We start from the raw sequence: 44,897 nt of genomic DNA on the forward strand, positions 1-44,897 counted from the left end.
TCCGCCGCAGGCGCGGGGGTCTCCGCCGCAGGCGCGGCAGCATCCGCCGCAGGCGCGGGCGCATCCGCCGCAGGCGCGGCAGCATCCGCCTCGGGCGCGGGGGTCTCCGCCGCAGGCGCGGCAGCATCCGCCTCGGGGGCCGGAGCCGCTGCGTCTCCCGCGGGCTTTTCATCCTCCTCTTTCTCCGGGGCGTATTTTCCCCGGCCCAAAATCCGGTCCATGGCGTCCTGATCCTGGGTAAAACTCACCTGGGCCAGCATGCGCTCGCGGAGGTCCTTCCGGAAGTCGGGCTCGTACTCCGCCAGCAGAGCGCGGATCTCCTGCTCCTTCTTCTGCTTGCGCTCCTCGGGCCACTTGGCCTTGTCCTCCTCCGTCGGGGGGGTCTTCTCAACCAGCTCGACGAACCAGGTGTCCTGCAGCATGCCCGTGATGGGGCCGGCGACCTTGCCCGGTTCGGCGTTCCCGAGTTTCTCGTAGATGTCGGGCGCGGAGATGTAAATCTGGTACTGCCAGAGCATGTCCTTGCGGGTGAAGGGCTTCTCGGTGACCTTCACCTCGGCTTTGAGGTCGGGGAACTTCGCCGGAATCTGGTCGAGGGAGGTGATCTCCGCGGCGATGCGCTTGCACAGCTCCTGGAGCTGGGCCTGGGAATCCTCGCGCTTGCGGAGGGCGGCGATGGTGTCGTTGGTCACGCGCTCGCGGATTTCATCGAGCGGGGGCACCACGCCCTCGACAGTCTCCGTCACCTTCGCCACGTAGAGGTAGCTGCGGCCCTGGACCGGGGTGTACAGCGTGTCGTCCTTCTGGCCGGGCACCTGGGAACGGAACGCGGGCACGTCGAAGCGGGGAATGCCGGCGATTTCGGTGCTGGCGGTGGTGAAAACCCCCGTCTGCGCCACGGTGAGGCTGTTTTCCGCGGCGGCGGTCGCCAGATCGGACGCCTTGGCCCGCGCGGCCACGGCGGCCGCCAGGTCTTTGCGCTGCTGCATCTCCTCCTCGGAGAGCTTCGCCTCCATCACGATCTGCCGGAAGTGGACTTCGCGCGCGCCGTCGTCGGCCGTGCGCTCCTCCTCCACCTTGTAGATGAAATAGCCCGTCGGCCCGAAGACCGGGTCGCTCACGCCGCCCACAGGCAGGGCGTACAGGGGGGCCATGTGCTCGGTGGGGTTCTCCTCCACTTTCCGCCAGCCCATGTCGCCGCCCTCGGGGACGGTGAGGGTGGAGTACTCCTTAAACAGGGCGGCGAAGTCCTCGCCGGCGCGGGCGCGGGTGACCGCCTCGACGGCCTTCTCCGGCACGGGGGGGGCGAGGGACAAGGCGACATAGTCGGCGCGGTTGTCTGCGGGCTTCCGGTACTTCTCCTGATTGTCGGCGAACTGCTTCTGAATCTCCTCCTCCGTCGGCGTCACGGGCATCTCGATCTTGGCGTACTTGATTTTGAGCTTTGTGTAGTCGGCGGCAAGCTCCTCCTCAATCTTGGCGTCCAGCACGCGCCGGGCGGGGGCCAGCATGACGGACAGATAGGCCTGCCGGGAGACGCCCTCGCGCATCTCCTGGTAGATGGCATCCCAGTCCTGGGGCATGCTCACCCACTCGTTGTAGGCCTCGGCATTGAACCGGCCCTCCTCATCCTTGAACATGGGAAGGTCGCGGAGCTGCTTCTCCAGGAAATCCCTGCCCACTTTAAACCCGCGCTTCTGGTCCTCCACAGTGATCAGCGTGGAGTCAAGCAGCTGCTCCTGGATAGCCTTCACCTGTCCGGCGGCGTCCAGTTCCTCGTAGGTGGGGCGCTGGCCGCCCCGGCGGGCCATCTGCTGCGCCGTGGCGTCCAGGGCGCGGCGGAACTGGCTTTCGGTGATGGGAACGCCCGCGACCTCCATGACCGGATCGTCGGAAACCTCGGTGCTCCTCTGCTGGCTGGGCATGCCGAAGAAGAAGACAAAGGGAATGCCGATGAAGATCAGAATGAGCACCAAAATCAGTTTCCGGTGCTTCCGCATGAAATCCTGCATGAAGAAAATCCTCCTGAACCGGTGTGGCCGCTCAGGTCCGAAAGGTTGGGCTGCGAAGGCCGGCGGCCCCGTGCCGCGCGCATTCCTCGACTGCCGCCCGCGGCGCGCCGCAGGCCGCAAAACTCTATCACACCGCCCCGGGAACGCGCAAACAGCGGGGAATCCAAGAACTCGGGGAACGGGCGGGGCGGGAGGCTAATCGCCCTTGACGCGGTCGAGGAGGACGGCGGCCAGGATGACCAGGCCGAGGGTCACCTGCTGGCCGAAGGTCTCGATGCCGATCCAGTTGAGGCCGCTGTTGAGGACGGAAACCACCAGCAGGCCGACGAAGGTGCCCGCGATGGACCCGCGGCCGCCGCTGAGGCTGGTGCCGCCGACCACGACCGCCGCGATGACGGACAATTCGTCGCCGAGGCCGATTTTCGGGTCGCCGGACCCCAAACGGGAGGTCAGCATGAGCCCGGCCAGCACGGCGAGGGCGCCGCACAGGGTGTAGACCAGCCATTTGACCCGCATGACGGGCACGCCGCTCAGGCGGGCGGACTCCTCGTTGCCGCCGATGGCGCGGGTGTAGCGCCCGAAGCGGGTGTGGTTGAGCAGGACGAAGCCCGCCGCCAGAACGAGCATGAACAGCACCACGCTCACGGGCAGTTTCCCGAAGAGCTGGCCCCGGCCAAGCCAGGTGTACTCCGGGGGCAGGGGGCTGATGGGCTTGCCGTCGGTGAGCAGGTTGCCCAGGCCGCGCAGGGAGCTCATGAGCGCGAGAGTAGCAATGAACGGCGGGATGCGCAGCCGGGTGACCAGCAGGCCGGTGGCGCTGCCCGCGCACATGCCCACGGCAAGGGCGGCGCACCACCCCGCAAGAATCCAAACCCAGGCGGGGCTCTGGCCATGCCGGACGACGGTGGCGGAGAGGACGCCTCCGAAGGCCATGAGCGACCCGACGGACAGGTCAATGCCGCCGGTGATGATGACGAAGGTCATGCCGACAGCCATCACTCCGAAGATGGCCGACTGGTTCAGCACCATCATCATGGTGTTGAACGAGGTGAACCCGGGGTTGTCCTGCGAGCGGCCGATCATCTCGAAAACGGCCAGCTCCAGGAAGAGCGCGGCCACCAGGGGGCCGAAGGTCCAGAGATTTCTGCGCAGCGAGTCCATCCGCGCCGCGCCCGCGCCCTCAGCCATGCCGCGCCCCTCCGCCCGTGGCCAGCTGCATGATCCGCTCCTGGGTGGCCTCGGCGCGGGAGAGCCCGCCCGCGAGGCGGCCCTCGTGCATCACGAGGATGCGGTCGCACATGCCGAGCACCTCGGGCAGCTCGCTGGAGACCATGAGCACCGCGGCCCCGCGCTCCAGCAGGGCGTTCATGAGCCGGAATATTTCGGTTTTCGCCCCCACGTCCACGCCGCGGGTGGGCTCGTCAAACATGAGGATGCCGGCCTGGGTGAAGAGCCAGCGCGCCAGCACCACCTTCTGCTGGGTGCCGCCGCTGAGAAGCTGGACGGCCTGCTCCACCGAGGGGGTCTTGATCTGCAGCTCGCGCACGAAGTCCTCGGCGACCCGGCGCTCCTCGCCGCCGCTGACGAAGCCCCTGCGGACCAGCGCGCCGAGGTTGGCCAGGGTGATGTTCTCGCGCACGGACATGCCGAGCACGAGCCCCTGGTTCTTGCGGTCCTCGGTCAGGAGGCCGACGCCGTGCGCGATGGCGTCGCGGGGCGAGGAGACGGCCACCTCTTTCCCGTCCACGAAGACGCGTCCGGCGCTGAGCCGGTCGGCGCCGAAGATGGCGCGGACCACCTCGGTGCGCCGGGAGCCGACGAGGCCGGTCAGGCCGACGATCTCGCCCGCGTGCAGGGAGAACCCCACGTCGTGGAAGAGCCCCTCGCGGGCGAGCCCCTCCACGCGCAGGCGCTCGGCGCCGCGGGGCAGGGACACCTTGGGGAACTCCTCGGTGAGTTCCCGGCCCACCATCATGCGGATGATGTCCTCGCGGGTGAGGTCGGCGACGTCGCGGGTGGCGACGTGCCGCCCGTCGCGCATGACGGTGGCGCGGTCGCCGATCTGAAAGACCTCCTCCAGCCGGTGGGAGATGTAGAGGATGCCCATGCCGCGTCCGCGCAGCTCGCCGATGAGCGTGAAGAGCGAGGCCAGCTCGTGGTCCGTGAGGGTGGCGGAGGGCTCGTCCATGACCAGGATGCGGGCGTTGACGGAGACGGCCTTGGCGATCTCCACCATCTGCATCTGGGCCACGCTGAGGCGGTTCACGGGCAGGCGCACGTCCAGCGTGACGCCCATGTGCCGCAGCACCTCCTCCGCGTCGCGGCGCAGGCGCGCGCCGTCTATGAACGGGGTCTTTCCGACGCGCGGCTCGCGGCCGAGGAAGATGTTCTCCGCCACGGAGAGGAAGGGGCTCAGGTTGAACTCCTGGTAGATCATGCTGACGCCCAGCTCCCGCGCGCGGGCGGGGCTGGTGACGGGGGCGGGGCGCCCCCCGATGAGGATGTCCCCGGCGTCGGCGGGCTGGGCGCCCGCGAGGATTTTCATGAGGGTGGACTTGCCCGCGCCGTTCTCGCCGAGCAGGCAGTGCACCTCGCCCTCCCGGAGGTCGAGGGAGACGTCGTCCAGGGCGAGCACGCCGGGGAACTGCTTGGTGATCCCCCGCATTTCGAGGAGCAGGTCAGCCACCGGCGGCCGCCCCTTCCAGGCTTTCCTTGGTGATCATCCCGACGTCCACCGGGCGCTCCTTGGGGAGCTCCACGCCGTTGAGGTGGTCGGCGATGGTCTGAATGACCGCCTTGCCGATCTCCTTGGGGAACTGCACGGCGTCCGCCTTGAGGGCCTTGCCCGCGCGGATGGCGTCCGCCGCCTCGGGGGTGCCGTCAAAGCCGACGATGATGATCTTGTCCTGGAGCCCGGCGGCCTCCACGGCGGCGAGGGCGCCGAGGGCGGAGTCGTCGTTGATGCCGAAGATGGCGGCAAGGTCGGGGTTCGCCTGGAGCAGGTCCTGGGTCACGCGGAGCGCCTTGTCGCGCTGGCCCTCGCCGGGGACCCGCGCCACGATCTGGATGCCGGGGCTCTTGGCGATCTCTTCCGTGAACCCCGCCGTGCGGTCCTGCACCGAGGTGACGCTGGGATGGTCCACAATGGCGATTTTGCCCTGGCCGTTGAGCTGCTTCACGAGGTATTCGGCGAGAATCTTGCCGCCCTTGTAGTTGTCCGAGGCGATGTGGCAGACCACGTCGGCGCCCTTCGCCGCGATGTCGGCGGTGAACACCGGGATGCCCTTGGCCCGCGCGTCGGCCACCACGGGCGTGATGCCGCTGGAGTCCGTGGGCGCGAGGATGATGGCGTCCACGCCCTGGGCGATGAACATCTCCATCTGGTCGTTCTGGCGGCGGCTGTCAAACTCGGCGAACTGCGTCTTGAGCTTGAACCCGTGGCGCGCCGCCTCCTCCCGCATCTCCGCGATCATGTCCTGGTAGAAGATGTGCGTCTGCGTCAGCAGCGCGGCGCCGATCACCTTCTCCTTGGCGGCGTCCGGCGCCTGGCCGTCCGCGGGCTGCGCCGCGTCCCCGCCGGACCCGCACCCCGAGACCACCGCCGCAAGCGCCGCGCACACAATGAGCATTCCCAGTTTTCGCATGGATCGGTTCTCCTTGGGGGCTCCACTCTACCGCGCGGGCATGGCACGGCGCAAGACGGGCTGGCACCCGGCGCCGTGCGGCGGGCGGCTTCTGTCACCGCGCCCCGTCGGCCTGAGGCGCCGCACATGCTGACTGCGCATTTGTTTTCACCCTATAAGAAAAAAATACTTGATTGCCTTCCGTTAACCCTGCTAAACTCGCCCCGGTTCCGAATAGGCAGGGAAGCAGGCTCCGTTTCATGGACACGATCCGAAAACGCGCGATCCGTCGGGCATTTCTGGGCTGCACCGCAGTCCTGCTGCTGATGTTTGGGATTGCGGCGGTGCATGAGAGCATCCCCGGCCTGTGCGAGGAGCGGGACGATTCCAGCCAAAGCGGCAGGGAATACTGCCCCTTCTGCAAACTGATCCACAGTCCCCTGGTCACGAGCGCTCCGGCGCTCCTTCCCGCACCGGCGGCGCTGCCGCTCCCGCTCTGCGATGAACGGGCCGTTTCGCCCACCGCGCGCGTGTGGCAGGCCTGGCAGGTGCGCGGCCCTCCCCTGCCCGCGTAGCCCCCATCCCCCCCAAACCCCCTCTGACAAAAAAAAGCGGACAGCGGCTGTCACCGCCATCCGCGCCGCCCCCATCCCATTTTCGGGTGGAGGCATGCACTCTCATTCTCATTCAAAGAAACATTCCCGCGGCCCGGCGGCATTCCCGCCGGCCGCAGAAAGGCTTGCCCCATGAAGAACAGACACGGTTTCACGCTGATTGAACTGCTGGTGGTGATCGCCATCATCGGCATCCTGGCCGCCATCCTGCTGCCCGCGCTGGCGCGGGCGCGCGAGGCGGCCCGGCGGGCCTCCTGCCAGAACAACCTGAAGCAGATGGGCCTGGTGACGAAGATGTACGCCAACGAGGCGAAGGGGGCGTTCCCGCCCATGAAGACCCGCGGCTGCGACGGGTCCGTCCGCGCGATGGAGCAGATGGCGAGCATGGAGGCCCTGTATCCCGAGTACTTGACCGATTTCGCCGTGCTGCTCTGCCCCAGCTCCATCGGCGGCGCGACGCCCGGGGAGCGCTGGGACGAGGGGGAGACGGTCAGCCCGTGGTTCCGCGAGTGGACGGGGTCGAACAACGGCATCGTGGAGCCCTGCGAGGTGGGCGACTTCCCGTACACCTATGTCGGCTTCGCCATCACGACGGACATGTCGGACACGGCCGTCAAGTGCCAGGCCCTCTGGGACAGCGTGTTTGACCCGGCCGACGGTCTGGCGGCGCGCATCACGGCGAACACGGCCGCAGCCGATGAGGACTGGGCCACGTTGGTTCCCGGCACGGGAACGGGCGGCAGCGACACCATCTACCGCCTGCGCGAGGGCATCGAGCGCTTCCTCATCACGGACATCAACAACCCCGGCGGCTCCGCCCAGGCGCAGTCCATCCTTCCTGTGATGTGGGATGTGATCTGCGACGAGGCGTCCCACTTCAACCATGTGCCGGGAGGGTCGAACGTCCTGTTCATGGACGGGCATGTGGAGTTTCTGCGGTGGCCCGGCGCCCAGGGGCCCGCGGGTGCCTGGACCAACCCCGAGACCGGCGGACCGCTCCCCGTGGGCACCGCGTTCCCCATGAGCGCGGGGGGCATGATCTTCCACGAGGCGTCCCACGTCTACGGCGCCCTGCTTCCGTAACCTCCCTTTTCGGGCCCCGGCATCCCTCGCTCTTGGGATGCCGGGGCCTTCCCGTTCTTGCCCCGCCCCCTGCGGTGATTTGACTTGACCCTCCCGGATGGGCGACAACACGGGGGACGGGTTCTCCCGCGCCGGTCAGACAGCGCGCGGGCAAGCCGGGAGGGATGCGCCATGTCAGACACGCGAAACCAGCCGGAACCCCTCGGGATGGAGATTCCCCCGCGGGGGGTGGACCGGCAGGTGTTGCTGGACCGGCTGAAGGCGCTTCAGGCCGGGGATGTGCACTGGCGGGAGCACAAGGTGTTCGGGCTGGTCTACAAGCACAGCGACGCCCACACGGAGTTTCTGAAGGAGGCCCACGGCCTCTACTTCTCCGAGAACGGCCTCAATCCCATGGCGTTCAAGAGCCTCCAGCAGCTGGAGCGGGAGGTGGTGCGCATGTGCGCCGCCCTGTTCCACGGCGGGGACGGCATGGCGGGCTGCATGACCTCCGGCGGCACGGAGAGCCTGCTGCTGACCGTGCTGGCCCACCGGAACCACGCCCGGCGGACGCGCCCCTGGATCCGCCGCCCGGAGATCGTGGTCCCCGAATCGGCCCACACGGCCTTCACCAAGGCGGGCGAGTGTTTCGGCGTGCGCATTGTCAAGGCACCCTGCGGCCCGGACTACGCTGCGGACCTTCGGGAGATGGAGCGGCGCATCACGGGGCGCACAATCCTGCTGGTGGGCTCCGCACCCTGCTATCCCTACGGCGTGCTCGACCCCATCGCGGAGCTGGGGGAACTGGCGGCGCGGCGCGGGCTGCCGCTGCATGTGGACGCGTGCCTCGGCGGGTTCTTCCTTCCGTGGCTCGGAGACCTGGGCGTGGACATCCCGCCCTTCGACTTCCGCGTGCCGGGGGTGACCTCGCTCTCCGCGGACATCCACAAGTACGGCTACGCCGCGAAGGGCGCCTCGCTGCTGCTGTACCGCAGCCCGGCGGTCTTTGCGGACCAGGTCTTCGCGGATGTGGACTGGTGCGGCGGGGCCTACGGCGGGGCAACCCTCGCGGGCACGCGCCCCGGCGGCCCGATCGCGGCGGCCTGGGCGGCGCTGCACGCCCTGGGCCGCGAGGGCTATGCGGCCAACGCGCGGACCATCCTGGACGCCGCCGGACGCCTCATCGAGGGGGTGCGCGCCGTGCCCGGACTGTGCGTGCTGGGGAACCCGGTCATCGGGGTGGTCGCCGTGGGCGCGACAGACCCCGCCGTGCGAATGTACGCTGTGGCCGACCTGCTGGAGGCCAAAGGCTGGCACATCAACCGCCTGCAGAAGCCGGAAAGCCTCCAGGTGATCCTGAACGCGGGGCACGCCGCGGTGATTGACCCGCTGCTGGCGGACCTGAGGGAGGCCGTCGCGCATGTCCGCGCGAACCCGGACACGGCCTTCGAGGGCAGCGCGCCCATGTACGGCCTCATCGCAAACATGCCGCTCCGGCGGGTGGTCCGAAAGAACCTGGTCTCCATCTTCACCAACATGCACACGGTCGGCGAACCCGGCCCGGAGGACGCCGGGGAGGAGGAGAAGGATCCCGTGGCGGTGCCCCCGGCGGTGCTGTGGCTGATGCGCGCCCGCGCGCGGCTTGGGCGGCTTTTCGCGCCGCGGCGGGGGGACTGAGGGCGCATGATGACCTTTCTGGCGGTCGCGGCGGCCTTCGCCCTCGGGGCGTTTGTGCAGACCATCGCGGGCTTCGGCTCCGCGCTGGTGGCCATGCCCATCCTCACCCAGTTCCTCGGCGTGCAGGCGGCGGCGGGCGTCATGTCCATTGTCGGCGCGACCGTCATTGTGGTCGTGCTTTTCCAAAACCGGCGCGGCCTGCGCTGGCGCGAGGCGGGCCGCCTGCTCTGCGGCACCGTCGTCGGCATCCCCGTCGGCGCGTGGGCGCTCACGTCCCTGCCGGCCGCGCCGGTGGTCGGCCTGCTCGGGGTGCTGCTCATCGCCTACGCCCTGCACGGTGTCCGCGCGGTCCTGCGCGGCGTCCCGGAGGCCGAACCGGCGGACAACCCCTCCCAGGACGCAGAGAATCCGTGGCGGGACCGGATCACCGGAGCGGTGGTGGGGTTCTGCGCGGGACTGCTGGGCGGGGCCTACGCCACGGACGGCCCGCCCCTCGTGATGTACGGGGCCCACAGGCGCTGGCCCAAGGAAACCTTCCGCGCCGTGCTGCAGGCGTGCTTCCTGGTGGACGGGCTGCTGATCCTGGCGATGTACAGCGGGAACGGGGTGGTCAACGCGGGCGTGGTGGTCTACTGCCTCTACGGCGTGCCGGGCATGCTGCTGGGGCTGGCGGCGGGCACCCTGCTCGACCCCCGGATCAACCGCGGGCGCTTTCACCGGCTGCTGCTGGGACTGCTCTTTTTGCTGGGCGCGGGCCTGCTCGCCCGGGCGCTGTTCATGGAATGACGGCCCCGCCAATTTTACCGGACGGATCACCGAAAAGGAGACAGGAAGATGGGTTCATTGGTCCTTATGTGCGCGGCGCTCGCCGCCGCCGCGGCGGACGTGCCGGCGTCGCTGGAAATCCGGGTGCCGGGGGGGCCGCACCCGCGGGTGTATGTGACGGCGGACGAGCTGCCGGCCCTGCGGGCGCGCGCGGAGACGCAGCCGTGGGCCACTGAGGCTAAACGGGCAATCCTGGAGGAGGCCGCCGCCCTCGCGGTGGAGCCGATGGACATCCCGCACGAGGGCGGGCAGTGGACGCACTGGTACTCCTGCAAGAAGGACGGCGGGCCGCTGAACGCGGAGTCGCCGACGCGCCACGTCTGCCAGACCTGCGGGGAGGCGTACTCCGGCCCGCCGTATGACCAGGTGTATGCGACGCACCGGCACGGGCACTGGCTGGGCGGCGTGGAGACGCTGGGCCTCGCACACATGCTGGACCCCCGGCCCGAATTCGCAGAGCGCCTGCGGGCGATCCTGATGGAATACGCGTCGTTCTATGAGACGCTTCCCCTGCACGATGTGAACAACGCCCCGGACAGGGGCGGACGCGTGCTTTCGCAAACCCTGGACGAGTCGGTGCTGCTGTGCCAGATGGTGCTGGGCTACGACCTGGCATACAACGCGCCGTGCTTCTCCCCCGAGGACCACGCCGCCATCCGCGACGGCCTGATCCTCCCCATGGTGAAAACCATCCAGGCGAACCTGCGCGCCATCTCCAACTGGCAGTCGTGGCACAATGCGGCGGTGGGCTGCGCGGGGCTGCTGCTGGGCGACGCGGAACTGGTGGACTGGGCCGTGAACGGGCGCAACGGCTTCCTGTACCAGATGGGAAAATCCCTCTTCCCCGGCGGCATGTGGTACGAGGAATGCCCGTCCTACCATTTCTACGCCCTGTCCGCCCATGTCTACCTGCTGGAGGCGGCCGCGCGCGCGGGCATGGACCTCTACGCCGTCCCCGTCGTCAAGGGCATGTTCGACGCGCCGCTCCGGCAGGCGCTGCCCGACCTGACCTTTGTCCCCTTCCACGACAGCGACCGCCTCTCCATTTTGTCCCAGCGGCAATATTACGAGATCGCCTTCGCGCGCTACGGCGACCCCGCCTATCTGCCCCTGTTGGGCGGGCGCGGGGGCGTCTGGACCCTGCTGTGGGGCCGGGACACGCTGCCGCCCGCCCCGGAGGCGAAGGAGCCCGCCGTGTCCACGGCCGGCGAGGGCGAGGGGCTGGTGGTGATTCGGGACGCTGAGAACGAGACGGCGCTGTACCTGGACTACGGCCCGGGCCGCTCGGGCCACGTCCAGCCCGCCAAACTCAACATGGTGCTCTACGCCCACGGGGACATCCGGTTCGCCGACCCCGGCCGGCTCCCCTACGGCAACCCGATGCACAGGCAGTGGTTCTGCCAGACCATCGCGCACAACACCGTGGTTGTCAACGGCGCAACCCAAAAGAGGACCCACGCCACGTTGAAGGCCTTCGCAACCGGCGAGGGATACGCCCTCTGCCGCGCCGCGTGCGACACGGCTTACAAGGGCGTGACGCTGGACCGGACCCTGCTCCTGCGGGGGAACACGGTGGTGGACGTGTTCCGCTGCGCCTCCGCCGAGGAGGCCACGTTCGACCTCCCGCTGCATTTCGTGGGAACGCTGAAGAACGAACCCGCCGCGGAGCCCGCACCCCTGGGTGAAAAGGACGGCTACCAGCATCTCCAGCACCCGCGCCGCTGCACGGACGGCACACGGGAGTTCATGATCGCCACGGAGGGAGACCGGGGCATCCATGTCCGCCTGTTCGGCGACCCGGAGGTGTTCCTGGCGGAGGGCCACGGCGAGGACATGAAAACGCTCTGGCCGATGCTTCTCCAGCGGGTCAAAGGCAAGAGTGCCTGTTTCGCGGCCGTCTACCAGATCCTCGATGCCGGCGCCGCGCCCGCGCCCGCGTCCGCCAAGGCCAAGACCGGAAAGAAGGACACCACCATCGAAACCGGCGACCTGCGGCTGACCGTGGGCGAAGAGACCATCCTTAAGATTGGGGACGAGGTCATCCCCCTCCCCTGCCCCGAACCGACGCCGGAAAAAGAATGACCGGTGACCAGCATGAAACGGGGTATTGACGGGAACGTAGACGCGCCATCTTGGCGCGTTCTTCGGGTCAACGAAAAACTCCAAGAACGCGCCAAGATGGCGCGTCTACCTTGCGGGCGCTCTCGCCGACTCACTTCATTGGCGAGCGAAGCGACGCCATCTCGTTCCCGCCGACGCCCTGCCCACAAGAGGTTGCTTCAGGCGCTGCGCGCCTTCGCGATGACGGGTGTGGCGGTTTCCATGCTCGCTGCCTTCTCGGTGCGCTCTGTGACTCCGTGGTGAACCTCTCCGGGGTTTTCACCACACGGCCACCCGCCCGATGAGGCAGGCCCCCTCGGGGCCGGGCTCGGTGTGGTCCGTTGTGCCGCCGCTGTAGGACACCTTGCCCGCGCTGACACTCTCCGCAGGACCGGAGAGCGTGCCGCCGTGCTCGAACTTCCAGACGATCTGCCACTCCCCTCCCTCTCCCCGCGCCTCGACGACGCCGGAACGGGACAGCCACCGGGCCCGCACTTCGGTCCAGGCGGCGGCGTCATGCTTCCCGAAAAGGCGCTGGTCGCCGTTAAGGTCCGCCTGAAGCAGGCCGTCGCTCCGCAGCCCCACGCGCAGCACGGCGCCGCCTTTCCACCGGACGCAGACGGCGGGCCCCCAGGACTGGCCGGCGTCGGTGCCCTGGCGCAGGCGCGCCTCGAATCCGCGCACGGCCCCGCCCAGCGGGGCGGTGACAAAGGCGTGGGTGTTCGCGTGGGCGGTGACACGCAGCGCGCCGTCCTCCACGGCGAAGGGGGCGGCGTTCTGCGCGGAGATGGACGGCGTCCACGCGGCCATCGCCTCCCCCGCCGCCTCCAGCATCGGGGCGCCCCATTCGGGCGGCGCCTTCAGGGCGCGCTGCTCCTCCAGGCGGAGGCGGGTTTTCTCCGCGATGCGCGCCTGGCGTTCCTCGCAGCCGCGCTCGACCGACCCCCGCAGCGCGGGCGTCAGCCCGGCCTTATAGTCTTCGTGGACCACCTTCATGGTGGCGGGGTCGGACAGCCAGGAGGCGATGGTGTGCATGCGGGCGTTGACCGCCAGCACGCGGTCCACAAGGTCCGCTGTGGGCTTGGGGCCGTTGTTGCAGAGCACGCCGATGCTGTTGCTGGTGTTGTGGCAGGAGACGAAATAGCGGAGGTAGTCCGGGTTGCCGTAGGCGCTGTCGCGCCCCTCGCCCCGGAGGATGAAGTCCACATAGGCGTCCGCCTGGGGCACGAAGCACATGCCCGGGCCGAAGGCCCCCGTGGAGTGCCACTCCAGGATGCCGTCCTCCCCCACAATCTCCCGCGACTTGCGGGCGAGCGCGTACAGCGCCGGGGCGCTCTCGGCATACTGCCCGTCGAAGTAAAGGCCGTCGGGCCGGTGCTCCCGCATGACCTTCCCGATCTCCGGCAGGAACAGGTCCATGTTGTCGCCGTGGGGCCAGCCGGGGGGGAAGCCGGTGACGCTGAAGTTCTCGAAACTGTTCATGGCCAGGTGTTCGAGGGGCGTGCGCTTCAGGAAGTAGTACGGGCTGGTGTAGACGATGAACCGCATCCCGTTCCGGTGGATCGTCTCGCGGACCCGCGCGAACTCCTCCGGGCCGTGCCGCGGCTCGAAGGCGAGGTTCCAGTCCTTCCACAGCATGACCTCGGCCTGGAGCAGGACAATGTTCCCCTCGGCGGCCCAGGCCGTGAGGTCGGCGTCCGCGGGGTAGCCGGTCTCCATGGACCAGTGCCAGACCACATGGTCCTTCAGGGACCGGTCCCAGTCGAAGGGCTTCGGCGGGCACACGCCCACCCACAGCACGGCGTCCGCGGGCAGCGTGTGCCGCGCCACCACGGGCTCGTAGGGCTCCAGCGCGCCGGTGAGGGTGTCGTCGGAGCTGAACAGGCCGAAGCCGCCGTACTCGTCCAGCACCAGCAGGCTTCCCTTGTGGGACGCCGTGAACCCCACCTCGATGGACCGCGTGATCTCCACCGTCACCGGCTCATGGGCGTGGAACATGAAGAGGGAGTCGCCGTTCACCCGCAGGTCGAGTTTCGGCGAGGCATAGGAGCAGAACGCGAACCCCGGCCCGGTGTGCGTGAGCGCGGGGGGGCCGGACAGCCCCGTGACGCGGATCCGCGCCACCTCGCGCGGCGTGCCGACGCGCTGGCGGAACACCCCCTCCCCGGAGGCGTCCATCCGGAACTCCGCCCCCGTGGTCACCACCTCCAGCGCGCCGCCGGAGACCTCCGCCCGCTCGACGGCCATGCCGCCCTGCGGCGCCGGAAACACCGCCGGGTCCATGAGCCCCTGAAAGGTCGGCGCCTCCGCCCGGGCCTCCAGGAAAGCCGTTGAAACAAAGGCCAGCAAAACAAACAGCATCTGTGGTGCGCGCATGGCAGGTCTCCTGTGCAACCATCATACACCGGAGACGCGCCGACAGCGCACGCCTGCCCACCCGTCTCCCCCGCGCATCGTAGGGGCGAAATATCTTTCGCCCTCTTAACGCATGCGCGTACCGCCCCCGCCACGCCCTCCGCAACCCAAAGAGGGCGAATGATGATCCACACCGGCCCACTCCAGGACCCCGCCCTGTTTTCCCCCTTCTCCCCCTCCGTGTCCTCCGTGTGTTCCGTGGTTCGCTCCCGCGGGGAACGTCCCCATTGCCTCTGCGTGCCTGCCGGCGGTTTCGCGGGGTGTCATCGGCGGGGACGAAAGGGGTACACTACCCGCGCCGGAACGGCTCCGCTCCCCCGCGCCCGCAGCGCGGCGGGGCGGACGACGCCGCCGAAAGGAAACCCCATGAAACGCCTTCTGAAGATTGTCGCCCTCGCCCTCGCCGGGATCGTGTGCCTTGTGCTGCTGGTCGCCGCCATTGCCCTGGGGCGGTGGTACCTGAAGGCCGGCGGGCCGTATCCGGACTACAGCCTCGATTTTGCAAAGGCCGGCACGCTCCAGGGCACGCCGCCGGAGACGCCGCTGCTGGTGGGCGTGGCGAAGCGCGACATCACGCCGGTCCTCGACGCCTACGACAAGTTCGTGGACAAGGACGGGGACAACAAGTACAACCCCAAGAAGGGGGACTACTTCGAGGACACGAACAAGAACGGGAAACTGGACGCGGTGTGGATCGCCGGGTTCGGGAACAACCGGCCCGCGCAGGGGGTCCACGACCCGCTGTGGGCGCGCGCCATCGCGTTCGAGAACAACGGGGTGCGCGTGGTGCTGGTGACGGTGGACAGCATCGGCCTCTTCGCCGAGAAGATCATAGACATGCGGAACCGGCTGGACCCGTCGCTGAAGATTGACCACCTCGTGGTGTCGTCCACCCACGACCACGAGGCGCCCGACACGATGGGCATCTGGAGCGTGGGGCTGGAGCGGCCCTTCTGGCGCTTCGACTACGGGTACATGGAGCTGGTGAAGCGGTCGGTGGTGGAGGCGGCGGAGGAGGCGGTACGAAACCTGCGCCCGGCGAAGGGGCACATGGCCGAGGTGACCGCGGGGCCGGAGGGCTACGTGGACGACAGCCGCATCCCCCATGTCTACGACAACGTGGTCCGCATCGCCCGCTTCGAGGACCCCGCCACGGCGGAGACCATCGCCACCATGCTCTGCTGGGGGAACCATCCGGAGACCGTGGGCAGCAGTAACCCGCTGCTCACCAGCGACTTCCCCCACTTCCTGCGCGAGGGCGTCGAGAAGGGCGTGCCGGACCCCAACGGAATACCCGGCGTCGGCGGCATGTGCCTGTACTTCCAGGGCCAGGTGGGCGGGCTGATGACCCAGCTCCACACGACGGTGCCGCAGCGCAACACGGGGGCGATGCTGCGGGAGGACACTTTTGAGAAGGCGCAGGCCCTCGGCGAGAATGTCGCCCTGCTGGCACTGGGCGCCCTGCGCGACGGTGCGCGCCCCATGACGGACAGTTCCGTGGCCGTGGCGGCGAAGACCTTCCACGCCCCCGTGGGAAACCCCGTGTTCAACTTCGCGGTGTTCGTGGGGCTGGTGCATCCGGGATGGTTCGGCGGAAAGGCGCGCACCGAGGTGAACGCCCTGCGGGTGGGCAACCTGGAAATCCTGACCGTCCCCGGCGAAATCTACCCGGAAATCTGCGAGGGCGGCGTCGAGGCCCCGGCGGGCCGCGACTTCAACATCGCGCCGGTGGAGGTGCCGCCGCTGCGGTCCCAGCTCAAGGGCGACCTCACCATGATCTTCGGGCTGGCCAACGACGAGCTGGGCTACATCCTGCCCAAGAGCCAGTGGGACGTGGAGCCCCCCTTCGCCTACGGCCTCAAGGAGGACCAGTACGGCGAGGAGAACTCCTTCGGCCCCGAGGCCGGGCCGGCGATCCACAAGGCGTCGCTGGAGGTGATCCAGTCGCTCCACGGCGCACTGGGCCGGTAAACACTTCATGGCTCAGACCGGCAACGCGCGCCTTACGGCGCTGGACCAGGCCCGCGGCTACGCCATCGCGGGCATGATCACCGTGAACACGCTGGGGCATTTCGACCGCATGCCGTGGATGGTGAAGCACCACCACGAGGGCATGTCCTACGCCGACACCATCGCGCCCCTGTTTATCTTCCTCGTGGGCATGGGCTTCCGCATGTCCTTTCAGCGGCGCGCCGCCGAAAAGGGCCTGTGCGGCGCGCGCCGCGACGCGCTGCGCCGCTACGGCATCCTCATGGGGCTCGGCCTGCTCTACGGCGGGTTCAGCCTGCTGGTGGGCGTGTGGGACGCTCTCATGGACATCGGCGCGGCGGGGGTCCTCTCGCTGGCCTTCATCAACGCCGGCCCGCTGGTCCGGGTGGCCGGGGCAGTTGGCGGACTCGCGCTCTACCAGGCGCTGTGCTCGTTCACGGGATACGGGGCATGGGTGATCGGCCACAGCATCAACGGCGGGCCCCTGGGCCCGCTGGCGTGGATGTTTATCCTGCTGCTCGGCACGCTCGTGGCCGACTGGCTGCGCGATCCGAAGCGCCTCGCCCGCAATTGCCTGCTCTGGGGCGCGGCGCTGTGCGCGGCGGGCTGGGCGCTCCGCGCCGAATGGCCCGGCGTCAAGGCGTTCTGGGCCTTTTCCCAGTACGGCATGGGCGCGCCCTACCCCGTCTATTCCACCGGGCTGTGCTTCCTGACCGTCCTGGTCTTTCACTTGGTCTGCGACCGCGCGGGCCTTTCCTTCCCGCCCCTCACCGTCATGGGCCGCAACCCCCTCGTGCTCTACCTGCTCCAGGCCGTGCTCGCGCAGGTGGTCGTGGAACAGTTCATCCCCCCGGATGTCTCGGTGCCCGCCGCCCTGGCGAGCCTCGCAGGCGTCCTCGGCGCCTGCTACGCCCTCGCCCACATCCTCCACCGCCGGGGCAAGATCATCAAGATTTGACCGGTGGACGCTCCTCGTTATCATTGAAATCTCAACTCGGAGAGTTGAGATTTCAATGATCTTTTGGGCACCTCCTGGGAACCGTTCCTGCAAGAAGCGCATCCTCTGCCATTATGGGCTCCGACGTTCCCGGCCCCGAGAAAGGCCGCCGACCTCCCTCCATCTCAGACTTGAGATTTCAGATTGGGCTCAGCGGCGGGATGACGGCCCAAGGCAGAGAACCGAAATGGAGAACGGTGCCGCAAGGGTCTGTGCGTGACGGGTGCGCAACATTGCCGGACATTTCCCGAGGCCGGGGCGGTCAGTCCGCGCGGCCGCGGAGACTGTCGAGCACGTTTCGGACGAGGGCCTCGTCGGAGAGGCCGAAGGTGGCCTCCTCGGGAAAGGGGACTTTTTCCCGGAACCGGGCGGCAAACGCCGCGAAGACCCTGACGCGCGCGTCGGGGTCGAGGGTGTTGCGGCGCAGGAGGGCGGCCAGCGCGGCCCCCGCCTCCTGGGGCGTGACCAACTGGCGCAGGCGCGCCTCCAGATGGGGCCAGGCGCGCAGGGAGTTGTATTTCCCGGAAACGGTGGCGGGCAGTTCGATATCCCCCGCCCGGTCGCCCCTGACCACGACGGTGTTCGCGGCGAGGTCGCCGAGACGCTGCGCCCGGGAACTGAGAACGCAGGCCAGCCCCCCCGCCAGGTAGAGGCCTGGAAGAATGTCCACGGCGCGCAGGAGATTGCGCAGGGCGATCTGGCTGAACTGGAGGCGCAGCCCGCCGGCGTCCATCACCCGCAGGCCGAGGAGGCGCTTTCCCACGGTCTGCCCGCGCCAGAACCACTCCGCCGCCAGGCCGTACCCCATGTTGAGCGCGAAAAACAGCAAAATCGCCACGGCGGTGCCCATGTCCGCCCCAATCACGCCCATCAGCGGCAGGAACCCGGAAAGCGCCGACTGCGCCGCCAGCACGATCCCGCAGTCCACGAGCCAGGCGAGGAACCGGGTCAGCGGTCCGGCCAGGGGCAGGGCGAAGACCACCCCCTCGGGGGTGCGGACAATCAGGCGGTTTTCGCGGAGCCGTGCGCTCATGCGCGCCCCTCCCCCGCCCTTCCGGCGGCGGCCAGGAAGACCGTGAGCAGCAGGAGCTCGCCCGCGCCGAAAGTGATCTTGAGCCAGTAGGGCACCACCGGCTCGTGGTACTGGGAGAAGAACGACTCCACAATGCCGGCCCACACGAGCATCACGGCCACGCCGCCGACCAGGGTCACGATGTCGGGCGCCGCGGCGCGCAGGCGCGCGCGGACGGGGTCCGGCGAGCCGCCGCCGAGCAGCGCCCCCCCGAGCACCAGCCCGGCCTGCCCGGCCAGCAGGATCGCCGGAATCTCCACCGACCCGTGGGGCAGCAGCCACCCGGCGAGGAAGGCTGTCTGTCCCGCGAGAATGTAGTCCGCGGCGACGGCGCCCAGCATGACACCGTTGTAGAAAAGCAGAACGACGCTCCCCAGGCCGAAGAGGAGGCCGAAGGCCATGGCCGTGACGGAGACGCGGATGTTGTGGGTCATCAGGTAGGCGGCAAAGGAGCCGTGGCCGCCGTCCAGCCGGTGCTCCTCCGCGGTTTCCTCCTCCTGCACCCGCTGCGCGGGGTCCTGCATGAGGTGGGAAAACGGCATGAGCACCCGCTTCGACTCCTGGTCGGCGTAGAGCGCGAGGCCCCCGAAGAGCACCCCCGCGAGCGTCACCCCGAGGGAGACCCAGAAGGCCGCCGCGCGCCGCCGGAACGTGCGGGGAAACTCGGCGAAGAACCAGACCAGCGGACGGAACCGCCGGCCGGCCGCGCGCGCCGAGTGCGCCTCCGCGTAGGCGCGGGCGACGAGGGGCTCCAGGCGGCGGCGCGCCGGATGGTCGGGGGGGAACCCGGCAAGCCGGGCAAGCCCGGTGGAGGCGCGCTGGTAGAGGTAATGGAAGCGCCTGGCCTCCTCCAGCGGGAGCGGCGCGGCGGGGTCGCGGTCAATGCGGTCCAGCATGGCGGAAAGCTCGTCCCAATGGGGCGACTCGGCGGCGAGAAAGCGCTGGATGTCCACAATCATAGGAGCTGCCTCTGGCGCGCGCCCAGGTATTGGGCGGCCATTTGCGGGCACATGCGGGCGTCGTCCAGCATCTGGAGGCCCACGCCCCTGCGCCGCAGGGCGAACTCCAGCTCCCTGAGCTGGCGCCACCGGTAATGGCCCGCGAGCCGCCCGTGGAGGTCCTCCCCCTCACGCGCCTGCTCCGAGAAGAGCCGGCCCACCCCGGGCGGGACCGGCGTGTTCACCAGGACCAGGTGCTTGCGGAAGACCGGCTCCATGTTGCGCACGAACTCCTCGGAAAGGACCGGGTCGTCAAGACTGGTCAGGAGGATGACCAGGGCGCGGCGGCGCAGGCGCAGGCGGAGGAAGGCGCACAGCTCGCCGAAGTCCGGGTTGACCGGCGCGGGTGCCAGGGCGAACACGGCGTCGCGCACGACGGCGTGGTGGCCCGGGCCGCCGCCCGCCCGGACAAATGCCCGCACGCGGTCGTCGAAGGCGGCCACGCCGAAAAGGTCCCCCTGGCGCCCCGCCACCATTCCCAGCAGCAGGGCCGCGGTGATGAAGCGGTCCAGCAGGGGCGGCCCCCCGCCGTCCCCCGTCTCCGAGGCGGGCCGCGCGCTGAGGCGCGACGTGTCCATCACCACGTAGACCTCCTGGGACCGCTCGATCTGGTAGCTCTTGGTTACAGGCCGCGCGCGGCGCGCGGTGGCCTTCCAGTGGATGTCCTCGTAACTGTCCCCGGGGAGGTACTCGCGCAGCTTCTCCACCTCGCGGCCCTTGCCGACCATGCGCCGCACATGAACGCCCGCCAGCCCCCGGTTCAGGAAGACCGCCGCCATGCCCCGGCGCTCCGCGGAGAGGTCGGGATACACGCGCACCGGCTGGTCCAGCGGGAGGCTCCGGCGCACATCCCAAAACCCGAGGCGCGAGGGGGTCTCCGCGCGCGCGAAGGCGATGCTGTGGCGCCCCCGCCGGTCGGCCATGCAGGGCCAGAGCAGGCGCCCGGGCGCGTCCCCGGGGAGCGCCACCTCCATCACGCGCCGCTCCGGCGCGAACCCGGCGGGCCAGGCGAGGGCCAGCCGCAGCCGGCGCAGGCCGCAGGAGGAGCCATCCACGAGCAGCTCCACCTCGCCGGGGCGCCCGCAGGTCAGGCGGACATCGCCCGGAAACCGGAGGCGCAGACCGGCCAGCCGCCCGCGCGAGACCCAGGCGTCCAGCAGGACAACGGCGGCGGACAGCGCGCCGGCCGCCGCCGCGGGCAGGGCCCACCGCGGTTCGGCGGCCGCGGCGAGCACGCAGGACGCGCCCACCACACCGGTCCAGAGAACCAGTCTTTCCCGGGGAACCATCATCGGGGAACGGGCACCTCCCTCAGGATGCGGGCGACCACATCGGGCACGGACAGCCCCTCAATCTCATATTCCGGACGCAGCACGAGGCGGTGCGTCAGGACGGGGGCCGTGAGGGCCTTCACGTCGTCCGGGGTGACAAAATCGCGCCCCTCCAGCAGGGCGTTCACGCGGCAGGACAGGAGAAGCGCCTGGGTCGCGCGGGGTCCCGCCCCCACGAGGACCGCCTGCTCCGCCCGCGTCCTGCGCACAATGTCCACGATGTAGGCGGCGATCTCGTCGCGCACGCCGACCCCGCCGAGATGGGCGCAGTGGGCCGCCAGCTCGTCCTGGGTGACCACCTGCGCCACCCCGCCCCGCTCCAGCACGGCCTCGGGGGACTCCCCGGCGAGCATGCGCCGGGCCAGCTCCAGCTCCTCGCCGCGCTCCGGGCAGTCCATGGACACCTTGAGCATGAACCGGTCCTTCTGCGCCTCGGGGAGCGGATAGGTCCCCTCGTACTCAATGGGGTTCTGCGTGGCGAAGACGGTGAAGTGCGGCGGAAGCCGGAAGGTTTCCCGGTCAATGGTGACGGCGCGCTCCTGCATGGCCTGGAGGAGGGCGGACTGCGTCTTCGCGGGCGCGCGGTTGATCTCGTCGGCCAGGAGGAACGACGAGAAGACGGGCCCCTTCACCAGGGAGAACTCGTTCCGCTGGAGGTTGAAGACATTGGTCCCGATGATGTCCGCGGGCATGAGGTCGGGCGTGAACTGGATACGGGCGAAGGAGCAGCCCATCGCGCGGGCCAGGGTCCGCACGAGCAGCGTCTTGGCCACGCCGGGAACGCCCTCAATAAGCACGTGCTGCCCCGTGAGAATCGCGATGAGGGCCGCGCGCACCGGGGCGTCCTGCCCGATGACCACCTTCGCGGTCTCCTCCCGCACGCGCGCGAGCGCGCCCGTCAGCAGGTTCAGGTTGTCGTTCACCGTTCTCTCCTTTCCTTGAGGATTGCACAGATGCGGTTGTAGGCGGAAACCCGGTCCGGACCGGCGGCCGCCGCGACAGTTTCGGCCTCCAGACGCCGCCCCGCCCCAGGGGAGGCGGACGGCGCGGGCGGCTCCGTGGCCGCCCACTCCCGGACGCACAGCCCCAGCAGGGACGCCGGGGGGACGGCCCGATGAAGCAGTCCCGTGAGGGCCTCGCCGCTGCCGCGCCCGGCGGCCTCCCGCACGGAGGCGTCCCGCGGCGGGCCGGGGTCCAGACTGGTCAGACTCCGCCACGCGAACAGCGCGAAGACGGCCGCAAACACGGCAAGCAGCGGTCCCAGGCCGTATTGGAGGGCCAGGGACATGACACCCTCGCTCTCGAACACCCCGAGGTGGGACTCCTCGAAGATCACCCGGCGCGCCCCGCCGAGAAACCACGAAAGCAGGCGCGTCTGGCGGTCCCCGGCCAGGGCCTCGTTGCTGAAAAGGTAGCTGTCCGAACAGAGGACCACGCTGCCCGCCCCCAGGCCGCGCTCGGCGACCACAGGCGCGCCGCCGGCCGTGCAGACGGTCCGCCAATGCTCGTCCCCGGTCTCGATGCGGGCGTCTCCCCTCCAGGGCAGCGCCTCCGGAAGGGCGTCCTTCACCGCGTCCACGGCGCGCGCCTCCTTCACTCCCTTGGACTCCCCCTCTATGAAGGCGGCCCCCCACAGCGACTCGCAGGAGTCGCAGCACGCGGCGCACGCGCCCTTCTTCGGATCACAGGCCTGGTTCTTCTTCTCCGGCTTCTCCTCCGCCTTCTCCTCCGCCTTCTCCTCCGCCTTCTTCTCCGCCTTCTCCCCGTCCTTTTCGCTGTCTCCGTCCCCCTTCTTCGCGGCGTCGTCCCCGGAATCCTTGTCGTCCCCGGAGAGCAAGTCCAGACTTTCCGGAACGGCGATGACCACCCTGCCGCCGGAGGCCGCAAAGCGGGTCAGGAAACGCACGTCCGCGTCGGAAATGAGCCAGGGCTCGACCCCGACGATGAGCAGGGTGGTGTCGTCCCCCTCCGGCAACCGGTCCAGAGGGCGGACATTCCGGGAGACGGACCCCTGCGGGAGACCCTCCAGTGCCTCATAGAGGGCGCGGGTCCCCTTGGGGCCGCGCAGGTAGGAGGAGTAGTCGGCGCCCGCCGCCCCGGCGTCGAAATACCGGTGGAAATAGCGGTGCACCGCCGCGCCGAAGACGGCGAGGGCCAGAAGGGCAAGCACCACGGCCACTCTGTTAGCTCCGTGCAAGACGGCGGGTCTCCTCCATGAGGTTCAGCATCCGGTCCACCTGCGTCCGGTCCGCCGGAGACGTCCCATACCATGCGGGCTCAAACAGCCCCACCCCGTCGGTGAACAGGCGCAGGTATTCGGGCCGCGCGTGGGCGCGGCGGCGAAGCTCCTCCGCGTATTCGCGGTTGGACTTGTGGCGGGCGACCGCCACCTGGTTGTCCCGCGCCAGCGTGCCCAGCAGCCCCAGAAACGCGGCCCGGAGCGCCGTGCGGAACTCGCCGCGCGCCGCGTGCTCCAGCGCCAGCTCCCGCCACCGGTCCTCGGGCAGGTCGGCGGCGGTCACCGCCTCGTCCCCGGGGTTGGGTTCGGCGGTCAGGACGGCGGCCTCCAGCAGTTCGACCCTCTCCCGCCGGCGGCGGGCGTAAAGGACCGCCACCAGCAGAAGCAGCAGTGTCAAAGCCGCGAGCAGCAGCGCGTAGGACAGGCGCACTCCGGCCCCGGCGCCGCCCCCTTCGGGCGCATCGGGGATTACTTTATCCCACAGGTCTTGGAACCAGGAGACAATCCTGTCCACCCAGTCCACAAACTTCTCCCAGGCGCGCTGGACCGCCCTGCCCATCTCCCGGAGGAACGACAGGGCGGGCAGATCGTCCCGCAGATGGAACTCGCGGGAGACGCGCCAGGCGTATTCAGGACGGGCCAGCACCTCGTCCAGCGCCGTGTCCAGGGCCGCAGTGTCCGGCGGCGCGGGCGGCGGGTCCGTCCCGGCAAAGGCCGGGCCACCCAGGGCCAGGGCCGCAGCCGCGAGCAGCAGCGAGACTGCGGTGCGGCTCCGGCGGAGAAGCAGGAGCAGGTCCTCCCCCGTGGCCTCCGTCTCGCAGTGGTGGCAGCGCACCACATGCACCGCCTTGACCAGGGGGTCGAGACACAGCCAGGACAGCACGGCGACCAGGGCGATGAAGGCGCCGTCCTCCATGAGGCCGGAATCCCACACGGACACGGACCGGATGCCCAGGAAAATGCGCGCCAACTGGGGAAGCATGAGCAGGGAAAGCGCGACATTGGCCGCAACCACCAGAAAGAACGGGCTCAACAGCAGCGCGGCGGCAGCGAGAAGCCCCCCCCAGGCGTAGGCCAGGAAACCCACGGGGGTGTACCCCTCCACCAGGGGAAGCAGGAGCAGCCAGAAGAGCGCCGCAAACAGCCCCAGCGCGGGGGAGAAGGCCCAGATCAGCAGGTGGTTCCCTTTCGGGTTGTGCTTGGCGGCCCGGACGGCCCGTCCGCACAGCGCGCCCAGGGAGGGGTTCGCGCCGTCATCCAGCACCGTCAGATTCTGGAAGAAGGCGTGCACCCAGGCAAATGGCAGGGTGGCCAGCAGGGCCAGCGGGAGCGCCGCCAGGCTCCACGGCTGGAGGGCCGCCTGCCGGACACAGACCCGCAGCCATTCCCCGGGGGTGACGGGTTCAGCGGAAATGTCCAGCAGCGTCTCCCGAAGGCGGCGTGCGTAAAAGGTCTGCCAGGTCTTCATCCACACAAACAAGGCGGCGAGGCCAAAGGACATCCCCAGGAGTCTGGACCCGTCCAGCACGGGGGCGAGGGCGCAGTCGGCGTAGAAGAACAGCACCGCCGCGGCGAAGGGCAGGCTTCCCGTCAGATGGAGGGCGAGGGCGGGAAAGCCCGCCGCCCGGACAACATCAAAGGCCTCCTCGGCCGTCGCGAGAAAAGGGTATGACGGCCTGTCCGTCATTCCGCCTCCCCCCCGGTGTCCGCTGCATCCTCATGAAAGGTGTGGGGAAGGGCGTGCAGGCCGTAGCCCACCCCGAAAAAGACCAGCCACAGCATCAGCAGCCCGGCCAGCGCGGCCAGAAGGGGGAAGAGCCCGCCCGCGCGGCGGTTCCCGGCCGCCCCGCGCCGTTCGAGCCGCGCGATGCAGGCGGCGCACAGCAGCCGCCCGCCATGCTCCACCACGCATTCCCGGCAGAAGAACTGGCGGCATTCCGGGCACCGGGCCGCCGCCTCGCGGCCCGCGTGGTTGCTGCAGCGTTTCTCACTGAGCGGTGTCGTCATCATCCGCCCCCGCCGGTCCGGTTCCCGCAACAGACAGCGGTGCTTCGCCCCGTTTCTCCGCGTCCCGCTTCCGGACCCACGCCGCCTGGTCCTGGACCAGCATCAGGCCGACCGCCCCCAGCAGCACCGCGACAAACCCCGAGGCCACGACGAGAACCTGAAACACGGGGCTGGCGTAGCGCGTTTCCTGGGCGGCTGCGGCCGGGTCAAAGTAGGGCAGTATCGCCATGAACTGCATGACGAAAACCAGAAACCCGCCCAGATACACCACCAGCGCGATCAGCGCCTGCTTGAGCCAGGGGACCGTCAGGCCGCGCGAATGGCGGGAGAGGGCAACGATCGTCAGCCCCACGATGAGCGCGATGAGCCCGGTGTCCGCCGCGTTCTTCCAGGAGTTGGAGACAAAGGCGTCGGCAATGCAGCTTGCCCCCAGCAGCATCAGGAACCCGAAGGCGGCGGCGTGCCACCGGACCGAGCGCAGGGGTTCCCGGGGCGTGTCCCGTCCTGCGGAATCCTGCATGTCCGCCCGGTGCCTTCCGGGCTCCAAAACCGCTGTCTCCCCGGCGGCCTCCAGCTCTCCGGGCTGCAGGGGGCCGCCCTGGGCCGCCACGATGTGCGGCGCCAGCTCGTGGAGCGCGGCCAGGGCCCTGCGGTGCCGCCCGAGGGCCTTCAGCTCCTCCTCCTGCACGGCGGTGTGGAGCACGCAGACGCTCGTGGGACCGAGGATAAGGCTGCGCGAAAACGCGAACCCGGCGACCGCCATGGCGGGCCAGGCAAACACGGAAACGACGACCGGAACGGGCACCGGGGAGAAAACATAGACGGCAACGAGCACCGCGAACACCACCAGAGACACCACCAACACGACGGTCCCGCCCCGGGTCTTTCCCAGGCTCATGCTCTCGATGTCGCTGAGGTAGAAGCGCCGGACACGCTCGCTGTACCCGTTGTTCGTCACATGCAGCAGATGGTCTCCGGCCAGCCAAAGAGAGTGCCGGCCACCCACGGGGGGGGACCAGCACTTCGCCAGGCGCCGCATTTCCCGGGGGTCTTTCATGTCGGAAGCCCCCCCTCAACAACGTACAAGTACCACAGGAGCCCGATCAGGAAGAGAATCCCCACCAGCTGAAGCATCGCCAGCAGCAGCGCCACCACAAACCGCCACCGCCCGCGGGGCACGGCGCTCAGGGGTTTGGACCAGTATTTGAACACGATATACAGGACCACTGGCGCGGTGAACGGCGAGAAGTACGGGATCAGGGTCGAGATGAGGGCCATCGTCAAGGCCACCTCATCGTACAGCATCTGGCCGGACCGTTCCCGCACCTTTGCCAGCCCGGCCTCCCCCTTCGCGTGGCAGGCGGGGCAGTAATGCCCCCCGCCGGGGGCCTCAATGTCGCACAGGGCGCACAGGAAGCATCCGCAGGCGTCGCAGACGGCCTCGGCGCGTTTCTCGGAGTGGTGGAAGCAGGTGCTTTCGTCCGTGAGCACCACGGCGCCCGCATCGGGGCGCGCGGGCGCGGGCCGCGCCAGCGCCGGAAACAGCCAGAGGTCCTGCCGGGCCCCGCACCCGGGGCAGAAGACCAGCATCCGGGCGTCCTTCAGCGACGCCTCAAACGAGAGCCGGCAGTTCGCGCAGCGCGCCGCGTAGACCCGCATGTCTCCCCTCCCCTATTTCCGCACCACGCGCGTGTCGCAAATGCGGTCGTGCAACGTCCGCTTCTCGTCATCAAAGGCCGCCATGATGAAACCGGCATAGAGGATGACGCTGCTGAGCAGCAACCCGAAATAACGGCCCAGGGCGCGCAGGTAGGAGACCCTTCCCCCGTCGGGGCGCACCACGCGCAGGCCCAGCGCCATCTTGCCCGGCGTGGCGCCAAAGCGCCCCGTGAACCCCGTGAAATAGGCGATGGCTATGGAAGAATTCAGGAGCACGGACAACAGGATGGTCCAGCCGGACATCCCGCTGAGATCCGTCTGGGACATGCCTTCCATGAAGGGGAGAAGCATGACCAGCACGCTTGTGACGTAGAGAATGAGCGTGTCCAGGAGGTAGGCGACAACGCGTATCCAGAACCCGGCATAGCGCAGGGAGTACCGCGCGCCGTAGGTCGCCGGAAGGTCTGCCCCCTCGCGCACGCGCTGCAGGAACACGGGCTTGCACGCGGCGCAGATGCGGATGCCCTGGTAGTCCATCAGGTCCCCGTCGGGGAACTGCCCCCCGCACTCAACGCAGGTCCCCGTTGTCCCCGCCGTTTCCGGCGCCGCATTCAGCTGGGCGAAGGGCTTCCACTCGGTCATGCCCTGCCGCCACACCAGGGTGTTGGGAAGGATATCCCCCGCGTCCACCCGCTGCTGAAACTCCTCCCCGGTGTACGGACCGGTGCGCTCCCCGTTGATCACCGCGTAATACTGCACAGCCTGGTTCCTCCGCAGATCCGTTTTGACCTGCGGCAAGAATACACTAACGCCGCCGGACGGTCAACTTGGACCACCGGCGGCGTTGATATGGAGCCTACAGGGTGAACTCGACGGTGAGGATCTTCTTGGGGCCGAAGGCGAGCCTGAGCGTGCTGCCCCCGGGGGCGAGGGTCTCGCGGCGCTCCTCGTTCAGGTTGGTGAGCCACGCGCCGGTGAGGGGGCGGTGGGTCCGCACCACGCCGTCCACGGGCTTCGCCGTCGGGTTGAACACGCGGAGGATGTAGCTGCCGGGCCGGTCCTCGGCCTGCTTGAAGGCCGTGACCTGGAGGTTTTCGCCCTCCAGCGTGAGGAAGCTGAGGGCCTTGGGCAGGGTGCCCGTGTGCGGCCCGGCCTGCGCGGGCTCCAGCGGCAGGTTCATGTCCTCGGCCTGGGCGTAGACGCCGTTGGTCCAGTCGCCGCTGTGGGGGTACAGGGCGTAGGTCCACTCGAACTTGCCGATGCACTGGGCCAGCTCCATGTCCGGGAAGGTCTCCCAGCGGCCGAACACGGGGGAGTTGCGGAAGGTGAAGGCGCGCAGGAGCGTGACGGCCAGCGGCTTGTCCGCCCGGTCCATGGCCTCGTACTCGCGGAGCCCGGAGTTGTTGAGGACGGCGAAGCCGTGGGTGCCGTCCGTCATGTCCACGAAGCGGTGCATGGGGTACTGCGGGTTCGGCTTGCCGAAGTAGGCGTTCCCCTCCTTGACATGGATGTCGCGGCCGATGACGTCGTAGGAGATTTCCGCGTCCGTGCGGTCGCAGCCCGCGAGGCGGGTGGGGAACACCACGCGGAGACGGTGGTGTTTGCAGGTGTTCTCGAAGGAGGTCTGGATGTCCAGGCGCGGCGAGTCGGCCCGCAGGGTGAAACGGCTGGTGACGACCATCTCACGCCGCTCCTTCGTGCGGCCCGTGTCGTTGATGTCGCCCTCGCGGAAGTCCACATAGGGCTCGTCCTCGACGCTGACGGGGATGCTCAGGTGGTAGTCCACGCGCATCCGAGCGAGCAGGGGCCCGTCCTCCTCCAGGGCGATGTCGCAGGGGCATCCGTGGGAGGTGATGACCTCGTTGCGCTCGGGCTCCATATGGATCCACGAGTGGCCGGTCTCGCCGGAGTCCTCGAGGTAGTGCAGGCCGGTGTAGGCGCGGCCCGTCTCCTTGTGGAGGAGATCGAGGGTGCCGTCGCTGTTGAACCGGACGCGCACGAAGGCGTTCTCCAGCACGTTGACCTCCGGCGCGAGGCTTCCGGGCGCGCGGTCGAACATCTCCTCGCGGGCGACGTGGTAGGTGGCGTAGCCGTAGGCGGGCACCTCGTCCAGCTCGACATGGCAGCGCACGCGCTCCGTGCGGACCTCGACCGAGATGTCCTGGAGGTTGCGCACGAGCACGCCCATGGGGAAGCGCTCCTGCCTCTGCATGCGCAGCTTCTTCCCCGTCGCGGGGTTCACGAGGCTGAAGGCCTCGTAGCCCATGTTCTGCGGCATGTCCACCAGGCAGGAGACGACGCCCTTGCGCGGGAACGGGCAGGGGTTGAAGACCGTCACCACGCTGTCGCGCGGGGACAGGTCGCCGTTGTCCACCTGCCGCTGGACGGCCTCCAGGGCGCGGCGGGACAGGCCGTCGCAGATGATGTTGATCTGGTCGAAGCGGAAGTGGGAGTCCTTCTCCATCTGGTCAATGCCGCCGCCGGTGATGGTGTCGTGCGGGTGGTTCTGGAGGAGGAAGCGCCAGCAGCGGTCGAGGGCGGTCTTGAGGTACTCGCCGCCGGCCATGGAGGCGACGGCGCTCCAGGGCTCGGCGCGCCGCTGGAGGTTGACCTCGGAGGCGTGGTTGGCCTGCTTCAGGCGGGGCCGCGCGCTGATGACGTCGCCGAAGAGATGGGTCCACTTGCCCGTGGCGCCGGGGTCGCGGAACTCGCCGCGCAGGACGATGGGGTCCTTCACCTCGGCGCGGATGCCGTTCATGTACTCCTCCAGGCTGGAGAAGCGGATGTCATGCTCCGGCAGCAGCTCCTGGCAGAGCTTCATGATCCGCGTCTCCTCGGGGTCCGGGTTCGACGAGTCGAAGCCCTGCATGGCCACGATGTGGCGCGAGGAGAAGTGCTCCGACTCGTCCCGCACCAGCTTCAGGAGCTGCTCGCGGATGGGCGCGTCGTTCCACTGCTTCTTCTTGTCGTCGAGGATGTAGTAGTGCTCCCGCGGGCGCGCGTCGGACGCCAGCCGGAACGGCGCCGCGCCCCGGTCCCAGTCGTAGCGCGTGAAAACCTCGTCCGACCCGTAGCGCAGGACCCGGTAGACGTAGATGTAATAGCTGAACCGGCTCATCGTGCCGAACCGCGACCCGAAGAGCCGCGAGCCGTCCGGCCCCTCCAGGATGTACTCGCACTTCGGCGTGTTGATCCCCCGGTAGAAGATGATCGTGTCAATGTCGAAGCCGTTGTAAATCTGGGGAATCTGCGAGGTCTGGCCATAGCTGAACGGGGTGTACCCGATCTTGGAGACCTTGCCGAGACTGTCGGCGCTGCGGTGGCCCACCACCAGGTTGCGCACCAGCGACTCGCCGTTGCAGATGTACTCCTCCGGCAGGGAATACCACGGGCCGACGATGAGGCGGCCGGACTTCACATGCTTCTCGATGTCGGCGCGCCGCTCCGGGCGCAGCTCCAGGTAGTCCTCCACGCACAGGGTCTGCGAGTCCATGGTGAACGAGTGAAACTCTGGGTCCGTGTCCAGCAGGTCCAGCAGCTCGTCCATGAACTTCAGCAGAAGCAGGCGCGTCTCCTCGAAGGGGTAGCCCCATTCCCGGTCCCAGTGGGAGTTGGACACGACATGGATGATCTTGCGCTCGTCGGACATGATGGAGTCTCCTGAAATAAGGCCAGCGGCCCGCTGCATGCTGGAAACAGCCCCGGGGAACCCGGGGAAACGCCCCGAAATGTACACCGGAACGGGGGGGAAACACAAAAAACGCAGGGTGAAACACGGACGAAAAGACGAGGCAGGCGGGACGCCTGCGGTACGCAAGCCCGTACCGCCGCCGTCCCGGCGGCCTTGTCTTCAGTCTTCCGCGTAAACACCGTGTCCCCTGAGAAGCACCGGGCCCATCACCGCGCTGATGAACGCCGCCGCGCGCGGCGGGCGCCTGCGGCGGCGAGGACTGTGGCGAGGATGGCTAGGCCCATGCCCTCGGCGACGGGCAGCTTGGGCGTGACGTCGAGGGTGAACACGGGGGATTTCAGCCCGGTGGTGCCCGCGTCGGAGACGAGGCAGTAGAACTGCGCGCCGTCGTCGCCCCACTGGGGGGTGACGGTGAGGACGGGCGCGTCGGTGCCGACGAGGGTGTCGGCCTTGCCTGCGGTGACGCGGTGCCACTCGTAGGCCGTGTCGCCGGAGCCGCCGGAGGCGGTGACGGAGAAGCTGGCGGGCTCGCCCATGACGGCGGACCGCTCCAGCGGCCCGTCGGCGCGCACGGTCAGCACCTCGGGAATGCTGTACACGCCCTCGGCGCAGTTCACATAGACGCGTCCGCCGCGCAGGCGGAGGGTCTCCAGGCGCGCGGCGTGGCGGCCGAGGGCGGCCGGGGCCAGGCTGGCCCCGTCGGCGTCGGCGCGGAAGACCAGCAGCTCGCCGGGTTCTCCCCAAATATTGGCGGTGACATAGACACTGCCCGCCGCATCCACCGCCAGGCCCGCCGCCCCGGTGAAGGGCGCGGGGATTTCGCCCCAAACATGCCCGGCAGGCAGCAGGGGCGCGCCCGCCGGGTCCGCCAGCGCGGCGGCGACCTCTGCGGCGGACCAGCGGAACACCAACGGCTGGCCGGAGTAAACGTAGCCCGGCGCGTAGAACAGGTTTCCGTCCGCGTCAAACGCGAGGGGGCCGGAGGAGTCGCCGGGCTGGCCAATACTCACGAGATTGTCCAGCGCCCCGGTCCCGGACAGGGGCATGTAAAAAATCTCGCTGGGGCCGTAGCCCGTGGCGCCGGAGGCGAAGAACTGCGCGCCGTCGCGGGTGTCCGCACCCCAGAGGCTGGGCGTGCCCTCGACGGTGGTGTAGGCCAGGAGCGGCGCGCCGCCGGACAGGGGCAGGACGTAGTAGTTGAAGTCCCAGCGCGCGTAGTCGCCGCCGTCGTTGAAGTAGAGCCAGGGACCGACGACCGTCACCCGCGATCCGGGGAAGGCGGCGTCGCTGTCGTAGAGAACCGTGCGGCCCGCACCGACGCCCCGGTAAACCGTCAGGCCCAGCGCCCAGTCCGGGTCGCCGGTCAGCGTGTAGAGGTCGCCCGCGGCGTCGAAATCAAAGCTGACCACGGACTCCCCGGCCGGGGCCGTGTCATAAGGCATGAAGGTGTACCCCGTGAGGGAGGTGATGGGCTGCGCCGCCCCGGCGACGGCGAACAGCGCGGTGGCAAGAAAGAAGACGCAACGGACAGGGAACAGGGAACGGTGAAAAGACATGACGGAAACCCTCGTTTCGTTGCGGGGGTTCCGCAGGACCGGCGGGCTTCCCGGCGGGACGCCTCCGGCACGGACGTGGAACGGGCGTTCCACGGGGTCCGTAACCTCCCGCGAGGAGGGCCGCCGGGGTCGCGCGGGACACCCGGGCCCTGTCGGCAGGTCTTCGGACTCACAGGCGGGCCGCTACGGGCGGCGTCCTACTGGATGCTGCTTCCCAGGCCACAGGGCCCAGTGCGTCTGGAGCGCGGGGGCGCTCCCGGCATCGTTCGTTCCTGATTACCGCTGCGGGGCAGTTCCGGATTCACACCGGATTCCCTCTTGGCGCGCGCCCTCGCGGACACGCGAACCGACGCGGGCAGGATACCGGAGGGGCGTTCCGCGAGTCAAGAAGAGGGCGCAGCAAGCGGCGCCCCTACATGCCCGTGCCCTGGGCGCTCGCGGGAACGAGATGGCTTCGCTTCGCTCGCCATGACGGGTTGAAGCGCGTCGTGGCGAGCGAAGGGGCGCGTCATGGGCATCGAATAAGCTCGTCATGGCGAGCGAAGCGAAGCCATCTCTTGCCCGCATTGACTCCGGTCCGAAGACGGGGTAGCCCATGACGCAGGATCACGCGGGCGCGGTGCCCTTGCCCAGGACTTCCTTGAACGCCTCGACGGCCTTTTCGGTGGCGGCGTCGTCCACGTCGCGGTGGAAAACGGCGCGGACGCGCCGCGCGCCGCGGGGCAGCACGCGGATCTCCCGCTCGCGGAGTTCGCGGACGACGCGGGCGGCGTCGTCCACCTCGATGTAGAGGATGTTGGTGGGCGAGGGCAGCGTGAAGCGGACGCCCTCCCCCTCCAGGGCGGTGCGGAGGCGGCGTGCGCGGCGGTGGTCGTCGGCGAGGCCGTCCACATGGTGTTCAAGGGCGTAGAGCCCCGCGGCGGCGAGGATGCCGGCCTGGCGCATGCCGCCGCCGAGCATCTTGCGGAAGCGCAGGGCGCGGTGGATCGTTTCACGGTCGCCAAGGAGCAGCGACCCGGCGGGCGCGCCGAGGCCCTTGGACAGGCAGAAGCACACCGTGTCGCAGGGCTGGACCAGGAACCGGGCCTCCATGTTGGCCGCCGCCGCCGCGTTGAACAGGCGCGCGCCGTCGCAGTGGAGCCGCAGGCCGCGCTCGCGGCAGAGGCGGCCGATGCCCTCGATCTCGCCGTGCTGGTAGTACGCGCCGCCGCCCCGGTTGGCGGTGTTCTCGATGGACACGAGGGTGGTGTGGGCGTAGTGCGGGTCGTCGGCCTGCACCACCAGGGCCGCCACCTGCTCCGCCGTCATCTTGCCGAAGGGGTCGGTGACGGTGCGGGTCATGAGGCCGCCGACCATGGCGAGGTTGCCGCTCTCGTAGTGGAAGGGGTGGGCGCCCTCGCTGAGGATGACGGCGTCGCCGGGCCGGGTCTGGGACAGGAAGGCGGTGAGGTTCGCCATGGTGCCCGTGGGCAGGAGGAGGGCCGCCTCCTTCTCCAGAAGTTCGGCGGCATGGTCCTGCAAACGGTTGACCGTGGGGTCCTCGCCGTAGACGTCGTCGCCGACTTCGGCGCCGGCCATCGCCTTTCGCATCCCCTCCGATGGGAGGGTGACGGTGTCGCTGCGCAGGTCAATCATCGGAAGCCTCCTCTTTCCCCGCCGGGTGCGGCGGTGCGGCGCGCCGGCGGCGGCGGTCCTTCTGCTTGCGCAGGCGCGCGGCCTTTTTAGCCTCGGGGCTGTCCGCGCCGAGGCTTTGGTTCTCCAGCAGCTCGCACAGGCGCCGCCGCGCGTAGAACCGGTTCAGCGCCTGGGACCGCGCCTCCTGCATCCGCACCTCCAGCCCCGTGGGCAGGTGGCGGAGCTGGACACACGACGCGGTGCGGTTGATCTTCTGGCCGCCGGGGCCGCCGCCCCGGATGAAACTCTCGCGCAGGTCCTCCTCGCGCAGGCCGCAGCGGGCCATGCGCTCGCGGAGCTCGGCCTCCTTCTCGGGACGCACGCCGAACGAGGGCATCACGCGGGCCTCCGGTCAGCGGAAGTCGCCAGTCAGGCGGAAGGCCGCCCAGTCCGGCGATTCCGGGTGCGCCGCGCGCAGGGCGTCCGCCGCCGCGCGCGCCGCCGAGGCGCGGTCGGCGCCCGCCTGCGCGGCGAGGAAGGCGGTGAGATACTCCCGCGCCACGGCCGGGGCGACGGGCCAGAGCGGGAGGATGACCGAGGACGCGCCCGCGTGGCGGAAGGCCTCGGCAAGGACCGAGAACACCTCGGCGCGCGGTGCGCTTCCCGCGGGCTCGGCGGTCCAGTCCAGCATCACGGCGGCGGCGGGCAGGTTGAGCCCGAGGACGCGCGCGGGCGGGGTCTCCCCCTGCACGCCATCCCCGCCCAGCAGCACCGGGCAGAGCATCGGATCGGGGGGCGTCAGATTCAGGTTGGCGGACAGGAAAAGCATGTCCTCCGGCGCGGCGCCCTCCAGCAGCCGGGTCAGGGTCGCCTCGGCGCCGAAAACATGGTCGCCCGCGGGCAGGCCGGCCGCGTCGCCCGGAGCGGCGGCGGGCAGGAAGGCCCGGAGGCGCGCCGCCTTGACGGCGGGTTTTTCCACCGCCTTCAGGAGCAGCCCGGCGCTCTCGGCGAAACTCAACACATGCGACTGCCCAATCGGCGTCCCGGCGGCCGTCATCAACGGCCAGGGGAGCGGGGACAGCACCTCGTCCGGACACAGGACCACCCGCTGCGCCTGCGCGAGACGCTCCGCGCAGGGGTCCAGCAGCGCGGCCGAAAGCCCCGCCAGGGGGGCGGCGGCATCGGCGGACGCGGCCCGCGCCGCGCGGGCCGCGTGGAGCCCCGACAGGGCGGCCGCCTCGTTCAAGTCCAGCGCGCGCGCCTCGACGAAATCGGCCCCCGCCATGACCACCACCGCGCCGTAGGCGTCCACAGCATAGTTCAGAAGAAGGGTCCCCGCGGGCAGGACCGCGCGCAGGGCGGCCAGCTCGCCGGGCTGGACGGCGGGGTAGTTCAGGTTCTCCGGAGATACAAACTCAACGGCCCGGTCCAGCCAGGCCAGCCTTTCGACATCGCGTGCCAAACGGCCAAGCAACCGGTCAATTTCTTCGGCATCTCCCGCCGCCTCGGCGTCTTTGAGGCGGGCCTCAATCCACGGCACCCGGAGGCGGACGGCCTCCCGTTCACTGGCGGCATCGGTGCGGGCGGAGTCGTCGGTGATGCTTCCCCCCAGCAGGGTGGTGACCCTCGCGGTCTTGAAGGATTCGGCCGCCGCGAAGGCGTCCTCATGTTTCCCCAGGGCGGCGAGTGCCCGGACGCGCGCGACAGCGGCGTAGCGGAGCATGCGCTGGCCTGTTCCCCGGTTGAAGGCGTCGGCATCCATGAACTGCCTTCCGGCGGCCGCCTTGGCCTCGGCCTTGTCCACGGCGGCCAGGGCGTCTTCAGGGTGCCCCTGGCGGTTCAGCGCGGCGGCGAGCTTGAGATACACGTCCACCGCGCGCTGGAAGTCGCTGAGATAGGTGGACCCCTCGTAGTAGGGCAGGGCCATCTCCGCCAGGATGCGCGCCCCCGCGTTGTCCCCCTCGGCGAGGCGGCAGGCCAGCTCCCCGGCAACGGCCTCGGCGGTGAAGAATTCGTTCACGGGGCCCTTCCAGGGGACCTCCTTGTCGTTCGCTTCGCGCAGTGCGGTGATCTCCGGGTCGTCCAGGGGCCGGACGGCGGCGAGCGTCTCCAGCAGGCGCCCCTGGCAGTAGCGGATGTAGTCGGTGTGCGCGATCTCGCGCGCCACGGCGAGGGCGTCGCGCCACGCGCCGGCGGCGCGCTCCATGTGCGCCGCGCCCGCCCCAGGATCGCGGTCATACAGCATGCGCCACGAAATCGCCAGATTCTGGTGGTTGCGCATCGCGCTCTCGCGGTTTTCACCGCGCGCGGCGTGGCCCAGCGCCGCCAGGAAATAGTCCACCGCGACATCGGGCTCCTCAATGTAGTTGTACTGGGTGCCCACCTCCTGGTTGATCCACATGAGCCGCAGGTCCCCCTCCTTGTCCCCGTCGGCAACCGAAGGCGCCACTGCGAGGGCGGTGGCATATTCGGCGATCTGGCGGCGGACCCGGCGGTTCTTGCGGTGCCGCTCGGCAAAATCCACATGCTGCCCGACGTTTTCCCAGGAGGGGGTGCGGTCGGACAGGGTGGCGGTGTACCCGACATACTCCTGAAGAGCCGCCTTTTCCGCCTCCGGAGCGTACTTGACGGCGCTTTCCATGCTCCTCAGCGCCTCCTCGTACCGGCCCAGCAGGCGCTGGGTGTCGGACAGCCACCACCAGTGGTAATAGTTCTCCGGCGCCTTCTCTGACACCTCTTCCAGAAGACGCAACGCCTTCTCATAGGCACCCGTCTCCTTCAGGGAAAAGCCAAGCCGCCCCGTGACCTCCAGGTCGGCCGGGTCCAAGGCCTGGGCAGCCGACAGATGCTCGACGGCCTTGGGGTAGTCCTCCTTCTCATATGCATCCATGCCCAGCCTGCGGGGTTCGGCGGCAACAATCGCCCCGGGACGCCCTTCGGAAATGGCGGCGGCCGGCGAGGGGGAAGCATCCTGCGCGGCCGGAGTGCCCGTCACCACGGCGGGGTCGCCGGGAACAGCGGCCAGGGAGACCAGGGAAAGCAGGACACAGCCAACCCAGAGCGGGAGGGCGCGGCGGAGGATGGAAACCGGGGGGATGAGCATTCGGGGCGTTCCTTTAAGGTGTGAGAATCTCGGGCTGAGTATGCGCGCGGCGGACCGCAGGACGCAACAATCCGCCGGAGAACCGCTCCGCGCCGACATCCCCCGGAAATCCAAGCCGTCCCGCAAATGGCCTTCGTGAGCGCGCTCCGACGGCCAGTTGAGTTCCGCCCCCCCCTGTCTGCTATACTCCAGAGGGGTTCTGGAGCCGCGTTTTGGCGCGTTTCCAACGCCCAAACGGGCCCCGGGCAGCCCCCCTGCCGGGGCTTTGTGGTTGTTTGAAGAAGGGTGGGCCGCCCGCACGCGGGGAACAACACCGCACCCCCGCGGTTTCCCGACCGGGCAACGGGACGCCCCCGCTGTTTCCCCCAATGAGCGGTACTGGGAGCCTGAAGGCGATGAATTCTGCCCGCCAGGACGGACTGAAGAAGACAACTCGACGCGTCATCACCAAACGGGGTGTCATGTGGCTGGGGCAGACCTGCAACCAGCGCTGTTACTTCTGCTACTTCATTGACCGCATCGAGGACCACGACCACCCCGAGCACGCCTTCATGACCCTGGAGAAGGCGAAGAAAATCTGCCACACCCTGCGGTATGTCTATGGAAACAACGCCATAGACATTCAGGGCGGCGAGCCGACGGTCTACCGGGACATTCTGGAACTGGTGCGCTACTGCCGGGAGATCGGCCTGATCCCCACGCTCATCACGAACGGGCTGGTGCTCTCCGCGCCGGGGCAGATCGAGAAGTACCGGGACGCGGGCCTGCGCGATTTCCTCGTGAGCCTCCACGGCATCGGCGACATCCACGACGAGGTGGTGCGCGTGAAGGGCGCCCACAAGAAGATCATCGCGGCCATCGAGCGGATGCAGGCGCTGAACTTCCCCTTCCGCATCAACTGCACCATGTCCAAGCCCGTGGTGCCGATCCTTCCGGAGGTGGCGCGGCACGCCATCCAATACGGCGCCTACGCCGTTAACTTCATCGCCTTCAACCCCTTCGGCGACCAGGAGGGAAAGCGGCGCTCGGACACGGTGGCGCGCTATTCGGAGGTGGCGGAGAAGCTGACCGAGGCCATGGACCTGCTGGACGCGGCGGGCATCGAGACGAACGTCCGCTACCTGCCCCTGTGCATGGCGGAGGAGCGGCACCGCAAGAACTTCTACAACTTCCAGCAGCTCACCTATGACACCCACGAGTGGGACTTCCAGAGCTGGGCGTGGACCATGCGCCAGACCCAGATGCGCAAGGAGGGCGACGTCATGCAGCCCTTCTTCATGGGCAAGCCCTACGGGCGCGAGCTGCAAAACGGCGACGCCCTCTACATCCGCGACCATTACGAGCGCAGCCCCGTGATCCAGGGCGTCAAGTTCGCCGGACAGCGCGCGCTGGCAAAAATGGTCCAGACCCTGAGCGGCCTCGACACCGTGTACCGGGAGGAGGCGCGCATCCGCGCGGAGCGCGACTGCCACTACCAGTACCACCCGGCCTGCGAGGGATGCGCCGCCCGCGACATCTGCGACGGCTTCCACGGCGACTACGCGGAGCTGTTCGGCACGGAGGAGGCCAGGCCCATCTCCGGCGCCCCCCGCCTCCAGGACCCCCGCCACTACATCAAGGACCAGGTGAAAACCGTCGAACCCGAAGACGAGTCCTGGGCGCTGTGACCCGACGTTGACGGCAGGAAAGAGGACAGGCCTGCGGCATCATGCGTGAACCGGACGGAAAGGAAAACACCCCCCTCCCGGCGGCGGGGCCCCTGCGGCCCGTCCGCGGGCTGGTCCTCACACGCAACCGCCGCGGCGTCCCCTTCGCCCTTACCGACCTCCGCAAGTGGATCCGCCTGAACGCGGATGTGTTCAAAACGCGGAAGATGGACCTGCTGGCCGGGGCCGACACCCTGCCCCTGCTGGCCGACTTGGCGGATTTCACGCGGCGCGAGAACGCCGTCCTCTCCCTCCGGGTGCAGGACGCGGCACTGCCCGGCCTCTTCACGGCCGCCGCGCATGCCGGGGTTCTCGACCTCTTCTTCTGTCCGCCCTCCCCGGACCCGGCAGTCCTTGCCGCGTTTCTGGACAGCGCCGAGCAGGCCGGGATGCCGGTGCGGGTGCAGGTCTCGCCGGTTCCCGGCGCGCTGACGGACCCGGACACGCTGGCGGGGACGCTGAAGCGCGCCGCTTCGGTGAATGTCGCCCTTTCCGACCCCTTTCTCCCCGCCCCGGCGCGCCCCCTGGAGGACGCGGCAGTGGTCTGGATGAACCGCCTGGTGCGCGCCCTGGACGAGCGGGGCGTCGAGGCGAACCTCGTCGGCCTGCCCTTCTGCCAGGTGTCCGAAGAAAACCGGCCGCACCTGCTCAACCGCCAGCAGTTCTTCCTGGACCACCAGCAGTACAACAAGGCGTCGTATGAGCTGGCGGAGAAGGTGTTCGGCTGCGGCCCGCACCGCCTGTCGAAAGTGCTGGAAAACCTGCTCGCGCGGGGGGCCTCGCTCCACCACGCCATTGACCGCGCGCTCCTGCCGTGGATCCTGGACCATCCCCGGGCGCATGTGCGTACCTGGATGCTGCACAAGGTGACGCGCCATTTCCGCTTCCTCCAGAAGACCGTCCCCCTGCCGGAGACGGTGTCCGCCTGCGAGGCCGAGGTGGCGAAGCTCCGCGGGGAGCAGCGCCGGACCCTGGGCCCGGTCTGCGCGCAGTGCCGTTTCCAGCGCGTCTGCGACCACGAGACCCCGGCCTTTCGCGACCTGCTCCCCGGTCTGCGCATCCGCGCCGAAGAAGGAAAACCGCTGCTGGCCGCCCCGTGCGGGGAACGGGAGCGCCCGCGCCACTACGACGCGGTGGACGAGGCGCGGCGGCGGATGCCGGCGCATCTGGAGGCGCTGGCAGAGAAGGCGCGCATGATCGTCATGCGCGACACGCCGACCCGCGAGATTCCGCTCTCCGCCTACGAGATCGAGAACCATTATTCGCCCCTCGACGACGCGTCGCGGCGGTGGTACTCCTTCTCGCGCGGCGAACTCCTCAGCACCGTGCTCGGCCGGCTGGAGCCGCCCTTCACCCTCACCCTCACCTTCGGCGGCGGCATCGCCGAGCAGATCGGCTTCAGTTTCGGGCGCAACGCCAAGGTCGTCTGCCCCATGATTGACTACTCCCACCGCCTCGCCTTCCACGTGGACGCCGAAGGGCACTATGTGCTCCTGCGCGACGGCGTGCAGGTGCGGCCCACGGAGTTCGAGGGCGCCCCCCGCACCCCCGTGGTCCTTTCGGGCGTGCTGGAGCCCCGCATCTCCATCCACAACATAGACGGCTTCCTCCTCACCCAGTCGCTCATGCTCTGGGAGGGCGACGGCCGCCCGCCGGAGAAGCGCCCCGGCGTCAAGTACTCCGTCGTCATCGTCAGCACCCGCTACGCGCGCCGCCTCCAGGCCGTGCTACTGGGGTTGGCCAACCAGCGGGACGTGGACTTCTCCCTGCTGGAGGTAGTCGTCGCCCACGTCCCCGGCATTGACGGCACCGACGACCTCATCGAGAGCGTGCGCCAGGCCTGCCCCCACCTGCGCATAGTCAACTCCTGCTTCTCCGAGGACCATGTGCGGTCCAAGGGCTTCATGATCAACGAGTCCCTCCACGTCGCCTCCGGCGAATGGATCGTCCTCATGGACTCCGACATCGTCGTGCCGCCCGACATCTTCCGGCGCATCGAGGAGGTCGAAAAGGGCGCGCACTTCATCGCCCCCGACGGGCGCCGCATGGTCTCCCCCGAGATGACCGCCCGCATCCTGCTGGGCCAGGTGCGCCCCTGGGAGGACTACGCCGCCGCTGTCGCCGCCACGCCCGACTACCGCTACCGCGAGGGTGCGGGTGTGCCCTGCGGCTTCTTCCAGTGCGTCCGCAGAGAGGTCCTCGAAACCCTCCCCTACGAGGAGCTCGACCACTTCGAGGCCTCCGACTGGATCTTCGGCCGCGACGTCATCAACCGCTTCGGCAAAGAGACCCGCCTCGAGGGACTCGACGTCCTCCACCTAGACCACGGCGGCCGCCAGTGGTACGGCACCCACAAACACCGCTGAGGCGGGGACGGCGCGGAGCGAAGGCGATCCGACAAGAGATTGCCACGCCGGCCCGGGGCGGCCGGCTCGCAATGACGTATTAACCGACGGTCCCGCGCCACACAGGCTCTCAACCCGTCATTGCGAGCGCAGCGCGGCAATCTCGTTCTCGCCATCGCCACAGTCTTCCCCCGTCATTGCGAAGGCGCGCAGCGCCTGAAGCAATCCCGTGCCCGCCATCGCCACAGTCTTCCCCCGTCATTGCGAAGGCGCGAAGCGCCTGAAGCAATCCCGTGCCCGCCATCGCCACAGTCTTCCCCCGTCATTGCGAAGGCGCGAAGCGCCTGAAGCAATCCCGTGCCCGCCATCGCTACAATGCCCCGCCCCTCCCGTCCGGCAACTGCCCGCGCCGAGAACAAGTTGCCCGACACCCCCCGGCGTGCCGTACACTCTCTCCGAAACGAGAGGGAGACCCGCCATGCGCCCTGCCCTGTTCCTGCTCCTCGCCGCCATCCTCTGCGCCTTCAACGCCCCCGCCCAGGACGCCCCCGCACCGGCGGCCCCGCCGCAAAGTGCCCCCCCTGTCGCGGCGATCCCTCCTGCTCCGGCGTCACAAGCAGTCCTTGCCTCCCCGCCCGCCGTCCCAAGTCCCCCGGTGCCTGAGGACAAGGAACTCACGCGGCTGGAGGAAAGGATTAACAACCTGGAAGACAAGCGCATTGATGAGGACGACGCGAACGCCACAGTCTTAGAATCATCGCCACTGAACTCACGCGTGGATCAAACTCCGCGCGACCGCACACAACCTTTGAGGATTGGACTGAATGCCGCATATGTGCCGCTTCTACAGACGCTCGTCTGGCCGCTCTTCTTGGCAATCCTCATTGCCGTCTTTCGCAGTCACTTCAGCCGACTCCTTGATGCGTTTCGCAGGCGGATCGAAGAAGGAAGCTCTTTCAAAGCTGGCCCCTTTGAGATTGGTGAGAATCTGAGGTCGTTGGACTACAGACCACCATCCAGCGAGCAACAGCAGACTGCCGTTGCGGAGTCGGCCGGTGAGCAAGAGGATCAGGGTGAATGGGCGCAGAAGCGAACAGGCATCTATCAGCAGAATCGCGGCATTTTCTTGGCACACGTATTGACGCCGCCGAGAAGAGCGCGAGAGGGATACGATATCTACATCTACCTGATCCGGCATGCGAGCAATGAAAGTCACAGGCCTCGGGATTTATCCGATGTGGCGTATGCGGAGTTCTTTCTCGGGCACATGTGGGGAAACAGAGTGTTTCGGGAGACTCCCCATGACGGCATGATTGGAATGTCCACGTATGCTTACAGCCCTTTCCTCTGCATATGCCGGGTTCACCTCAGGGATGGATCCGTTGTGAAGCTGGACCGGTACATCGATTTCGAAATGGGCGACTTCTACAACCGCAAGCACCCGAACAGCGCGCGGGATAACCAGTCCCCCGCAAGCTGCCACCTGGAAGCGGGGCCGTGACGCGCAGGCCACCAGACTGGGCCACCTCCAACGAGCTCGCCCTAACAGATCCATTCTTGGCGGTCCGCTCCGGCTCAGCCTTCGGTTAACCCGAAAAGGAAGCCGTCTTGATACCTTCCAGCATATCTGGTAGGATCGTGGTCGAAGATGGTCGGGAAGCGGTTGGATTGCCGCCCACGCACCGTCATAATTGAGCCAGTCCCTGTCGAAGGAAGGGGATAGCCTCACGGAGGATGCGCAATGTCAGTTTCGAATTTCCTATGGAGTGAAAAGAACGCTTTTCTTGCGTCTCTTCATACTGGAATTGTCCATGGCATGGTTAACACTTGGAAACGTTGTGCCAGCCTCAAAAACAGTCCACAGGAGCCGGATCTTGTTGCTGGTTTGGTTCTTGAGAGCACCCCATTCCTTTATGAAGCGCTCCAGGCCATACTGAAGCCGCACCGCATCGGAGTATCGCTTGCATCCGTCTTCTGCCATCAGAAGCCGGAAGTCGCATTCGATTCATCCGCGAAACCGTGTGAGCTTGGCGATGTGCTCTTTGTATATGTGCATACGCCCAGGCGCGGTCCATGCCGCAGGAACGCCTTGCTCTTCCAGGCAAAGATGTCTTCGAAACAACCATATCCCATTCGAGCTGCCGAGCGTCATCAACTTCAGTTGTATGCAGAGTGGCCCGATTTCAGGTATGCCCGGTCTTCTGGCCTAACAGGCCAGACCCGGAACGTCAATCCAAAGGCTCCGCACGCTGGCGCACAATACCTTCTCATTGACGACAGACCGCCCGATGAGCCCGCAAGTGGACTTCTTGGCTTTCCAGGCACGTATCCTATCGGGTGTTGCATGCCTGACGAGTTTCTGCACGATCATGCTGACTTGGCCTCCGAGCTCTTCCATCTGTTCCTCTTTCGATCCGGCAGGGCGTTTGAAGATCATGGTGCGGCGGGGTGCGCGAACGATTGGTCCCAAGTGGTGTGGGACCTCATCGAGTACGGCATGAAGTACCGTTTCAACCGGGCGAGGTCGGATCGCCAGAACAGTCCTCGCACTTATGCGGCTTCCGCTGACGGACTCTCGTTCTGTCAGACATCACCAAATCGTCGTATTGACACCGTGTCACAGGCAATCGGGCACAGCGATGCATCACGGTTTTTTGAGTCGGGCGGAGATGAGCCCCCTCGACACTCGGACAGACAGACGAATGATGGCGAGCCGAGATCGGGTGTTTCCTTGATTCTTATCGAGACATGGGAACGGCTCAACGAGGAATAGGGTACGTCGGTCCGTTGCCCCATTGAACGTGCTCAGCGAGCTAGACCGCCATGTAGCGCCGCTAGTGGCTGTCAACTGTGCCAGGGCCACGGCGAGAACGGGATGGCCGCGCTGCGCTCGCCATGACCGCGGAAATGCACGTCATTGCGAACGAGCGAAGCGAGTGCGGCAATCTCGTTCCCGCCATCGCCACAGTCTTCCCCCGTCATTGCGAAGGCGCGCAGCGCCTGAAGCAATCTCTTGCCCGCCACCGCCACCTTCCGCCGCCTACAGCACGACAGCCACGGCGTTGCCGGGTTCGCCCGGGCCGCCGTGGTTGAGGGCGTGGACGCGGTATTCGAGCTGGAGGCCGCGGGGTTGATCGGTCAGGGTGATGCGCGGAAGGAGTGAGACGCCGGCGTGGCGCCATTCGCCGAGGGGGCCTCCGGCGGCGTGTTGTTCGCGCCGTTCGATGATGTAGGTGCGCACGCGGCCGCCGTCGCCGGACGGGGGCGCCTTCCAGACGAGGGTGAGGGCGGCGCCGTCCTCCTGGGCGACCGTGAGCCCGCGCGGCTGTCCCGGCGGATCGGCGGCGCGGGACCCGGCCTTGGGCCCCCATCCGATCAGGGCGAGCGTCTTCGGGTCCCCCGCCGTGTCCACCTCGGACTGGCGCAACTGCACCTTGACGAAGGCCTCCAGCCGTTTGAGGGACGCCTTCTTCTCCTTCGTGGCCATCTGCGCAAGGGCCTGGGCCTTGGTCTGGTTGTCCATCCGCGCGTGGAGGTCGTCGAGGCGCGCCTGGAGGCCGGCGGCGTCCGCACGGGGGATCAGGGACGGCTCATCGGCATAGCCCGCGATCATGCCGGCGGCCAGGGAGAGCAGATCGGCCTCCCGTTTCGGGAAATCAGGCATGACAACCCCTCCTTTTCCGGGGAAAACGCCCCGTTTCCAAGGAAAAGATAGCACATCCCCCAAAAAATCGCAAGCACATTCTGCGGCATATCGGGCCGCAACACACCGCCGCGCCACGCGGCATCCCGTCTCGCTCCGCTACACCCTGTCGCGCTCCGCGATATCCTATCTCGCTCCGCGACAGGCCGTAGCGGAACACGGACTTCTATATCGGCCCGAGACACACCATAGCGCGCCGATACGACCTGTCGCGGCCCGCGATACGGCATATCGCCCCGCGACAGGGTATATCGGCCCGAGATGCCAAATCGCGAAGCGATGCAACCAAAAGATTCTTCTTTGTGTTCTTTGTGTTCTTTGTGCCTTCGTGGTGAAAACTCCGGAAAGATTTACCACGAAGGCACAAAGGACACAGAGAAGGCGGTGAAAGTCAAAGCCGTGCCGGGAACGAGATGGCCGCGCTTCGCTGCCAATGAAGTGGACGTATTCTTCCGCGCTCCAAGCCGCCGGTTTTTCTCTGCCAAACGTGGAAATGGCCGAAAGCGAAAGTCTTGGGCATCCCGGAGGGATGCAGGACATTAGCCGGTGGTTGAGCGCA

The 44,897-nt window shown here is 68.4% G+C and carries 31 protein-coding genes and 1 riboswitch; of the genes, 10 read left to right on the forward strand and 21 right to left on the reverse strand.

Annotation, left to right across the window (positions count from 1 at the left end):
* The 4 genes from GXY15_02430 to GXY15_02445 all read right to left on the reverse strand — a co-directional run.
* Positions 1-2,012 (reverse strand): hypothetical protein (locus tag GXY15_02430; GenBank protein NLV40070.1); only part of this gene is annotated, 2,012 nt, incomplete at its 3' end.
* Positions 2,013-2,207: 195 nt separating this feature from the next.
* Positions 2,208-3,173, reverse strand: a complete 966-nt coding sequence (locus GXY15_02435) for an ABC transporter permease (protein NLV40071.1) — start codon at positions 3,171-3,173, stop codon at positions 2,208-2,210.
* A gap of 19 nt (positions 3,174-3,192) precedes the next feature.
* The gene (locus GXY15_02440; GenBank protein ID NLV40072.1) at positions 3,193-4,698 is read right to left on the reverse strand and encodes a sugar ABC transporter ATP-binding protein; all 1,506 of its coding nucleotides are present in this window, start codon (positions 4,696-4,698) and stop codon (positions 3,193-3,195) included.
* Positions 4,691-5,656, reverse strand: a complete 966-nt coding sequence (locus tag GXY15_02445) for a substrate-binding domain-containing protein (GenBank protein ID NLV40073.1) — start codon at positions 5,654-5,656, stop codon at positions 4,691-4,693. The genes GXY15_02440 and GXY15_02445 overlap by 8 nt, the downstream gene beginning before the upstream one ends.
* Positions 5,657-5,895: 239 nt before the next feature.
* Between GXY15_02445 and GXY15_02450 the strand changes: the two genes are divergently transcribed.
* From GXY15_02450 to GXY15_02470, 5 genes are all read left to right on the forward strand, one after another.
* Positions 5,896-6,210 (forward strand): hypothetical protein, encoded by a 315-nt coding sequence (locus GXY15_02450; GenBank protein NLV40074.1) that lies wholly within the window; start codon positions 5,896-5,898, stop codon positions 6,208-6,210.
* Positions 6,211-6,381: 171 nt separating this feature from the next.
* The gene (locus GXY15_02455) at positions 6,382-7,332 is read left to right on the forward strand and encodes a DUF1559 domain-containing protein (protein NLV40075.1); all 951 of its coding nucleotides are present in this window, start codon (positions 6,382-6,384) and stop codon (positions 7,330-7,332) included.
* 171 nt (positions 7,333-7,503) lie between these two features.
* Positions 7,504-8,988 (forward strand): aminotransferase class V-fold PLP-dependent enzyme, encoded by a 1,485-nt coding sequence (locus GXY15_02460; GenBank protein ID NLV40076.1) that lies wholly within the window; start codon positions 7,504-7,506, stop codon positions 8,986-8,988.
* A 6-nt stretch (positions 8,989-8,994) separates the two neighbouring features.
* Positions 8,995-9,774 (forward strand): sulfite exporter TauE/SafE family protein, encoded by a 780-nt coding sequence (locus tag GXY15_02465; GenBank protein ID NLV40077.1) that lies wholly within the window; start codon positions 8,995-8,997, stop codon positions 9,772-9,774.
* A 48-nt stretch (positions 9,775-9,822) separates the two neighbouring features.
* Positions 9,823-11,895, forward strand: coding sequence for an alginate lyase family protein (locus GXY15_02470; protein NLV40078.1), 2,073 nt, complete (start codon positions 9,823-9,825; stop codon positions 11,893-11,895).
* Positions 11,896-12,192: 297 nt separating this feature from the next.
* Here GXY15_02470 and GXY15_02475 read toward each other — a convergent pair whose 3' ends face one another.
* The gene (locus GXY15_02475) at positions 12,193-14,289 is read right to left on the reverse strand and encodes a hypothetical protein (protein ID NLV40079.1); all 2,097 of its coding nucleotides are present in this window, start codon (positions 14,287-14,289) and stop codon (positions 12,193-12,195) included.
* 405 nt (positions 14,290-14,694) lie between these two features.
* Between GXY15_02475 and GXY15_02480 the strand changes: the two genes are divergently transcribed.
* Both GXY15_02480 and GXY15_02485 read left to right on the forward strand, forming a co-directional pair.
* Positions 14,695-16,299, forward strand: coding sequence for a hypothetical protein (locus tag GXY15_02480; protein NLV40080.1), 1,605 nt, complete (start codon positions 14,695-14,697; stop codon positions 16,297-16,299).
* Between the two features lie 7 nt (positions 16,300-16,306).
* Positions 16,307-17,275 (forward strand): DUF1624 domain-containing protein, encoded by a 969-nt coding sequence (locus GXY15_02485; protein ID NLV40081.1) that lies wholly within the window; start codon positions 16,307-16,309, stop codon positions 17,273-17,275.
* A 301-nt stretch (positions 17,276-17,576) separates the two neighbouring features.
* Here GXY15_02485 and GXY15_02490 read toward each other — a convergent pair whose 3' ends face one another.
* The 15 genes from GXY15_02490 to GXY15_02560 all read right to left on the reverse strand — a co-directional run bounded on the left by GXY15_02490 (position 17,577) and on the right by GXY15_02560 (position 36,584).
* Positions 17,577-18,347, reverse strand: coding sequence for an RDD family protein (locus GXY15_02490; protein NLV40082.1), 771 nt, complete (start codon positions 18,345-18,347; stop codon positions 17,577-17,579).
* Positions 18,344-19,345, reverse strand: a complete 1,002-nt coding sequence (locus tag GXY15_02495; protein ID NLV40083.1) for a stage II sporulation protein M — start codon at positions 19,343-19,345, stop codon at positions 18,344-18,346. The genes GXY15_02490 and GXY15_02495 overlap by 4 nt, the downstream gene beginning before the upstream one ends.
* Positions 19,342-20,676 (reverse strand): DUF58 domain-containing protein, encoded by a 1,335-nt coding sequence (locus GXY15_02500; protein NLV40084.1) that lies wholly within the window; start codon positions 20,674-20,676, stop codon positions 19,342-19,344. The genes GXY15_02495 and GXY15_02500 overlap by 4 nt, the downstream gene beginning before the upstream one ends.
* A complete protein-coding gene (locus GXY15_02505) occupies positions 20,673-21,626 on the reverse strand; it encodes a MoxR family ATPase (protein ID NLV40085.1) in 954 nt (317 codons plus the stop codon). Before GXY15_02505 ends, GXY15_02500 begins: the two co-directional genes overlap by 4 nt.
* Before the next feature lie 8 nt (positions 21,627-21,634).
* On the reverse strand, positions 21,635-22,912 hold the full coding sequence (locus GXY15_02510) for a DUF4350 domain-containing protein (protein ID NLV40086.1): 1,278 nt from the start codon (positions 22,910-22,912) through the stop codon (positions 21,635-21,637).
* The gene (locus tag GXY15_02515; protein ID NLV40087.1) at positions 22,899-24,641 is read right to left on the reverse strand and encodes a DUF4129 domain-containing protein; all 1,743 of its coding nucleotides are present in this window, start codon (positions 24,639-24,641) and stop codon (positions 22,899-22,901) included. Before GXY15_02515 ends, GXY15_02510 begins: the two co-directional genes overlap by 14 nt.
* Positions 24,638-24,964, reverse strand: a complete 327-nt coding sequence (locus tag GXY15_02520) for a rhomboid family protein (GenBank protein ID NLV40088.1) — start codon at positions 24,962-24,964, stop codon at positions 24,638-24,640. The genes GXY15_02515 and GXY15_02520 overlap by 4 nt, the downstream gene beginning before the upstream one ends.
* Entirely contained in the window at positions 24,942-26,018 is a 1,077-nt protein-coding gene (locus GXY15_02525; GenBank protein NLV40089.1) for a hypothetical protein, read from the reverse strand. The genes GXY15_02520 and GXY15_02525 overlap by 23 nt, the downstream gene beginning before the upstream one ends.
* Positions 26,015-26,620 carry a hypothetical protein gene (locus GXY15_02530; protein ID NLV40090.1) on the reverse strand — a complete coding sequence of 202 codons (606 nt, stop codon included), beginning with the start codon at positions 26,618-26,620 and terminating at the stop codon, positions 26,015-26,017. Before GXY15_02530 ends, GXY15_02525 begins: the two co-directional genes overlap by 4 nt.
* A 12-nt stretch (positions 26,621-26,632) precedes the next feature.
* Positions 26,633-27,379: an RDD family protein gene (locus GXY15_02535; GenBank protein NLV40091.1), complete on the reverse strand. Its 747-nt coding sequence runs from the start codon at positions 27,377-27,379 to the stop codon at positions 26,633-26,635.
* Positions 27,380-27,476: 97 nt separating this feature from the next.
* Entirely contained in the window at positions 27,477-30,269 is a 2,793-nt protein-coding gene (locus GXY15_02540) for a hypothetical protein (GenBank protein ID NLV40092.1), read from the reverse strand.
* A gap of 248 nt (positions 30,270-30,517) precedes the next feature.
* Complete coding sequence (locus GXY15_02545; protein NLV40093.1) at positions 30,518-31,867, reverse strand: hypothetical protein; 1,350 nt, start codon at positions 31,865-31,867, stop codon at positions 30,518-30,520.
* Positions 31,868-32,003: 136 nt separating this feature from the next.
* Positions 32,004-32,233, reverse strand: a riboswitch (cobalamin riboswitch).
* 240 nt (positions 32,234-32,473) lie between these two features.
* Positions 32,474-33,502, reverse strand: coding sequence for a low-specificity L-threonine aldolase (gene ltaE, locus GXY15_02550; protein ID NLV40094.1), 1,029 nt, complete (start codon positions 33,500-33,502; stop codon positions 32,474-32,476).
* Positions 33,495-33,878, reverse strand: coding sequence for a peptide chain release factor-like protein (locus GXY15_02555; GenBank protein ID NLV40095.1), 384 nt, complete (start codon positions 33,876-33,878; stop codon positions 33,495-33,497). Before GXY15_02555 ends, ltaE begins: the two co-directional genes overlap by 8 nt.
* 15 nt (positions 33,879-33,893) lie before the next feature.
* Positions 33,894-36,584 (reverse strand): CHAT domain-containing protein, encoded by a 2,691-nt coding sequence (locus GXY15_02560; protein ID NLV40096.1) that lies wholly within the window; start codon positions 36,582-36,584, stop codon positions 33,894-33,896.
* Positions 36,585-36,979: 395 nt separating this feature from the next.
* Between GXY15_02560 and GXY15_02565 the strand changes: the two genes are divergently transcribed.
* The 3 genes from GXY15_02565 to GXY15_02575 all read left to right on the forward strand — a co-directional run bounded on the left by GXY15_02565 (position 36,980) and on the right by GXY15_02575 (position 42,136).
* Positions 36,980-38,251 (forward strand): radical SAM protein, encoded by a 1,272-nt coding sequence (locus GXY15_02565; GenBank protein ID NLV40097.1) that lies wholly within the window; start codon positions 36,980-36,982, stop codon positions 38,249-38,251.
* Between the two features lie 41 nt (positions 38,252-38,292).
* Positions 38,293-40,656, forward strand: coding sequence for a glycosyltransferase (locus tag GXY15_02570; GenBank protein ID NLV40098.1), 2,364 nt, complete (start codon positions 38,293-38,295; stop codon positions 40,654-40,656).
* Positions 40,657-41,113: 457 nt separating this feature from the next.
* The gene (locus tag GXY15_02575; protein NLV40099.1) at positions 41,114-42,136 is read left to right on the forward strand and encodes a hypothetical protein; all 1,023 of its coding nucleotides are present in this window, start codon (positions 41,114-41,116) and stop codon (positions 42,134-42,136) included.
* Between the two features lie 1,539 nt (positions 42,137-43,675).
* Here GXY15_02575 and GXY15_02580 read toward each other — a convergent pair.
* Positions 43,676-44,299, reverse strand: a complete 624-nt coding sequence (locus GXY15_02580; GenBank protein NLV40100.1) for a fibronectin type III domain-containing protein — start codon at positions 44,297-44,299, stop codon at positions 43,676-43,678.
* Positions 44,300-44,897 lie beyond the last annotated feature (598 nt).

It is taken from the genome of Candidatus Hydrogenedentota bacterium (assembly GCA_012730045.1).
GTDB lineage: Bacteria > Hydrogenedentota > Hydrogenedentia > Hydrogenedentales > CAITNO01 > JAAYBR01.

Excerpts from the sequence above, each read along its gene's own strand:
- GXY15_02435 (NLV40071.1), bottom strand. The coding sequence starts at position 3,173 with ATGGACTCGCTGCGCAGAAATCTCTGGACCTTCGGCCCCCTGGTGGCC.
- GXY15_02445 (NLV40073.1), bottom strand. The coding sequence starts at position 5,656 with ATGCGAAAACTGGGAATGCTCATTGTGTGCGCGGCGCTTGCGGCGGTG.
- GXY15_02450 (NLV40074.1), top strand. The coding sequence starts at position 5,896 with ATGGACACGATCCGAAAACGCGCGATCCGTCGGGCATTTCTGGGCTGC.
- GXY15_02455 (NLV40075.1), top strand. The coding sequence starts at position 6,382 with ATGAAGAACAGACACGGTTTCACGCTGATTGAACTGCTGGTGGTGATC.
- GXY15_02460 (NLV40076.1), top strand. The coding sequence starts at position 7,504 with ATGTCAGACACGCGAAACCAGCCGGAACCCCTCGGGATGGAGATTCCC.
- GXY15_02465 (NLV40077.1), top strand. The coding sequence starts at position 8,995 with ATGATGACCTTTCTGGCGGTCGCGGCGGCCTTCGCCCTCGGGGCGTTT.
- GXY15_02470 (NLV40078.1), top strand. The coding sequence starts at position 9,823 with ATGGGTTCATTGGTCCTTATGTGCGCGGCGCTCGCCGCCGCCGCGGCG.
- GXY15_02475 (NLV40079.1), bottom strand. The coding sequence starts at position 14,289 with ATGCGCGCACCACAGATGCTGTTTGTTTTGCTGGCCTTTGTTTCAACG.
- GXY15_02480 (NLV40080.1), top strand. The coding sequence starts at position 14,695 with ATGAAACGCCTTCTGAAGATTGTCGCCCTCGCCCTCGCCGGGATCGTG.
- GXY15_02485 (NLV40081.1), top strand. The coding sequence starts at position 16,307 with ATGGCTCAGACCGGCAACGCGCGCCTTACGGCGCTGGACCAGGCCCGC.
- GXY15_02490 (NLV40082.1), bottom strand. The coding sequence starts at position 18,347 with ATGAGCGCACGGCTCCGCGAAAACCGCCTGATTGTCCGCACCCCCGAG.
- GXY15_02495 (NLV40083.1), bottom strand. The coding sequence starts at position 19,345 with ATGATTGTGGACATCCAGCGCTTTCTCGCCGCCGAGTCGCCCCATTGG.
- GXY15_02500 (NLV40084.1), bottom strand. The coding sequence starts at position 20,676 with ATGATGGTTCCCCGGGAAAGACTGGTTCTCTGGACCGGTGTGGTGGGC.
- GXY15_02515 (NLV40087.1), bottom strand. The coding sequence starts at position 24,641 with ATGACGGACAGGCCGTCATACCCTTTTCTCGCGACGGCCGAGGAGGCC.
- GXY15_02520 (NLV40088.1), bottom strand. The coding sequence starts at position 24,964 with ATGATGACGACACCGCTCAGTGAGAAACGCTGCAGCAACCACGCGGGC.
- GXY15_02525 (NLV40089.1), bottom strand. The coding sequence starts at position 26,018 with ATGAAAGACCCCCGGGAAATGCGGCGCCTGGCGAAGTGCTGGTCCCCC.
- GXY15_02530 (NLV40090.1), bottom strand. The coding sequence starts at position 26,620 with ATGCGGGTCTACGCGGCGCGCTGCGCGAACTGCCGGCTCTCGTTTGAG.
- GXY15_02540 (NLV40092.1), bottom strand. The coding sequence starts at position 30,269 with ATGTCCGACGAGCGCAAGATCATCCATGTCGTGTCCAACTCCCACTGG.
- GXY15_02545 (NLV40093.1), bottom strand. The coding sequence starts at position 31,867 with ATGTCTTTTCACCGTTCCCTGTTCCCTGTCCGTTGCGTCTTCTTTCTT.
- ltaE (NLV40094.1), bottom strand. The coding sequence starts at position 33,502 with ATGATTGACCTGCGCAGCGACACCGTCACCCTCCCATCGGAGGGGATG.
- GXY15_02555 (NLV40095.1), bottom strand. The coding sequence starts at position 33,878 with ATGCCCTCGTTCGGCGTGCGTCCCGAGAAGGAGGCCGAGCTCCGCGAG.
- GXY15_02560 (NLV40096.1), bottom strand. The coding sequence starts at position 36,584 with ATGCTCATCCCCCCGGTTTCCATCCTCCGCCGCGCCCTCCCGCTCTGG.
- GXY15_02565 (NLV40097.1), top strand. The coding sequence starts at position 36,980 with ATGAATTCTGCCCGCCAGGACGGACTGAAGAAGACAACTCGACGCGTC.
- GXY15_02570 (NLV40098.1), top strand. The coding sequence starts at position 38,293 with ATGCGTGAACCGGACGGAAAGGAAAACACCCCCCTCCCGGCGGCGGGG.
- GXY15_02575 (NLV40099.1), top strand. The coding sequence starts at position 41,114 with ATGCGCCCTGCCCTGTTCCTGCTCCTCGCCGCCATCCTCTGCGCCTTC.
- GXY15_02580 (NLV40100.1), bottom strand. The coding sequence starts at position 44,299 with ATGCCTGATTTCCCGAAACGGGAGGCCGATCTGCTCTCCCTGGCCGCC.